At 60.7% G+C, this 57,671-nt stretch carries 45 protein-coding genes and 1 pseudogene (2 of these 46 running past the window's edge); 21 read left to right on the top strand and 25 right to left on the bottom strand.

The annotated features are described in order from the left end of the window. From hflC to cfaB, 4 genes are all read left to right on the top strand, one after another. Positions 1-906, top strand: the 3' portion of a protein-coding gene (gene hflC / locus PSH84_RS28535) for a protease modulator HflC (protein ID WP_305468930.1). Its footprint begins 135 nt before the window's first position; only the last 906 of its 1,041 coding nucleotides appear in the window; its start codon lies off the left edge, out of view; its stop codon occupies positions 904-906. Further along, positions 903-1,955: a protease modulator HflK gene (hflK, locus tag PSH84_RS28530; RefSeq protein WP_305468928.1), complete on the top strand. Its 1,053-nt coding sequence runs from the start codon at positions 903-905 to the stop codon at positions 1,953-1,955. The genes hflC and hflK overlap by 4 nt, the downstream gene beginning before the upstream one ends. Then, on the top strand, positions 1,952-3,871 hold the full coding sequence (locus PSH84_RS28525; protein WP_305468927.1) for a heavy metal translocating P-type ATPase: 1,920 nt from the start codon (positions 1,952-1,954) through the stop codon (positions 3,869-3,871). Before hflK ends, PSH84_RS28525 begins: the two co-directional genes overlap by 4 nt. A gap of 182 nt (positions 3,872-4,053) precedes the next feature. After that, positions 4,054-5,241 (top strand): C17 cyclopropane fatty acid synthase CfaB, encoded by a 1,188-nt coding sequence (gene cfaB / locus PSH84_RS28520; RefSeq protein WP_305468926.1) that lies wholly within the window; start codon positions 4,054-4,056, stop codon positions 5,239-5,241. On the opposite strand, the gene cls is transcribed toward cfaB, so the two are convergent. Further along, positions 5,238-6,677 (bottom strand): cardiolipin synthase, encoded by a 1,440-nt coding sequence (gene cls, locus PSH84_RS28515; RefSeq protein WP_305468924.1) that lies wholly within the window; start codon positions 6,675-6,677, stop codon positions 5,238-5,240. The two genes, cfaB and cls, sit on opposite strands and share 4 nt — an antisense overlap. A gap of 141 nt (positions 6,678-6,818) precedes the next feature. On the opposite strand from cls, the gene PSH84_RS28510 reads away from it, so the two are divergent. Beyond that, positions 6,819-7,340, top strand: a complete 522-nt coding sequence (locus PSH84_RS28510; protein ID WP_063323704.1) for a DUF3617 domain-containing protein — start codon at positions 6,819-6,821, stop codon at positions 7,338-7,340. Between the two features lie 126 nt (positions 7,341-7,466). On the opposite strand, the gene PSH84_RS28505 is transcribed toward PSH84_RS28510, so the two are convergent. From PSH84_RS28505 to PSH84_RS28485, 5 genes are all read right to left on the bottom strand, one after another. Continuing rightward, complete coding sequence (locus tag PSH84_RS28505; protein WP_305468920.1) at positions 7,467-8,342, bottom strand: metal ABC transporter substrate-binding protein; 876 nt, start codon at positions 8,340-8,342, stop codon at positions 7,467-7,469. A gap of 11 nt (positions 8,343-8,353) precedes the next feature. Then, positions 8,354-9,220 (bottom strand): metal ABC transporter permease, encoded by an 867-nt coding sequence (locus tag PSH84_RS28500; RefSeq protein ID WP_122567649.1) that lies wholly within the window; start codon positions 9,218-9,220, stop codon positions 8,354-8,356. Next, on the bottom strand, positions 9,220-9,888 hold the full coding sequence (locus tag PSH84_RS28495; RefSeq protein WP_122567648.1) for a metal ABC transporter ATP-binding protein: 669 nt from the start codon (positions 9,886-9,888) through the stop codon (positions 9,220-9,222). Before PSH84_RS28495 ends, PSH84_RS28500 begins: the two co-directional genes overlap by 1 nt. Continuing rightward, positions 9,885-10,781: a GTP cyclohydrolase FolE2 gene (folE2, locus tag PSH84_RS28490; RefSeq protein ID WP_305468916.1), complete on the bottom strand. Its 897-nt coding sequence runs from the start codon at positions 10,779-10,781 to the stop codon at positions 9,885-9,887. The genes PSH84_RS28495 and folE2 overlap by 4 nt, the downstream gene beginning before the upstream one ends. Positions 10,782-10,899: 118 nt before the next feature. Beyond that, positions 10,900-11,292 (bottom strand): glutamine synthetase, encoded by a 393-nt coding sequence (locus PSH84_RS28485; protein WP_122567646.1) that lies wholly within the window; start codon positions 11,290-11,292, stop codon positions 10,900-10,902. 146 nt (positions 11,293-11,438) lie between these two features. On the opposite strand from PSH84_RS28485, the gene zigA reads away from it, so the two are divergent. After that, entirely contained in the window at positions 11,439-12,647 is a 1,209-nt protein-coding gene (zigA, locus tag PSH84_RS28480; RefSeq protein WP_305482092.1) for a zinc metallochaperone GTPase ZigA, read from the top strand. After that, positions 12,647-13,297 carry a DUF1826 domain-containing protein gene (locus PSH84_RS28475; protein WP_305468913.1) on the top strand — a complete coding sequence of 217 codons (651 nt, stop codon included), beginning with the start codon at positions 12,647-12,649 and terminating at the stop codon, positions 13,295-13,297. Before zigA ends, PSH84_RS28475 begins: the two co-directional genes overlap by 1 nt. Here PSH84_RS28475 and PSH84_RS28470 read toward each other — a convergent pair. Continuing rightward, the gene (locus PSH84_RS28470) at positions 13,294-13,647 is read right to left on the bottom strand and encodes an NADH:ubiquinone oxidoreductase (RefSeq protein WP_122567643.1); all 354 of its coding nucleotides are present in this window, start codon (positions 13,645-13,647) and stop codon (positions 13,294-13,296) included. The two genes, PSH84_RS28475 and PSH84_RS28470, sit on opposite strands and share 4 nt — an antisense overlap. Before the next feature lie 27 nt (positions 13,648-13,674). On the opposite strand from PSH84_RS28470, the gene PSH84_RS28465 reads away from it, so the two are divergent. Next, the gene (locus tag PSH84_RS28465; RefSeq protein WP_305468911.1) at positions 13,675-14,640 is read left to right on the top strand and encodes a CobW family GTP-binding protein; all 966 of its coding nucleotides are present in this window, start codon (positions 13,675-13,677) and stop codon (positions 14,638-14,640) included. A gap of 12 nt (positions 14,641-14,652) precedes the next feature. Here PSH84_RS28465 and PSH84_RS28460 read toward each other — a convergent pair whose 3' ends face one another. After that, the gene (locus PSH84_RS28460; RefSeq protein WP_122567641.1) at positions 14,653-15,075 is read right to left on the bottom strand and encodes a DUF3301 domain-containing protein; all 423 of its coding nucleotides are present in this window, start codon (positions 15,073-15,075) and stop codon (positions 14,653-14,655) included. 119 nt (positions 15,076-15,194) lie between these two features. On the opposite strand from PSH84_RS28460, the gene pdxY reads away from it, so the two are divergent. Further along, the gene (gene pdxY, locus PSH84_RS28455) at positions 15,195-16,067 is read left to right on the top strand and encodes a pyridoxal kinase PdxY (RefSeq protein ID WP_122567640.1); all 873 of its coding nucleotides are present in this window, start codon (positions 15,195-15,197) and stop codon (positions 16,065-16,067) included. Between the two features lie 127 nt (positions 16,068-16,194). Here pdxY and PSH84_RS28450 read toward each other — a convergent pair whose 3' ends face one another. Continuing rightward, a complete protein-coding gene (locus tag PSH84_RS28450) occupies positions 16,195-16,680 on the bottom strand; it encodes an acyl-CoA thioesterase (protein ID WP_047226692.1) in 486 nt (161 codons plus the stop codon). Positions 16,681-16,959: 279 nt separating this feature from the next. Here PSH84_RS28450 and PSH84_RS28445 point away from each other — a divergent pair, with 279 nt between their 5' ends. Beyond that, positions 16,960-18,723 carry a cation:proton antiporter gene (locus tag PSH84_RS28445; protein ID WP_122567639.1) on the top strand — a complete coding sequence of 588 codons (1,764 nt, stop codon included), beginning with the start codon at positions 16,960-16,962 and terminating at the stop codon, positions 18,721-18,723. A 13-nt stretch (positions 18,724-18,736) separates the two neighbouring features. On the opposite strand, the gene PSH84_RS28440 is transcribed toward PSH84_RS28445, so the two are convergent. The 3 genes from PSH84_RS28440 to uvrD form a co-directional block, all read right to left on the bottom strand. After that, positions 18,737-19,144 carry an SMI1/KNR4 family protein gene (locus PSH84_RS28440; RefSeq protein ID WP_003187120.1) on the bottom strand — a complete coding sequence of 136 codons (408 nt, stop codon included), beginning with the start codon at positions 19,142-19,144 and terminating at the stop codon, positions 18,737-18,739. A 140-nt stretch (positions 19,145-19,284) separates the two neighbouring features. Beyond that, positions 19,285-20,163, bottom strand: a complete 879-nt coding sequence (locus tag PSH84_RS28435; protein WP_305468909.1) for a Tim44 domain-containing protein — start codon at positions 20,161-20,163, stop codon at positions 19,285-19,287. Positions 20,164-20,466: 303 nt separating this feature from the next. Beyond that, complete coding sequence (gene uvrD / locus PSH84_RS28430; RefSeq protein ID WP_305468908.1) at positions 20,467-22,650, bottom strand: DNA helicase II; 2,184 nt, start codon at positions 22,648-22,650, stop codon at positions 20,467-20,469. A gap of 261 nt (positions 22,651-22,911) precedes the next feature. Here uvrD and PSH84_RS28425 point away from each other — a divergent pair, with 261 nt between their 5' ends. Beyond that, the gene (locus tag PSH84_RS28425; RefSeq protein WP_305482091.1) at positions 22,912-25,785 is read left to right on the top strand and encodes an EAL domain-containing protein; all 2,874 of its coding nucleotides are present in this window, start codon (positions 22,912-22,914) and stop codon (positions 25,783-25,785) included. 68 nt (positions 25,786-25,853) lie between these two features. On the opposite strand, the gene PSH84_RS28420 is transcribed toward PSH84_RS28425, so the two are convergent. Next, positions 25,854-26,168 carry a hypothetical protein gene (locus tag PSH84_RS28420; protein WP_122567635.1) on the bottom strand — a complete coding sequence of 105 codons (315 nt, stop codon included), beginning with the start codon at positions 26,166-26,168 and terminating at the stop codon, positions 25,854-25,856. A gap of 431 nt (positions 26,169-26,599) precedes the next feature. Between PSH84_RS28420 and hexR the strand changes: the two genes are divergently transcribed. Both hexR and PSH84_RS28410 read left to right on the top strand, forming a co-directional pair. Then, complete coding sequence (hexR, locus tag PSH84_RS28415; RefSeq protein WP_003187110.1) at positions 26,600-27,466, top strand: transcriptional regulator HexR; 867 nt, start codon at positions 26,600-26,602, stop codon at positions 27,464-27,466. A 300-nt stretch (positions 27,467-27,766) separates the two neighbouring features. Continuing rightward, positions 27,767-27,976, top strand: coding sequence for a PA3496 family putative envelope integrity protein (locus PSH84_RS28410; RefSeq protein WP_018613928.1), 210 nt, complete (start codon positions 27,767-27,769; stop codon positions 27,974-27,976). Here the strand turns inward: PSH84_RS28410 and PSH84_RS28405 are convergent. Then, positions 27,918-28,880: a LysR family transcriptional regulator gene (locus tag PSH84_RS28405; protein WP_122567634.1), complete on the bottom strand. Its 963-nt coding sequence runs from the start codon at positions 28,878-28,880 to the stop codon at positions 27,918-27,920. The two genes, PSH84_RS28410 and PSH84_RS28405, sit on opposite strands and share 59 nt — an antisense overlap. A 187-nt stretch (positions 28,881-29,067) precedes the next feature. On the opposite strand from PSH84_RS28405, the pseudogene PSH84_RS28400 reads away from it, so the two are divergent. Further along, a pseudogene (locus PSH84_RS28400) lies at positions 29,068-30,484 on the top strand (acetyl-CoA carboxylase biotin carboxylase subunit). A 12-nt stretch (positions 30,485-30,496) separates the two neighbouring features. Then, positions 30,497-32,305, top strand: coding sequence for a sodium-extruding oxaloacetate decarboxylase subunit alpha (oadA, locus tag PSH84_RS28395; protein ID WP_122567633.1), 1,809 nt, complete (start codon positions 30,497-30,499; stop codon positions 32,303-32,305). Between the two features lie 71 nt (positions 32,306-32,376). On the opposite strand, the gene PSH84_RS28390 is transcribed toward oadA, so the two are convergent. The 3 genes from PSH84_RS28390 to PSH84_RS28380 all read right to left on the bottom strand — a co-directional run bounded on the left by PSH84_RS28390 (position 32,377) and on the right by PSH84_RS28380 (position 36,374). Then, positions 32,377-34,110, bottom strand: a complete 1,734-nt coding sequence (locus tag PSH84_RS28390; RefSeq protein WP_305468903.1) for an autotransporter outer membrane beta-barrel domain-containing protein — start codon at positions 34,108-34,110, stop codon at positions 32,377-32,379. Positions 34,111-34,722: 612 nt separating this feature from the next. After that, complete coding sequence (locus PSH84_RS28385) at positions 34,723-35,556, bottom strand: amino acid ABC transporter permease (RefSeq protein WP_024619059.1); 834 nt, start codon at positions 35,554-35,556, stop codon at positions 34,723-34,725. Then, positions 35,553-36,374 carry an ABC transporter substrate-binding protein gene (locus tag PSH84_RS28380; RefSeq protein WP_305468901.1) on the bottom strand — a complete coding sequence of 274 codons (822 nt, stop codon included), beginning with the start codon at positions 36,372-36,374 and terminating at the stop codon, positions 35,553-35,555. Before PSH84_RS28380 ends, PSH84_RS28385 begins: the two co-directional genes overlap by 4 nt. 113 nt (positions 36,375-36,487) lie before the next feature. Here PSH84_RS28380 and PSH84_RS28375 point away from each other — a divergent pair, with 113 nt between their 5' ends. The 5 genes from PSH84_RS28375 to PSH84_RS28355 all read left to right on the top strand — a co-directional run bounded on the left by PSH84_RS28375 (position 36,488) and on the right by PSH84_RS28355 (position 42,515). Beyond that, a complete protein-coding gene (locus PSH84_RS28375; RefSeq protein ID WP_122567629.1) occupies positions 36,488-37,387 on the top strand; it encodes a homocysteine S-methyltransferase family protein in 900 nt (299 codons plus the stop codon). A gap of 127 nt (positions 37,388-37,514) precedes the next feature. Continuing rightward, entirely contained in the window at positions 37,515-40,730 is a 3,216-nt protein-coding gene (locus tag PSH84_RS28370) for a dermonecrotic toxin domain-containing protein (RefSeq protein ID WP_305482089.1), read from the top strand. Next, positions 40,705-41,022 (top strand): OTU domain-containing protein, encoded by a 318-nt coding sequence (locus PSH84_RS28365; protein ID WP_305482087.1) that lies wholly within the window; start codon positions 40,705-40,707, stop codon positions 41,020-41,022. Before PSH84_RS28370 ends, PSH84_RS28365 begins: the two co-directional genes overlap by 26 nt. Continuing rightward, a complete protein-coding gene (locus PSH84_RS28360; RefSeq protein WP_305482084.1) occupies positions 40,973-41,542 on the top strand; it encodes a hypothetical protein in 570 nt (189 codons plus the stop codon). Before PSH84_RS28365 ends, PSH84_RS28360 begins: the two co-directional genes overlap by 50 nt. Further along, positions 41,496-42,515, top strand: a complete 1,020-nt coding sequence (locus PSH84_RS28355; protein WP_305482082.1) for a hypothetical protein — start codon at positions 41,496-41,498, stop codon at positions 42,513-42,515. The genes PSH84_RS28360 and PSH84_RS28355 overlap by 47 nt, the downstream gene beginning before the upstream one ends. A 289-nt stretch (positions 42,516-42,804) precedes the next feature. Here the strand turns inward: PSH84_RS28355 and PSH84_RS28350 are convergent, their stop codons facing one another. The 3 genes from PSH84_RS28350 to PSH84_RS28340 are packed head-to-tail and all read right to left on the bottom strand — an operon-like array spanning position 42,805 to position 44,577. Further along, positions 42,805-43,476, bottom strand: a complete 672-nt coding sequence (locus PSH84_RS28350; protein WP_305468897.1) for a GNAT family N-acetyltransferase — start codon at positions 43,474-43,476, stop codon at positions 42,805-42,807. Between the two features lie 10 nt (positions 43,477-43,486). Continuing rightward, the gene (locus PSH84_RS28345; protein ID WP_305468895.1) at positions 43,487-43,933 is read right to left on the bottom strand and encodes a GNAT family N-acetyltransferase; all 447 of its coding nucleotides are present in this window, start codon (positions 43,931-43,933) and stop codon (positions 43,487-43,489) included. 2 nt (positions 43,934-43,935) lie between these two features. Next, positions 43,936-44,577 (bottom strand): FMN-binding negative transcriptional regulator, encoded by a 642-nt coding sequence (locus PSH84_RS28340; protein ID WP_305468893.1) that lies wholly within the window; start codon positions 44,575-44,577, stop codon positions 43,936-43,938. 100 nt (positions 44,578-44,677) lie between these two features. Here PSH84_RS28340 and pdxR point away from each other — a divergent pair, with 100 nt between their 5' ends. Then, entirely contained in the window at positions 44,678-46,225 is a 1,548-nt protein-coding gene (pdxR, locus tag PSH84_RS28335) for a MocR-like pyridoxine biosynthesis transcription factor PdxR (protein WP_305468891.1), read from the top strand. Positions 46,226-46,268: 43 nt separating this feature from the next. Here pdxR and PSH84_RS28330 read toward each other — a convergent pair whose 3' ends face one another. From PSH84_RS28330 to PSH84_RS28310, 5 genes are all read right to left on the bottom strand, one after another. Continuing rightward, complete coding sequence (locus PSH84_RS28330; protein ID WP_305468890.1) at positions 46,269-50,870, bottom strand: dermonecrotic toxin domain-containing protein; 4,602 nt, start codon at positions 50,868-50,870, stop codon at positions 46,269-46,271. A 123-nt stretch (positions 50,871-50,993) separates the two neighbouring features. Then, on the bottom strand, positions 50,994-51,956 hold the full coding sequence (locus PSH84_RS28325) for a hypothetical protein (protein ID WP_305482081.1): 963 nt from the start codon (positions 51,954-51,956) through the stop codon (positions 50,994-50,996). A 73-nt stretch (positions 51,957-52,029) separates the two neighbouring features. Then, positions 52,030-55,611 (bottom strand): dermonecrotic toxin domain-containing protein, encoded by a 3,582-nt coding sequence (locus PSH84_RS28320; protein WP_305482079.1) that lies wholly within the window; start codon positions 55,609-55,611, stop codon positions 52,030-52,032. A 188-nt stretch (positions 55,612-55,799) separates the two neighbouring features. After that, positions 55,800-56,900 carry a polyamine ABC transporter substrate-binding protein gene (locus PSH84_RS28315; RefSeq protein WP_122567622.1) on the bottom strand — a complete coding sequence of 367 codons (1,101 nt, stop codon included), beginning with the start codon at positions 56,898-56,900 and terminating at the stop codon, positions 55,800-55,802. 12 nt (positions 56,901-56,912) lie between these two features. Further along, positions 56,913-57,671: the 3' portion of a histone deacetylase family protein gene (locus tag PSH84_RS28310; RefSeq protein WP_305468888.1), read on the bottom strand. 273 nt of this gene lie beyond the right edge of the window; the window shows 759 of its 1,032 coding nt (coding positions 274-1,032); the start codon falls outside the window, past its right edge; it ends in the stop codon at positions 56,913-56,915.

Below are 57,671 nucleotides of genomic sequence, written 5' to 3'. Positions count from 1 at the left end.
GGCTGGGCGGTGCTGCTGGTGGCATTTGCCGTTGCGGCCGCGAGCTTGGTGCAAGTACGGTCGGGGGAGGCCACGGTCATTACCCGTTTCGGCAATCCGGCCCGGGTGCTGCTGCAACCTGGCCTGGGATGGCGCTGGCCAGCGCCGTTCGAGGCGGCGATCCCGGTGGACCTGCGATTGCGCACCACGTCCAGCGGCCTGCAGGATGTCGGGACCCGCGATGGACTGCGGATCATTGTCCAGGCCTACGTGGCCTGGCAGGTGCAGGGTGACCCGGACAACGTGCAGCGTTTCATGCGTGCGGTGCAGAACCAGCCGGACGAAGCCGCACGGCAGATCCGCACGTTTGTCGGCTCGGCGCTGGAAACCACAGCCGCCAGTTTTGACCTGGCGAACCTGGTCAACACCGATGCCAGCCAAGTGCGCATCGCCGATTTCGAAGCGCAGTTGCGTCAGCAAATCGATCAGCAGTTGCTCACCACTTACGGCGTGCGGGTGTTGCAAGTCGGTATCGAGCGCTTGACCTTGCCCTCGGTAACGCTGACCGCAACGGTGGACCGCATGCGGGCCGAGCGCGAGACCATCGCCACTGAGCGCACCGCCATCGGCAAACGCGAAGCGGCGCAGATTCGCTCCGCCGCGGAACGTGATGCCCGTGTCGTGCAAGCCGATGCCGCGGTAAAGGCTGCGGATATCGAAGCACAATCCCGGGTAGAAGCGGCCGAGATTTATGGCCGGGCGTACGCCGGCTCTCCCCAGCTTTACAACCTGCTCCGTTCGCTGGACACCTTGGGCACCATCGTCAGCCCGAGTACAAAGTTGATTTTGCGCACCGACGCCGCGCCGTTCCGTGTCCTGGTAGACGGGCCTGTTTCCGTGGAAGGCAAAGGTGGAACACAACCATGAGTTTGGTTCCACGTGGAACAAACGAGTTATCCAGTCCGTGGATTCAGGCCGGTCGCTTGGCGTTTCTGGCGCTTTACGCCGTCACGGTGTTGGCGGCGTTGGCCTGGGTCTTTTCCAACGTGCGGCAGATCGACCCGCAGAATCGTGCAGTGGTGCTGCATTTTGGCGCCTTGGATCGAATCCAGAATGCCGGCCTCTTGTTGGCTTGGCCGCGCCCTGTGGAGCAAGTGGTCCTGCTGCCAGCAGCGGATCGGGTGCTTGAGCGGCGGGTGGAGAATCTGCAGCGCTCGGACGCGGCCTTGCAGGCTGATCGTGTGGCCAGTTTCGCCATGCCGGTCAGCGATGCATTAGCCGGTTCTGGTTATTTATTGACCGGTGATGCCGGCGTGGTGCAACTGGATGTGCGGGTGTTCTACAAGGTCACCGACCCTTACGCTTTCGTCTTGCAAGGCGAACATGTCCTGCCGGCGCTGGACCGACTGGCGACCCGCAGTGCCGTGGCCCTGACTGCGGCCCGGGACCTGGACACCATTCTGGTGGCTCGGCCCGAACTGATGGGCAGTGACAACCAGGCTGCCGAGCGCCGCGAACGCTTGCGAGGCGATCTGGTGCAGGGACTTAACCGACGCCTGGCTGACTTGGCGGCGACAGGGCAGGGGCTGGGCATCGAAGTGGTGCGGGTCGACGTGCAATCGAGTCTGCCCGGGCCGGCGGTGAGTGCTTTCAACGCGGTACTGACCGCCAGCCAGCAGGCCGATAAAGCTGTGGCCAACGCCCGGACTGAAGCGGAAAAACTCACCCAGGCCGCCCGTCAAGACGCCGACCGTGCCGTGCAAGTCGCCCATGCCCAGGCCAGCGAACGGCTCGCCAAGGCGTCGGCCGACACGGCCACGGTGCTCGGGCTGGCGAAGACCCAAGGAAGCGATCCGCAAATGCTGCTGCGCCTGTATCGCGAACGCATGCCCGCCATCCTTCGTCAGGCCGGTTCAGTGACCACGGTCGACCCGAAAGACGATTCTCGTCTGATCATCCAGGGAGCCGGCCAATGACCGCTCAAACACCTGCTGTACCGATGTTGTCCTCGGCTGAGCAACGCATCGCTGCTCGGCAATTGACCTTGGCGATGCTCGCTCTCGGCTTGCTCGCGCTGGGTCTGGCCTGGCGCGGCTGGTCGCCGGAGCAGAGTGGTGTCAGCCAGTTGCTGTTGGGTTTCGCCTCGCTGCTGGTGGCGGTGCCGGTGATGCGTTCGGCTTGGTACAGCTTGCGCTATCCAAGCCTGCACGGGATCACCGACCAACTGATCGCCCTGGCGATGCTCGGCGCCTGGGCCACTGGCGATCTGCTGACGGCGGCGTTGCTGCCGATCATCATGATCTTCGGCCATGTGCTGGAAGAGCGCAGTGTCATCGGTTCCCAGGAGGCGATCCATGCCCTTGGCCAACTGACCCGCAGCCAAGGTCGCAAGGTACAGGCCGACGGCTCGATCATCGATGTCGACAACGCGACGCTCCAGGCCGGTGATGTGGTGGAGGTGCGCGCCGGTGACCGGGTGCCGGCCGATGGTCGGGTGCTGTCCGGCCAGGCCAGCCTCGACACCGCGCCCATCACCGGTGAGTCGGTGCCGCTGGAGGCGGTGGTCGGCACGGAAGTCTTTGGTGGCGCGATCAACCTCGATGGCCTGCTGCGGCTGGAAGTGACCCGCACCGGTGCAGAATCCACCCTGGGCAAAGTCATCGCCTTGATGCAAAACGCCGAACGCTCCAAACCACCCATCACCCGCTTGCTGGAACGATACGCCGGTAGTTACCTGGTATTGGTGTTGTTGCTGGCGGCAGTGACCTGGTTCGTGACCAACGATGCCCAGGCGATGCTGGCGGTTCTAGTGGCCGCGTGTCCTTGCGCGTTGGTGCTATCGGCACCGGCCACTGCCATTGCCGGGATCGCCGTGGCGGCGCGCCACGGGATCCTGATTCGCAGCTCGGCCTTTCTGGAAGAACTGGCGGACTTGACCTCATTGGTGGTCGACAAGACCGGCACCTTGACCTATGGCGTGCTGCGCCTGCAATCCATCGACCATGCCCGGGATGCTCACGCATCGTTGTTGCTGCCGTTGGCCGCCAGCCTCGGTTCGGCCAGCAGCCATCCGGTCAGTCGTGCGTTGGCGGGGTTGGTGGAACAGGACAGCTGCCTGGCGCTGACGGACATTCGCGAGCGCCAAGGGTTGGGTGTGGTCGCAATGACGGCCCAGGGCGAAGCGGCGCTCGGTCGGCCGGAATTGTTTGCACAGCTGGGCATTCAAACCTCAGCGGTTCCTGAGCACGACGGCCCGATTGCCGGCTTGGCCCTGGACGGGCAGTTCCTCGCCTGGCTGCTGTTGGCCGACAGCGTCAAGCCGGAGGCACAGGTGGCCATGGCCGAGCTGCGGGAGTTGGGCTTGGGCCGTCAGTTGTTGTTGACCGGCGACCGCCAGAGCGTGGCCACGAACCTGGCCCGGGATGTCGGCATCGGCGATGTGCAAGCCCAGGCTTTGCCGGAAGACAAACTCAAGCGGGTCATGGCTGAAATCGACCATGGGTTTCGTCCCATGGTGGTGGGCGATGGCATCAACGACTCCCTGGCGCTCAAGGCCGGGGTGGTGGGCGTCGCCATGGGCGCGGGCGGTGCGGACATCGCCCTGGCATCGGCAGATATTGTGCTGATTGGCAGCGACCTGCGGCGCCTCGGCACCTGCGTGCGACTGAGTCGCCAGTGTCGGCGCACGTTGCAGGTCAATGTGATCATTGGCTTGGGCTGGACGCTGGCCATCGTTGCCTTTGCCGCCTTCGGCTGGCTGGGCGCGGCGGGGGCAATGATCGCTGCGCTGCTGCACAATCTCAGTACCCTGCTAGTGTTAGGTAATGCCGGGCGCTTGCTGCGGTTCCAGGAGCCACTGCTCAAGATCCAAGCGAAGGGCACCGTTGGGTAGGGTCAGCGAACTGTGCGCTGTACTTGCAGTCTGCTATTGGAGAGGGCGTGCCACCGCAGAAGTTACCCGCCACAGGGAGTGATTTGGGACAGCGATAGAAAAAGGCTATAAATTCGATAGCCTGCTATTTTTCTAGCATGGTCTACCCTCATTTCAGACGTCTGAAACAAGGGGGATTTTCCATGCTCGCGCAACTTCCACCGGCCTTACAGAATCTGCATCTACCGCTTCGGTTGCGGCTCTGGGATGGCCATGAATTTTCACTGGGGGACGACCCCAGCGTCACGATTGTGGTCAAGGACCCGCAAATGGTCGCGCAATTCACCCACCCCAGCCTGGACGCATTGGGGGCGGCGTTTGTCGAAGGCAAGCTGGAACTCGAAGGTTCGATCCACGAAGTCATTCGGGTCTGCGATGAATTGAGCCAGGCGTTGGTGGAGGACGATCCCGACAACCAGCCGGTGCGCTCGGTCCACGACAAGGAAACCGACGCCAAGGCGATCTCCTACCACTACGATCTCTCCAACGCGTTTTATCAGCTATGGCTCGACAGCGACATGGCCTATTCCTGTGCCTATTTCGAGACGGGCAGCGAAACCCTCGAACAGGCCCAGCAAGCCAAATTCCGCCATTTGTGCCGCAAGCTGCGACTGCAACCGGGTGACTATCTGCTGGATGTCGGGTGCGGCTGGGGCGGCCTGGCGCGTTATGCCGCACGGGAGTTCGGTGCTAAGGTCTTCGGCATCACCCTGAGCAAGGCGCAACTGACGCTGGCTCGGGAGCGGGTCAAGGCCGAAGGCCTGGAGGATCAGGTCGAGTTGCAACTGCTGGATTACCGTGACCTGCCCCAGGACGGCCGCTTCGACAAGGTGGTCAGCGTGGGTATGTTCGAGCATGTCGGCCACGCCAACCTGAAGCAGTACTGCAAGACGCTGTTCGGCGCCGTGCGCGAGGGTGGGCTGGTGATGAACCATGGCATCACCGCCAAGCACACCGACGGGCGTCCGGTCGGTCGTGGCGCGGGCGAATTCATTGAGAAGTACGTATTTCCCAACGGCGAGCTGCCGCACCTGTCGATGATTTCCGCCCACATCAGCGAAGCGGGACTGGAGATCGTCGATGTGGAAAGCTTGCGCATGCACTACGCACGTACGCTCGATCACTGGAGTGAGCGCCTGGAGGACAACCTTGAGGCAGCGTCGAAGGAAGTGCCGGAGCAGGCGTTGCGGATCTGGCGTCTGTACCTGGCCGGCTGCGCCTACGCGTTCGCCAAGGGCTGGATCAACCTGCATCAGATCCTGGCGGTGAAGGCTCATGCCGATGGTAGCCATGAGTTGCCGTGGACCCGCGACGACATCTACACGCCTTAGAGAATCGGCGAAATAAGCCGGGCGATCCGCATGCCGACCTTCTGTAGGCGGTGGGTCTCCCGGCTTTCCTGTTTGTCGATTTCCTGGGCCTGGGCGAAATCTGCTTCGAGCATCTGCTCGACTTCGGTGGCGAACGGGATATCGACGGTGAGCAGCATGACCTCGAAGTTCAAGCGGAACGAGCGGTTGTCCAGATTCGCACTGCCAATGGCGCTGATTTCCCGGTCGATCAAGACCACTTTCTGATGCAGGAAGCCCGGCCCATAACGGAACATCCGCACACCGGCTCGTACCGCTTCAAACGCATACAGGCTGGAAGCTGCGTAGACGATCTTGTGGTCGGGCCGCGAGGGCAGGAGGATGCGCACATCCACGCCCCGCAGTACAGCCAGGCGCAAGGCTGCAAACACTGCTTCGTCGGGGATGAAGTAAGGCGTGGTGATCCAGACGCGTTCGCTGGCGGCGTGAATGGCCTCGACGAAAAACAGTGAGCAGGTTTCATAGGCATCGGCCGGACCGCTGGCCAGCAACTGGCACAGCACGCCGTCGTCCGGGTAGCTGTCCGGCAGGATCAGCGGGGGCAGGGAGCGGGCCGCCCAGAACCAGTCTTCGGCGAACGACTCTTGCATACTCGCCACTACCGGCCCGCTCACTTGCACATGGGTGTCGCGCCACGGTGCCAAGGGTGGTTTGTCGCCCATGTATTCGTCACCCACGTTGTGCCCGCCGACAAACCCTTGCACACCGTCCACCACCACGATCTTGCGATGGTTGCGAAAGTTGACCTGGAACCGATTGAGCCAGCCGCTGCGGGTGGCGAACGCTTTGACGTGGACACCCCCGTCGCGCAAGGCTTGCACGTAGCGGTGGGGCAGGGAATGGCTGCCAATGCGGTCATAAAGCAAATACACCGCCACGCCTTCGGCGGCTTTCTTCAAGAGCAGTGTGTGCAGGCGTTGACCGAGGCGGTCGTCGTGAATAATGAAAAACTGAATCAGCACAGCTTCTCGTGCCTGTTCGATGGCCTGGAAAATCGCCTCGAACGTGGCGTGGCCGTTGACCAGCAAACGCACCTGGTTATTCGCCAGGCACGGTGTGCGCCCCAGTTTCGGCATGGCCCGCAACGAGGCGTAGGCCTGGGAGGCGCGAGCGGTCAGGGCTTCTTCGACCCACGGGCGCCAGTTCAGCTCGGAGATCGCCTTGCGCATTTCTTCGTTGGCTTGCCGACGCGCCTTGATGTAGCCATCGAACGTGCTGCGGCCGAACACCAGATAAGGAATCAACGTCAGGTAGGGAATGAAGGTCAGCGACAGGGCCCAGGCAATCGAGCCTTGGGCTGTGCGCACCGTCAGTACGGCGTGGACGGCGGCGATGGAACCCAGGGTATGGATCAGCGCGATCAGGTAACCGAAAACATGCGGGCCGAAATAATCCATGGGGCAGCCTTGCTCCTGAAGTTTCAATGCTTAACAGACCATGTTCCAGGGCGAATGTCGCTAATTAATTCACTGGTTTGAGCCCTGAACCGAAGCCCGTGGGCGGCGTCTAACGGCCACTTGTCCTCTGGAGTTCGTGTAATGAATGTTCGTCTGCTGGGTGTGGCCTTGGCGATGGGTTTGTCGGTTCCGATGGCGGCTCAGGCGCAGATGCTCCAGCCGGGTTTGTGGGAATTGACCACCAGCAACATGAAGGTCGATAACCAGAACCTGCCGGACCTGCAACTGATCCTCGGCCAGTTGCAAACCCAGATGACCCCGGAGCAACGGGCGATGCTGGAAAAGCAGGGGATTACCATGGGCGGTAAAGGTATTCGCGTATGCCTGACCCCGGCGCAGGTGCAAACCAATGACATCCCGCTGCAAGACCCGCAATCGGGTTGCAAGCAGCAGATCACCGAGCGCACCGGCAATCAATGGAAGTTTCGTTTCAGTTGCCCAAAGGCCCAGGGTACTGGGGTCGCGACGTTCCAGAGCGATCGTGAATTCACCACCAAGGTCAACGGCACGTTCAATGCCACCGGCATCCAGCAGAACGGCAGCCTCGACACGCGCGCGGTATGGCTGGGGCAGGATTGCGGCACAGTCAAGCCGAGGGCTTGAATCGGGTATGAGGTAATCCCTTGGTGAACTTGTGGGAGCAAAGCTTGCTAGCGATGCAGACAACTCGGTGAATCGCCAAGCGCATCACCGCTCATCGCGGGCAAGCCTTGCTCCCACAGTGCTCGATCAAGGCCGGCTCAGTGCCTCATACAACGTATTGAGGTTGTATTCGAACAGGCCGGTGAATGTGCTGGCCGGTCCGCTGGCAGCGAGTGCATCGGAGTACAACGTGCCGCCGATGTGCGCGCCGCTCTCGTCGGCGATCTGCTTGAGCAGGCGTGCATCCTTGATGTTTTCCATGAACACCGCTTTGACTTTCGCCTGACGGATCTGGGTAATCAGCGCCGCGACTTCCGCCGCCGACGGTTCACGTTCGGTGGATAAACCCTGGGGCGCCATGAACTCGATGCCATAGGCTTGGCCCAGGTAACCGAATGCATCGTGGGAGGTCACGATCTTGCGATTACCGGCAGGCAATGTACCGAGCTTGGTCTTGGCTTCGGCGAGCAGGGCGTAGATCTTCTTCAAGTACGCTTGGCTGTTGCGTTCGTAATCAGCTTTGTTGGCCGGGTCGGCCGCCTCCAGTGCCTTGGCGATGTTGCTGACGTACAGCTCGGCGTTCGCCAGGTTGTGCCATGCGTGCGGGTCGGGAATGGTCTCGCCATCCTCATCCAGTGACCGTGGGATGACGCCGCGGCTGGCGCTGATCACCGGGGCGCTGGTTTCGGTGCTGGTCACCAGGCGATCCAGCCATGGCTCGAAGCCCAAGCCATTCTTGATGATCAGTTTTGCCCTGAGCAACGCCTTGGCGTCGTCTGGCGTTGGTTCGTAGGTGTGCGCATCGGCGTCCGGCCCGACCATGTTGGTGATTTGAATATGCTCACCGCCGACCTGGCGAGTCATGTCGGCGAGGATGCTGAAGCTGGTCACGACCTGGAGCTTTTCGGCGGCGGACACGGACATGGACAGCATCAGACTGAGTAGCACGAGCAGAACGCGCATCGGGAGACACCTCATTGGGATGTGAGCAAAGGCGGGCGGCGCAGCAAACCGTGCACCGGACCGAATACCACCGACAACAGATACAACACGCCTGCCACCAGAACGATGGACGGCCCGCTGGGCAGTGAGTAATAGAAAGACAGCAGCAGGCCAAGCCAAACCGAGAGGCAACCGAGCAGCCCGGCGATCAGCATCAGTAGCGGCAGGCGACGGCTCCAGAATCGCGACGCGGCGGCTGGCAGCATCATCAGGCCGACCACCATCAGCGCGCCGATGGCCTGGAAGCCGATCACCAGGTTCAGCACCACCAGGGTCAAGAACACGCCATGGGCCAACGGACCGAGGCGACTGACGGTTTGCAGGAACAATGGGTCCAGGGTGTCGAGCAGCAGCGGTCGATAAATCAACGCCATCGCCACCAGGCTGGCGCCGGAAACCCACAGCATGCCTGTAAGTGTCGGACCGTCTACCGCCAAGGCCGAACCAAACAGCAGGTGTAGTAAGTCCAGGCGTTTGCCGGCCATGCCGAGGATCAGCACGCCGGCCGCCAGGGAAATGGGATAAATCGCCGCGAGGCTGGCGTCCTCCCGTAGGCCAGTGCGCCGGGTAATCCAGGCGGCGAGCCCGGCCATGCTCAGGCCCGCGCCCAGGCCGCCCAAAGTCAAGGCCGGCAGGCTCAGCCCGGCGAACCAGAACCCGAGGGCGGCGCCGGGCAGAATACCGTGAGCCACGGCGTCACCAATCAAGCTCATGCGCCGAAGAATCAGGAATACGCCCAACGGCGCCGTGCTGCACGCCAACACCAGACCACCTAGCAAAGCCCGGCGCATGAAGACAAACTCTTGGAACGGTTGCCAGAGATGAGTGGCCGCAAGCATCAGGCCACCCACGTATGGGGTTGTTGGGCAATCAAGTCGACACTGCGGCCCAGCACGCAGCCGGTGTTTTTTATGAGCAGCGTATGGGGGACATGTTGGCGGACCGCTGCCAGATCATGACACACCACCACGAGGGTCCTGCCTGCGGCGTGCCAGCGATGAATGTGCTTCCACAGCAGTGCTTGGCCTTGTTCGTCGAGGGCGGCGTGGGGTTCGTCGAGCAACAGCAAGGGCGCTTCGGCCAAGCCCAAGCGCGCGAGCAGGGCACGTTGCAACTCGCCTCCCGACAGCGCCATCAGTGGACGATGCTCAAGGCCGTTCAGTGCCCAGTCCTCCAGTACGGTTTGCAGCAACTGTCTACGCATGGCTGGTGTGTGGCGATTGCCCCAAGAGCCGGCCGCCACCAGGTCTTGCAAGCTGATGGGGAATTGCCGATCCAAATGTTGCTGCTGGGGCAGGAATGAAATCCCGCCACGCCGTGGAACATTCAACGCGACTTTTCCGGCTAGCGGCTTTTGTAGCCCCGCGAGCACTTTCAACAGGCTGCTTTTGCCCGAGCCGTTGGCACCGATGATGGCGGTGAGGCTGCCTGCCGGTCGCTCCATGGCGAGGGGCGGTGTAAGGGGTTGTCCGGGCGCACCCCAGCGCAGTGCTTGGCAGTTGATCATGATGGCTCCCGGGTCCAGCGGCTTTGCGCCACGGCGTCATGGGCATGAAGGCTTTCGGCGTGCACGACGCGGACATCCAGGGCGGTGATCGCCGATGAGCGGGTCAGGGCCGTGCTCAATCGCCGCGCGGCGTCTTCGCAGAACATCAGGTTTTGGCCGTTGGCCAGGGCGAATGCTTGTTCATCGGCGCGTTTGACGGCGGTCTGTACGGCGGTACCGAGAGCTGCTTCGGCCTCGTTGATGAAGGACTGCAGGGGCAATTCCTCGACATCGGCGTTAAGGCGCAAAGTCAGGGTCGCGGTACTGCGCTGGCTATGAGGAGTGGCGACAATGCCGTTCGATGAACCCAACCAGGCGAGAATTTCGGCGTGCTCAAGTTTCTTGTTGGCAAAGTCGTCGACGAATTGCTGTTGGATCAACTGTCGGGCAAGGGCTGCCGAACAAGGGCAAGTCGAAGAATAGGGGATCTGAATTTTCAGTTCCACGTGGAACATTTTGTTTTTCAGGTGAGCTTCGATGCTCACCGGATAACTTTTCCAGCCCGACAGCGGGCTGACTAGCGCCGGACGTTTGAGCAGCAGATCGGTATGCACGCTGAGCGAAGCCGCCTGGGACAAGCCTTCATGGCTATCGAGAAATTGCTCGAGGATTCGGCGCAATAGCGCTGGCGACAGTGGTGTCTCTTCAAGTAGCCCCAGCGCCAGGTATAAGCGCGACATATGAATGCCCCGCGCCTCGCCGTCATCGAGACTGACACCGGCATCGGCCGTTGCTCTGAGACGCTGGCCGTCAATCAACACTGGCGTTGCGATGCCACACATGCCTACCCAATCAAGGGGCAGGGTTTGACGTGAAACCTGCGCAGCCACGTCGGGCAGCGTTAACGCATTCATGGTCAAGGCCCATCGAAGGTTCAAAACTAGATGTTATAGTATAACGGTAAATTTTAAGAAACCTTTTCCATGAAAGGAGTTTCATCTCCCCAACAACCGCCACGTTCCACGTGAAACATCAGCGCGATGAGTCCTGGCAACCGTTCATGCGGCCGCATGTAAATGCGCCGGTGCTACCGCCCGAGCTTGAAAAGCGATTGAGGGTTGTCCAGCCCACACGCCGACTGTACCCCACCCAACTTTCTCCATCGGACGCCAAGCCGGTAAAGAACGTGAGCTGACCGTAACGGCTGTTCGTTTGCGCCCAGTACCGGCGACTGGCGGCTTCAAAGCCGCGCAAATAGATCGTGTTTCCAGCCGTCGCGACGCTATAGGCATTGCCCTGTATATCCACGCAGGCCAGCAAATTCGCGCTGCGGGTGCAGTTGGCCAAGAGCGGAGTTTGGGCCGCAGCGCCTAGCGCCCACAGCAACAGCGGGACGGCAAAAACGATTTTCAGATGATTGTGCATGGATTGATCTCAGACCAATGAGAGGACTGGCGGGGCTGGCTGAATCGTATCGTTATACTATAACATAAAAACTATCCAGGCCCTGAACCTAGCCAAACCCTGGAAATGAGCCGTCGTCGAAGCGGCCGCCCGATGAGGATATACCGATGCCCAATCGCCTTCCCGTAACCGTGCTGTCCGGATTCCTCGGTGCCGGTAAAAGCACGCTGCTCAACCACGTCCTGCGCAATCGCGACAATCTGCGAGTTGCCGTGATCGTCAACGATATGAGCGAGATCAACATCGATGGCAGCGAAGTCCAGCGAGATGTCACCCTGAGTCGTTCCGAAGAGAAATTGGTGGAAATGAGCAACGGCTGCATCTGCTGCACGTTGCGTGAGGACCTGCTCGAAGAAGTCGGGCAACTCGCCAGGGAAGGGCGTTTTGATTACCTGCTGATCGAATCCACGGGTATTTCCGAGCCGTTGCCAGTGGCGGAAACCTTCACCTTTCGTGATGAAGAGGGCCGAAGCCTGGCCGATGTGGCGCGACTCGACACCATGGTAACGGTGGTTGATGGGGTGAATTTCCTGCTGGATTACCAGGCCGCCGAAAGCCTGGCGTCACGGGGCGAAACCCTGGGAGAGGAGGATGAGCGCTCGATCACCGACCTGCTGATCGAACAGATCGAGTTCGCCGACGTGATTCTGATCAGCAAGATCGACCTGATCAGCCAGCACGAGCGGGAAGAACTGACCGCGATTCTGCGGCGTCACAACGCCCAGGCGCAGATCATTCCCATGGTCATGGGGCAGGTGCCACTGGGCAGAATCCTCGACACAGGCCTTTTCGACTTCGAACGCGCCGCCCAGGCACCTGGTTGGCTGCAGGAACTGCGCGGTGAGCACGTGCCGGAAACCGAGGAATATGGCATCGCCTCGACCGCTTATCGGGCACGCCGGCCGTTCCATCCCCAGCGGTTCTTCAACTTCATCGACCGGCCGTGGCCCAATGGCAAACTCCTGCGCTCCAAGGGGTTCTTCTGGCTGGCCAGCAAACCTGAGGAGGCGGGCAGTTGGTCCCAGGCCGGCGGTTTGATGCGGCATGGCTTCGCCGGGCGCTGGTGGCGGTTCGTGCCGAAAAACCAATGGCCGCAGGATGAAGAGAGCACAGCGGCGATCATGAAGAACTGGCTGGCTGCCACAGGCGATTGCCGTCAGGAGCTGGTCTTCATTGGTCAGGACATTGATTTTGGCCAACTCGCCGCTGAACTGGACGCTTGCCTGCTCACCGATGCGGAAATGGCCCAGGGCGTCGAAAGTTGGCGTTTGTTGCCGGATCCGTTCGGTCCATGGCGTGAAGAGGTTGCAGCGTGATGCTGGCGCCCAGTCTGAAAAGAGCGGTGCGGGTGCGGCAGGTCCAAGGTGATACGCCGGGGATATTCACGCAGATCCTGGAGGATGGCACCAACCTGGCGGTCTGGCAGCGACAGCTTCCCGCACACATCAGCGACTTCGCGGCCATGGTGCTGGCGATGGACCAGCCGTTGGCTGAGTCACGGGTGCTCGACTTGCCAGAGGAAGACTCCCAGCCAACGCTGCACGGCTTGGCCGCAGGTTTCAGCGACCTGCAAGGCTATGAAGGCTTCATCGCCGATGTGTCCTGGCTGGTCAGTGCGTTTGCCTGCCTACTGGGCGCCCAACGGGTCGGTCTGCGCCTGCGCACGCTGGACAAGGCCATGTGCCCGCGCTTCCACGTTGATCACGTGCCGGTGCGGCTGCTGACCACCTATGCGGGCGTCGGCAGCCAGTGGCTCAAGGAAGAGGCCATGGATCGCCGGCGCCTGGCACAGCCTGAGGCAGAGCCGGCGGATCCGCTGGTGATCCAGCAGTTTGGTTGCGGTGATGTCGGCTTGCTTAAAGGCGAAAAATGGCACGGTAATGAGGGGTTTGGCTTGATCCATCGCTCGCCGGAGCCCGCGCCGGGGGAGCGCCGATTGATTCTCACGCTGGATTGGCTCGCTTAAGGCTTGAGCCAGGTGCCCTGGCTTTGCCCTTCGCAAAATGGCTGCAGGTAAGCGGCATCGGTCGCCACGCCGTAATAGTGAATATCCTGGCGGTAAGGCATATTGGCGACCTGGGCGTTGCTGCAGACGCCGAATGCGCCGCCAGGGCATTGATCGACGTATTGCACTTCGACCTTCTGGCCGGCAAGGTTCGGCTGGCAGAAGCCGTCGGCAAACAGCTTCTGCGGAATGCTGCGGTTCTGTTGGCAGACTTTCACATCGAGTCGCTCCGCCTGGCTGTGAACCACGCAGGCCTGGGCCAGCGCCTGGTTCGACGTCAGTGCCAGTAATAACCAACCGATCATTCGCATCTTCACCTCCACCGAAAGCCGTCGATTATGTTGCAGCACATTCCCACCCATGTCATCGCCGGTCCCTTGGGCGCCGGCAAGACCAGCCTGATCAGGCATCTGCTGGCCCAGCGTCCGGCCAACGAGCGCTGGGCGGTGCTGATCAACGAGTTCGGTCAGATCGGCCTGGATGCCGCGCTCCTGACCCAGGCTGGCGATGGTATCGCACTGGGGGAAGTGGCCGGCGGCTGCTTGTGCTGCGTCAACGGCGCGCCGTTTCAGATCGGACTTGGGCGTTTGCTGCGCAAGTCCCGGCCGGATCGGCTGTTCATCGAACCCTCGGGCCTGGGTCATCCTGCGCAGTTGATGCAGCAACTGAGTGAGGCGCCATGGCTCGGTGTGCTCGCGGTACAACCCTGTGTAGTGGTGTTGGATGCCCGGGCGATGGCGAACGGCAAGCCCTTGCCGGACGCGCAACGACCAGCCTTGGCGGATGCCGGACTGCTGGTGCTGAACAAGTCCGAGAGCCTCACGCACGCCGATCGCGAACGGGTGACGGCGCAACTGTCAGGGTCTGTGTTGTACTGGACGCAACAGGCTGCATTACCGATAGATCGATTGCCAGGCCTTACGGCTCGGGGCAGCGGGGCTGTGGATAACTTGAACCTGCCCAAGCGTCTGGGCCAGATCCCGGCCATCTGGACCGACCCGACGCAGCCAATCTGCCTGCACCAGCAGCAGGACGGTGGCTGGAGTATTGGCTGGCGCTGGCACCCAAGCCAACGCTTCGACGCAGCGGTGCTGACGCGATGGCTACAAGGCCAGGACTGGAAACGGGCGAAGATGGTTATCCACAGCCACGACGGTTGGGTTTCAGCCAATGCGTTGGAGGGGGCGTTGCTGGGCTGGCAAGCCAGTGAGTGGCGCCAGGATTCCCGGATCGAGCTTATTTTCGATCAGCCGCAAGACGTCGATCGCCTGCAAGCCGGTCTGGTGAATTGTCGGTGTTCTTGAGTCAGCCTTGTTTCAAGGCTTCCACTTGTTGTGTTCCTGGCGCCACTGGCTCAACTCGATGACTTCGGCCCTGGGCCTGGTCTGGGCCGGTTCAATGGGCGCTGGCGGGGTTTCTTCGAAAGGCATCGGGTAGGGCGCTAGTTCTATTTGCGCGCTGTGGGCACCGAACTGGGTGATGGTGCCCGAATGACGGCTTTCGCCGGTGACGGTGAACTCGAAGGTGTAGACGCGAGCCAGTCGTCGTCGACCCTTGGCGTCCTTCACGAAGCCGATTTTTTTCAGCGCCACGTTGCCGTCCAGTAGCTCGATCTTGAGGTTGGCGCAATGCTGCATGACCCTCGCCAACGCCCGCTCGCGCAAGCCATGGTTGTGCCACAGCCAGGCACCGCCGGTAGCCAGCAGCATCAGCACGAAGATGTTTCCAAGGGTCAGCATGAACGAAGTGCTCCAACAAGTTGCTGTCAGCTTAACTGTCTCGCCGGTCTGTCGTACAGGCTGCGTTTAGTCGCATACTGCGCGGCTTGAATTTCAATCGTTTTACGGAAACTTCCCGCATGAAACGTACGCCTCATCTGCTTGCCATTCAGTCCCATGTGGTGTTCGGTCACGCTGGCAATAGCGCTGCGGTGTTTCCGATGCAGCGGGTCGGCGTGAATGTCTGGCCGCTCAATACCGTGCAGTTTTCCAATCACACCCAGTACGGCCAATGGACCGGTGAGGTGCTGGCGCCAGAGCAGATACCAGCGTTGGTAGAAGGCATTGCAGCCATCGGTGAGCTGGGTCATTGCGATGCGGTGTTGTCCGGTTACCTGGGGAGTGCGGCTCAGGGGCGGGCGATCCTGACGGGGGTGGCGCGGATCAAGGCTGCCAATCCCAAGGCGCTGTACCTGTGTGACCCGGTCATGGGACATCCAGAGAAGGGCTGCATCGTGGCGCCCGAAGTGAGCGAATTTCTCCTGGAAGAAGCCGCTGCCGTGGCGGACCTCATGTGCCCGAACCAACTGGAACTGGACAGTTTTTCGGGGCGCAAGGCACAGTCGTTGTTCGATTGCCTGGCCATGGCCCGCGCGTTGCTGGCCCGCGGCCCGAAGGCGGTGCTGGTCAAGCACCTGGCCTATCCCGGCAAACCCGATGACAGTTTCGAAATGCTGCTGGTGACCGCCGATGGCAGCTGGCACCTGCGCCGTCCACTGCTGGCTTTCCCGCGCCAGCCGGTGGGCGTGGGTGACCTGACGTCGGGGTTGTTCCTGGCGCGGATACTGCTGGGAGACAGCCTGGTGGCGGCGTTCGAATTCACCGCCGCGGCGGTGCACGAAGTGCTGCTGGAGACCCAGGCATGCACCAGCTATGAGCTGGAACTGGTCCGCGCCCAGGACCGGATCGCCCATCCACGGGTGCGGTTCGAGGCTGTGCCAATCAACCTCTGATTGCAGCTGCTAATCCCTGCGGGAGCGAGCTTGCTCGCGATGGCGGTCTAACAGTCGACATTGATGTTGAATGTAATGGCCTCATCGCGAGCAAGCTCGCTCCCACAGTTGTTTTTTAAGTGGCTGGTTAAGGCCCGTCCGCCTTGATCTCCTGGTAGCGTCTCTCCAGCTCCTGGCGGATTTGCCGGCGTTGCTGGGCTTGTTCGTAGCGGCGTTTTTCTTCGCTGTTTTGCGGCTGCAAGGGCGGCACGGCAGCGGGTTTACGCTGGTCATCCACCGCAACCATGGTGAAGAAGCAACTGTTGGTGTGGCGCACCGAGCGTTCGCGAATATTTTCGGTCACGACTTTGATGCCCACTTCCATCGACGTGTTGCCGGTGTAGTTCACCGAGGCCAGGAAGGTCACCAGCTCGCCGACATGGATCGGCTCACGGAAGATGACCTGGTCAACCGACAGGGTCACCACGTAGCGTCCGGCGTAGCGGCTGGCGCAGGCGTAGGCGACTTCGTCGAGGTATTTGAGCAAGGTGCCGCCATGGACATTGCCAGAGAAGTTGGCCATATCAGGGGTCATCAACACCGTCATCGACAGCTGGGCGTTTCCGGGTTCCATAACGTACTCACGGTTCAAGGCAGTCATTCGGGAGTGCACCTCTACGGGTGCTGGGGAGTGGCCTGCGAACAGGGCACCAGGTTTTAAAAGCCACCGATATCGGGACGCTGCGCCTGTGGTTGCCGTCACGCGCCGATGGATCTGTTTCCATATATTGCACCGTCTTTTTGTCAGAAGTCGCGGTGTTACCCTTCAAAAGCCCGTTGCGAGGGCAATTCCTACAGAGGAAACGGATTTCTCCAGCTCTGCAGTGAGTCATTTTGAACAGGGAGCCTCGACATGCATGCCATCAGCTTCATTCAGGATTTGGCGATCATCATGATGGCTGCGGGGTTGGTAACCGTACTCTTTCATCGTTTCAAACAACCGGTGGTACTGGGCTACATCGTGGCCGGCTTCATCATTGGCCCGCATACGCCACCGTTCGGTTTTATCCACGACGAAGACACGATCAAGACCCTGGCAGAGCTTGGGGTGATATTCCTGATGTTTTGCCTGGGCCTGGAATTCAGCCTGCGCAAACTGTTCAAGGTCGGCGCCACGGCCTTCATCGCGGCGTTTCTCGAAATTGTGCTGATGATCTGGATCGGCTATGAAATCGGCCGTTGGTTTGAGTGGAGCACCATGGATTCGCTCTTCCTGGGCGCGATCCTGGCCATTTCCTCCACCACCATCATCGTCAAGGCCCTCAACGACCTGAAGATGAAGAACGAACGCTTCGCGCAGCTGATTTTCGGGGTGTTGATCGTCGAGGACATCCTGGGCATCGGCATCATCGCCTTGCTGTCGAGCATTGCCGTCAGCGGCACCGTGAGCTCCGGCGAGGTGTTTTCCACTGTCGGCAAGTTGTCGCTGTTCATGATCGTCGCGTTGGTCATCGGCATTCTGCTGGTGCCGAGGGTGCTGGCCTACGTGGCGAAGTTCGACAGCAACGAAATGCTGTTGATTACCGTACTGGGCCTGTGTTTTGGCTTCTGCCTGCTGGTGGTGAAGCTGGAGTACAGCATGGTGCTCGGGGCGTTCCTGATCGGTGCGATCATGGCCGAGTCCCGGCAACTGCTGAAGATCGAGCGGCTGGTGGAGCCGGTGCGTGATCTGTTCAGCGCGATCTTCTTCGTCGCCATCGGGCTGATGCTCGATCCGGCGATATTGCTGCAGTACGCCTGGCCGATTGCAGTGATCACGGCCGCTGTGGTGCTCGGCAAGATGCTGTCCTGCGGCCTTGGTGCCTTTATCGCCGGCAACGACGGACGCACCTCGCTGCGCGTTGGGATGGGGCTTTCGCAGATTGGCGAATTTTCCTTCATCATCGCGTCGTTGGGGATGACCCTGCAGGTCACCAGCGATTTTCTCTATCCGGTTGCGGTCGCCGTCTCGGTGTTGACCACACTGCTGACGCCGTACCTGATTCGAGCTGCCGACCCGTTGTCCGTCAAGTTGGCGGCGGTCATGCCACAACGGCTGACGCGAGTGCTGGGGATGTATGGCGAATGGCTGCGTAGCATCCAGCCCCACGGTGAAGGGGCGATGGTGGCGTCGATGATCCGGCGAATTTTGCTGCAGGTCGGTGTCAACTTGGCGCTGGTGATTGCGATTTTTGTCTCGGGTGGTTTTTTCGCCGAGCGGATGTCGGCTTACCTGCAAGCATGGATCAGCGACCCAAGCTGGCAGAAAGCACTGATCTGGGGCGGGGCGTTGCTGCTGTCGCTGCCGTTCCTGATCGCCGCGTATCGCAAGCTCAAGGCGCTGTCGATGCTGCTGGCGGAGATGGGCGTGAAGCCGGAGATGGCTGGCCGCCACACCCAGCGCGTGCGTCGAGTGATCGCCGAAGTGATCCCGATTCTCTCGCTGTTGGTGATTTTCCTGCTATTGGCAGCCTTGTCGGCCAGCATTCTGCCGACCAACAAGTTGCTCGTACTGATCGCCGTGGTGGCGACTGCCGTTGCGGCACTGCTCTGGCGCTGGTTCATCCGCCTGCATACGCGGATGCAGGTGGCCTTGCTTGAAACCCTGGACAATCACAAGGAATCGTCCGGGCATTGACTGGCGGCGGGGCTCAGCTTTCCAGCCAGACGTCCCGCGCCCAGTGCCAGACCGATTCCCAGGTTTCCTCGGCGATCAGTTCTTCTTCGGCCTGCCACAGCACCACCGTGCCGTCCTCTTCAACGCAGTAATAATCGTCGCCGTCCTGGCAGATCGGGATCAGGCTGCGGTCGACACCGGCGTCCCAGGCATTGGCGGCCACGTCCGGCAGGTAGGTGTGGGACTGTGGATCGGTGACGGTCACCGGTTCCAGGCTGCCGTAGACGACATCGCTGACGGTCAGCAAAAACTCCCTGAAGACGAATGGGATATCGATGAACAGCTGCTCTTCGATCTCTACCAGTAAGTCTTCGTCGGGCAATTCCAGCGGGACCGGTACGGGCTCGTTGGCTTCACGCAATTGTTCGATGATTTCTTCCACGTCCGGGGATCCTCTTTCTCGATGGCGCGGTTTTATATGGAGCGGTTTATACAGTAGCTCGCTATAGATGCAACCGCGAAATAGAAAACCCCGGCCTGAGCCGGGGTTCTTTTATTTCAACATGCAAAACGGGCAAAGGTTCAACCGTTCTGGCGGATACCTGCCACCAGCCAAGGCTGGTCATCGCCCTGGGCACGTTCCATGTTCCAGCTTTCGCTGAACGCTTCGCCCTTGTCGAAGCGAGAATCCTTCGACACACCGCTGAAGGTCAGGGTGGCGATGGTCTTGTCGGCGCGATCGTCGACGCCATCCAGTTGCACCTGCAGGTTGTCGATGTAGGTTGACTGGAAGCCATCACCCAGCTCAGCCCGCTCGCGCTTGAGGAATTCCAGCAGTTGCGGGGTCACGAACTCGGAGATCTTGTCCATTTCGTTCGCGTCCCAATGTTGCTGCAGGGACATGAAGTGGCTGCGCGCGGCTTCGATGAAGCGTTGCTCGTTGAACCAGGCCGGCGCATTGATGACCGGACGGGCGGCCACAGGCGCTGCCGAACCCCCGAAGATCGAACCACTGGCAGGCGGCTGCTGGTTGAACACTTCACGCTGCATCGGCGCGTGGCCGGCCGGAGCGAGTTGCTCCTGCTGCTTGCGACGACGAGCGGCAATGAAACGGAAGACCAGGAAGGCGATGACCGCCATGATCAGGATGTCGAAGATCTGCATGCCCTGGAAGCCGTCGCCCATGAACATGGAGGCGAGCAGGCCACCGGCGGCGATGCCGGCCAGGGGGCCGAGCCAGCGCGAAGCGCCGCTGGCCTTGGTAGCGGCGCCTGCGGCACCGGCCGCGCCTGCGGTGGCAGCGGTAGAACCGGCGGCAGAAGACGGCGCCATCTGGCTGGTCTGGTGAGTCGGGGCTGCTCCCGAACTTTTACCACCGCCAAAGCGCTTGGCGGCATTGGCGTCGATGGCCATCGTCAGGCCGATGCACAACGCCATGGCGATGCTAAGAAAACGTTTCATATAAAGGCATTCCCATTTGTGGATAGCACGCGCGCCATGTTGCACAGCTGAACTGTTGCTGGCTAGCAGCAGAGTGTTTCGGGCTTTTGCGTGACAGGTGAGGTTCAGCTTCAGCTATGCAAGAGGGCCTGTTCGCTTTGGGCTGTAGGAAAGGGGAACAAGTTCTATCGGAAAACTAGTATGGGTAGAGGAAGGTATCTGTGGGAGCAAGGCTTGCCCGCGATAGCGATCTATCTGACGCATCTATGTTGGATGCGCCACCGCCTCGCGGGCAAGCCTTGCTCCACAGGGTTTAGCAAATCCTTAGATCGCCTCGAGCTTGGCATACCCCAGCATCAGCCACTTGCTGCCTTCGCTGAAGTTCACCTGCACCCGGGCCTGGGCGCCGGCGCCTTCGAAGTTGAGGATCACGCCGTCACCGAACACCGAATGCCGCACGGTCTGGCCGAGGCTGAAGCCGGTTTCCGGGATATCGCTGCCGCCGAACAGGCTGCTGGTGCTTTGTTGCTGGCCGCCACCGAATGGTCGGCTGACACTGTTGGACAGCCGGACTTCTTGGATCAGGCCCTTTGGCACCTCACGTACGAAGCGCGACACCTTGTTGTAGGTCTCGCTGCCATACAAACGTCGGGTTTCGGCGTAGGTCAGCACCAGATTCTGCATGGCGCGGGTGATACCGACGTAGGCCAGGCGCCGTTCCTCTTCCAGGCGCCCCGGTTCTTCCAGGCTCATCTTGTGGGGGAACAGGCCTTCTTCCATGCCCACGAGGAACACGTAGGGGAATTCCAGGCCCTTGGCGCTGTGCAGCGTCATCAGCTGGATGCTGTCTTCATGTTCGTCGGCCTGGGTGTCGCCGGCCTCCAGGGAGGCATGGCCCAGGAAGGCCGAGAGAGGCGACAGGTCCGCGTCTTCTTCGGTGTTCTCGAAATTGCGCGCGGCGCTGACCAGTTCCTCAAGGTTTTCCACCCGGGCTTGGCCTTTCTCGCCTTTTTCCGCTTCGTGGTAGGCGATCAGGCCGGACTGCTCGATGACGGTCTGGGTCATCAAGTGCAGGGGCATTTCCCCACACTTGGCGGCCAGGTCTTCGATCAGGTCCATGAAGGCCTTCAGGGCGCCGGCGGCGCGACCGGTCACACCCTTGTTGGTCACCAACTGGCGTATGGCTTCCCACATGGATACGTGACTGTGGCGCGCGTGATCGCGAATCGCCTCGACGGTTTTCTCGCCGATGCCCCGCGTCGGCACGTTGATCACCCGCTCCAGGGCCGCATCGTTGCCGCGACCTTCGATCAGGCGCAGGTAGGCCATGGCGTTCTTGATTTCAGCACGCTCGAAGAAGCGCTGGCCGCCGTAGATGCGGTAGGGGATTCGTTCGCGCAGCAATGCCTCTTCCAGCACCCGCGACTGGGCGTTGGACCGGTACAGAATGGCGATGTCGCTGCGGGCCAGGCCGGTTTTCAGCGCGCTCTCGATGGTTTCCACCACGTAGCGGGCTTCATCGTGTTCGTTGAAGGCGGCGTAGAGGTTGATCGCCTCGCCTTCGCCGCCATCGGTCCACAATTCTTTGCCCAGGCGCCCGGTGTTGTTGGCGATCAGGGCGTTGGCAGCCTTGAGAATGCCGGCGGTGGAGCGGTAGTTCTGTTCCAGGCGGATGACTTCGGCGTCGGGAAAGTCCGCCGAATACTGGTGGATGTTCTCGATCTTGGCGCCACGCCAGCCATAGATCGACTGATCGTCGTCACCCACCACCATCAGGCTGTCGCCGCCCTTGGCGAGCAGCCGCAACCAGGCGTATTGCACGGCGTTGGTGTCTTGGAATTCGTCCACCAGCACATGCCGGAAACGCTTTTGGTAGTGGGCCAGCAGCCCTGGGTGGTCGCGCCACAGGTCCAGCGCCCGTAGCAGCAATTCGGAAAAGTCGATCACCCCGGCACGCTGGCACGCCGCCTCGTAGGCTTCGTAGATGCTGCGCATGGTCGCCAGGAACAGGTCGCCGCTGGCCTGGATGTGCTGCGGGCGCAGGCCTTCGTCTTTCTGGCCGTTGATGAACCATTGGGCCTGGCGGGCCGGCCAGCGTTGTTCGTCCAGGCCCAGCTCGCGGATCACCCGCTTGACCAGGCGTTGCTGGTCGTCGCTGTCCAGGATCTGGAAGGTCTGGCTCAGCCCGGCCTCCTGCCAATGCGCCCGCAACAAGCGGTGCGCCAGGCCGTGGAAGGTGCCGACCCACATGCCGGCGGGATTGATGCCCATCAGTTGTTCGATGCGATGGCGCATCTCGGCCGCGGCCTTGTTGGTGAACGTCACCGACAGGATCGAATGGGGCGAGGCGTTCTCGACCTGGATCAACCAGGCGATACGGTGCACCAGCACTCGGGTTTTACCGGAGCCGGCACCGGCCAGGACCAACTGACGACCCACGGAGGCGGCTACGGCCTGACGTTGGGCATCGTTGAGGGAGTTCAGCAGAAGGGAGAGATCATCGCGCATCGGGGCATTCTAGGGTGCGGCGTCACCCCGGGCAAACCGAGCTTTGCATCAACCGATAAAAGACCGCTTGGTGATGACCGGCGGGTCACAGGCTACAGGCGTTGATGGGACTCGCCCGGGAGGGTCGCCACCCAATGAAATAGCGACTTTTTTCAGTGTTTTTGTGAGCTGGGGCAGTGTGGGATGGCCCATGGCTTGTGTATGCTCGGTGCTCGTTTCGGGTTCTCCACGCTCCACTGAATAAGAACAAGAACAGTGCCAATGACCCTCAATTCCGATCCGGCGGGGCCCAGTGTGGAACCACGGGTCATCTGCAAGCAGTACGCCACGGAGATGGCGGTCGAGCGCACACGTCTGCTGTATCAAGGCTCGCTGCTGCCTACGCTGTTCATGCTGCTCAACGGTCTGGTCTGCGCTGCGCTGTTATGGGAGCCGCGACGCTATTTTTTGGTCAGTGTCTGGCTCGTCTGGTTGTTGTCACTGGTGGCGTTGCGAGTGATCCAGGTGGCGGCTTTCGATTCGGCGATGCCAAGCCGCCAGGCGCACCCGATCTGGTTGCGGATGTTTTTGCTGGGCTCAGCGATGACCGGCCTGACGCTGGCCGGGGCCGGGATCGCGCTGGTCCCGGCCGACAGCTTCCAGCAGCAGGCCTGGGTGTTCGGCCTGATTGGCGCGGCCGCGCTGTCGGCCAGCGTGGCCTATGCCGTGAGTCTTCCGGCGTTCCTGTCCTTCGCTTTGCCTTGCCTGTTACCGGCCATCGGCTATCTCTTCTGGGGCGGCGATGAGCAGCAACGTGGCTGGGGCTGGCTCGGGCTGATTGTGCTGGTTTCCTTGAGCGTGGTGGCCTGGCAAGTCAACCGCTTGATCCAGAGTGGCATGCTGCGACGCTTTCAGAACCAGGCCCTGATCGAGCATCTGCAGCAGACCCAAACCCGCAGTGCATTGCTCAACGAGGCGCTGGGCCGGGAGGTCGAGCAACGTCGCTCGGCCGAGGAGAAGCTGCGGGCGGCCCAGGTTGGCCTGGAGGCGCGAGTCGCGCAGCGCAGCCTTGAACTGGAGGCCGCCAGCCAGGCCCTGAGCAAGAGCGAGGCGCGCCTGGCCTTGGCCCTCAAAGCCAGTGAGCTGGGGTTGTGGGATTGGAACCTGCAGACTGACGAAGTCCATCACACCCAGCTCAAGGAGCTGTTCGGGCTGGAGCCCGAATACGTCACGGCGATGCTCAGCCACCTGACCCCGCGCCTGCACCCCCAGGATGTGCCGGCACTCAAGCGGGCCCTGGTCGAACACCTCAAGGGCCGTAGCGAGGATTACCAGATCGAATACCGTGTGCGTCACGGCGATGGTCACTGGGTCTGGATCGAAGACCGCGGCCGGGCCGTGGAGCGCAGCGCGAGCGGGCGGGTGCTGCGCATGGTTGGCACCCGGCGCGACATCAGCGCCAGCAAGGAACTCGAGCAGCAACGGCAGCTGGCGGCCACGGTATTCGAGGCCGCCAGCGAAGGCATTGTTATTTTCGACCCCAACTACCTGCTGCTTGCCGCCAATCAGGCGTTCACGCGGGTCACCGGTTTCAATATCGAGGACATGCTCGGGCGCAGCGTGGTCGACCTGCCGTGCAGTCGCGATGCGCGCCGGCACTACCCGATCATTCGCCAAGCGCTCAAGCAGCACGGCACCTGGCAGGGCGAGCTGGTGGAGGCGCGGGCCAACGGCGAGCTGTATCCGCAATGGCTGCAATTGAACGTGGTGCGCAATGCTCGGGGAAATGTCAGCCATATCGTGGGCTTCTTCGCCGATCTTTCGGCCCGACGCGAATCCGAAGAGCGGATGCGCTACCTGACCCATTACGACGAGCTGACCGGGCTGGCGAATCGTTCGCTGTTTCGCGAGCGCCTGAACGAAGCTCATCAGCGTGTGCGCCAGGGCGGACGGCGCAGCCTGGCGTTGCTGCATATCAACCTGGACCGCTTCAAGTTGCTCAACGACAGCCTTGGTCATGACATCGCCGACCAGTTGTTGCAGAAAATGGCGCGGCGCCTGATCAATGCACTGCCCGAGGCGGACACCATCGCCCGGTTATCCGGCGATGAGTTTGCGGTGTTGTTCGATGCCTACGGCAACCTTTCAAGTCTGGCCCGGGTGGCGACCCGGTTGGCCGCCAAGCTGCGTGTGCCGCTGACCATCGAAGGCCATGAACTGGTGCTCAGCGCCTCCATCGGCATCAGCTTGTTGCCTGACAACACGCGGGAAATTGCCACGCTGGTCAGCCAGGCGAATATGGCCATGCAGCATGCCAAGCATTTGGGCGGCAACAATTTCCAGTTCTACACCGACAGCCTCCAAGCCAGCACGCTGGAGCGCCTGCAACTGGAAAACCAGTTGCGCAAAGCCTTGGAAGAGCAACAACTGAAGGTCTTTTATCAGCCAAAATTGTGTCTGGCGACCGGTCGCCTGAATGCCGCCGAGGCGCTGGTGCGTTGGGATCATCCGGCCATGGGGCGGGTGCCGCCGGGGGATTTCATTGGCCTGGCCGAAGAGACCGGCTTGATCGGGCCGATTGGCGAGTTCGTGTTGCGCCAGGCCTGTTGGCAGGCGTGCGAATGGCAGCGTCAAGGGCTCGAGCCGATCAGGGTGTCGGTCAATCTGTCGGTGCATCAACTGCGCCAGGGCAAGCTGGTCAGCCTGGTGCGACAAGTGCTGGAAGAAACCGGCCTGGCGCCCCAGTACCTGGAACTGGAGTTGACCGAGAGCCAGCTGCTCGACAGCGTTGAACACATCATTGCCACGTTTCAGCAATTGCGTGACCTTGGGGTCAAGCTGGCGATCGACGATTTTGGCACCGGTTACTCATCCCTGAGCTACCTCAAACGCATCCCGGTGGACTACGTGAAGATCGATCAGGCATTCATTCGCGGGCTCGGCGAGGGCAGCGTGGACACCGCCATTACCCGGGCAATCATTGCAATGGCTCATGGACTGTCGCTCAAGGTAGTGGCCGAAGGTGTAGAGCGGCAGGAGCAGCTCGATTTCCTCAGGAGCGAGTGTTGTGACGAGGTGCAGGGGTATCTGATCAGCCGGCCGGTGGAAGCTGAGGGGCTGGCCGGTTTGTTGCGAATGCAACACTTGATTGAATGAATATGATCCCTGGTTGGAACTTCCCGCCAGACGATTTTATTGTCTGACGGGAAGTGATGAACATGCGCTTAGTTGGTCACTAGTACTTCATCGATGTGGTGCAGCAGCTGATCTTCGAAAAAAATGCTCACGCCGGTGACATGAGATTCGCCCAGCACTTTGTACTCGACGACTTTGTCGGTGATGACCGGCAGCGAAATTTCGTTGGAATGTTCGAGTTTCAATTCCAGTCGCAGATCGAAGGACTTGTCCTGCATTTGGCTTCGTACCAGCTTTGGCGTAATGCCCGTGTGGGGTACGGTTACAGTGCCAAAGGTACGGAAAGAAGCGGTACCTGGCATGCGATCGATTTGTGCGGTCCAATCTTTAGTTGTGATGGTCATGATAGTAACTCCTGTAGTTAAGTTGATTGCGTCCTGCGGGAGCCAATATATCGACTTCGACTGGATAGTGTCTGGGGGAATTGAGATTGGTATTGTAAGTAGAAGTTAGTCGATGATGAGTTAACAGGTTCTTCGTTGAGGTCTATTGTCTATTACGGCTGGGATAGGTTGTTGGGGGATAGTCAGTAGTCAGTGATTGATTAAACGATTTTTCGCCAGTCAGAGGTTCAGGTCGCGCTTGGAAATCAGCGGATCGGCGACACAGAGGGTCTGCGCCACGACACAGGCTGCTACATCTGGCGATCCTCGGCCAAAACAAAGGGGCCGCGAGGCAATCCAGTTACGTTTTGGACGGGCAAAGCGCCAATTCTTGTAGTATAACTACAAGCTTGCTACATCCCGGCATCTGCCCATAACAAGAGTCCAGCCCCTTGAACCTGTTGCAACACATCGCCCAGTCACGCCACTTGCTGCGCAAGTCGGAGCTGAAAGTCGCCGATCATGTACTGCTTGATCCTGCGGCCGTGATGCATAGCTCCATGGCCGATCTTGCCCACAGCGTCGGCATCAGCGAACCGACCATCGTGCGCTTCTGCCGGGCCATCGGTTGCTCGGGTTTCCAGGACTTGAAACTCAAACTGGCGCAAAGCCTGGCCGCCGGCGCGAGCTTCGGTCAGTTTGCGATCCATGAAGATGACTCAGTGGCGGACTACAGCCTGAAAATCTTCGACACCACCCTGCATACGCTGATGGAGGTTCGCGAGAAGCTCGACCCGGTGGCATTGCAAAAAGCTGTCACGGCCATGTCCCAGGCCCAGCGTGTCGAGTTCTATGGCTTCGGTGCTTCGGGCGCGGTGGCGGCCGATGCCCAGCACAAGTTCTTCCGGTTGCTGCTGACGGCAGCGGCCTATTCCGATCCGCACATGCAGGCCATGTCGGCGGTGACCTTGAAGCCCACCGATGTGGCGATCTGCATTTCCCAATCGGGCCGTTCCAAGGATCTGCTGATCACCGCGAACCTGGTGCGCGAAAGCGGGGCCTCGCTGATCACCTTGTGCCCGAGCCAGACGCCACTGGCTGAGCTTTCCACAGTGAACCTGGCCATCGACGTGCATGAAGACACCGAGATCTACACGCCACTGACCTCACGCATCGCCCACTTGGTGGTGATCGACGTATTGGCAATGGGCGTCGCTATGGCCCGTGGCCCGAGCTTGGTCAACCACCTCAAGAGCGTGAAGCGCAGCCTTCGCAGCTTGCGGCTGTCGCCCAAGTCGGTGAAAGCGCTGGACGACTGACCGCTGGTCTTGAAGTTGGGGACTTCTGTGGCGAGGGGATTTATCCCCGCTGGGCTGCGAAGCAGCCCCTCGAGCAGCCATTAAAATCACCTGGCACACAAGAAAAGCTGAGGTCTGCTGCGCAGCCCAACGGGGATAAATCCCCTCGCCACAATGAATCGGGCGCGCCTTAAGTGAGTAGCATTGTTCGGCACAGAAGGTGCGTTTGCCCGAATTCATCGTTCTGTAACCCTCGCGCCGCCAAACCGTCATCCCGCGCCGTCATCGTAAAGCTCCCGTATACGTCTTGGGAGTCTCGACATGACCCAGTCCTACGAAGAACGCAGCGCCGTCAAAACCCGTCGTCAGCAAGAAGACCAGCGCCGCATGGCGTTCCGTCGTGCCATCGAAGACCGCTATGAACAGCGCCAGCTCTTGGCCGAGATCAGCGAATTTCCTGACGCGGCAGAGTTCAATTACTGGCAGGCAACACCGGCGGCTTCCCGTCGAAACGCTCAACCAGGCCGATGATCTGAGCGCGCTCGCCGCGTACGAACGCCAGGAAGGCGTGGGCCACCGGTGACAGGCGCTTGGCCCTGGCCTGTACCAGGCACCAACTGCGGTACAGCGGCAATTCCTCCACCGGCAACTCGATGAGTGCGCCGGACGACAGTTCCCGGCTCACGGCGTGGCGCGTCAACAACGCCACGCCCAGCCCGGCGACCACGCACTCGCGCTGGGCCTCCGCCGACGCCACTTCCAGCGTCTGGGTGAAGTGCACCCGTTTCTCCTTGAAGTATTCCTCGCAGGCCAGCCGCGTGCCGGACCCCGGTTCGCGCACCAGCAGCGTGTAGGGCTCCAGGTCCTGCAAGCGCAGCGGACCCAGGTGGCACAGCGGATGATCGGGCGGCGCCACGGCGACGATCGGATTGTTGAGAAAGGGCAGGAACTCCAGGCCCATGTCCTGGGGCACCATGGACATGATCACCAGGTCGTCACGGTTGTCCGAGAGGCGTCGGATGACCTGGCCGCGATTGACCACCGTGAGGTTCAGGTTGACCTCCGGATGCTGGCGCTTGAACGCAGCGAACAGGTGCGGGACGAAATACTTGGCGCTGGACTCCACCGCCAGCTTCAATTGGCCTTGCAGCGAACCCTGCATGTCCGAGAGCTGCATATCGAGGTTTTCCAGGCGCCCGAAGATGTCTCGGCTGGCACGTTGCAGGGCTTCGGCGGCTTCGGTCATGTAGAGTTTTTTGCCGACATACTCGAACAAGGGCTGGCCAATCAGCTCTTCCAGGGATCGAATCTGTAGGCTAACGGCCGGTTGTGTGAGAGACATTTCGTCGGCTGCACGGCTGTAAGACCTCAGGTCGCACACCTCGTTGAAAATCTGCAATTGACGCAATGTCATACGCATCAATGACTTACGCATTTCCTAAGCACTCTGGAGTGAGACGAATAGCGCAACTATAAGTCTTTGCTTATGCATGACCCAATAATTATTCATTTTTGTTAATCCCCAGCCAGGACTAGTGTGGAGCTGCGACCAATTGTTACATCTGGTCACGCGTCGGCCTGGAACCCAGGCCGTGGTATCACCGGCTCAAGGGAACCTCCAATTGATAACAAAGATCCTGATCGCCAACCGTGGTGAGATTGCCGTCCGCATCGTGCGCGCTTGCGCCGAGATGGGCATTCGCTCGGTCGCGGTCTACTCCGACGCGGACCGCCATGCGTTGCATGTCAAGCGTGCGGACGAGGCCCACAGCATCGGTGCCGATCCGCTGGCCGGCTACCTCAACCCGCGCAAACTGGTGAACCTGGCGGTGGAAACCGGCTGCGATGCCTTGCACCCAGGCTACGGTTTCCTTTCGGAAAACGCCGAGCTGGCGGACATCTGCGCTGAACGCGGCATCAAATTCATAGGCCCCTCGGCGGAAGTCATTCGTCGCATGGGCGACAAGACCGAAGCGCGCCGCAGCATGATCAAGGCCGGTGTGCCGGTCACGCCGGGCACCGAAGGCAACGTATCGGGCATTGAAGAGGCGCTGACCGAAGGTGATCGGATCGGTTACCCGGTGATGCTCAAGGCCACGTCTGGCGGCGGCGGTCGCGGTATCCGTCGTTGCAACAGCCGCGAAGAACTCGAACAGGCCTTCCCGCGAGTCATTTCCGAAGCCACCAAGGCATTCGGTTCGGCGGAAGTGTTCCTGGAAAAATGTATCGTCAATCCCAAGCACATCGAAGCGCAGATCCTGGGTGACAGTTTCGGCAACGTGGTGCACCTGTTCGAACGCGACTGCTCGATCCAGCGCCGCAACCAGAAGCTGATCGAAATCGCCCCGAGCCCGCAACTGACCCCCGAGCAGCGCGCCTACATCGGCGATCTGTCGGTGCGCGCCGCCAAGGCAGTGGGCTACGAGAACGCCGGCACCGTGGAGTTCCTGCTCGCCGAAGGCGAGGTGTATTTCATGGAGATGAACACCCGGGTGCAGGTGGAACACACCATCACCGAAGAAATCACCGGTATCGACATCGTTCGCGAACAGATCCGCATCGCCTCCGGGTTGCCGCTGTCGGTCAAGCAGGAAGACATCTTGCACCGGGGTTTTGCGTTGCAGTTCCGTATCAACGCCGAGGACCCGAAAAACAACTTCCTGCCCAGCTTCGGCAAGATCACCCGCTACTACGCCCCTGGCGGCCCGGGTGTGCGCACCGACACAGCGATCTACACCCGGCTACACCATTCCGCCGTTCTACGATTCGATGTGCCTGAAGCTGGTGGTCTGGGCGTTGACCTGGGAAGAAGCGATGGACCGTGGCCTGCGAGCCCTGGATGACATGCGCCTGCAGGGGGTCAAGACCACCGCCGCGTATTACCAGGAGATTCTGCGCAATCCGGAATTCCGCAGCGGTCAGTTCAATACCAGCTTCGTTGAAAGCCACCCTGAGCTGACCAACTACTCGATCAAGCGCAAACCCGAAGAGCTGGCCCTGGCCATCGCCGCCGCCATTGCCGCCCACGCAGGCCTGTAAGGAAGTATGACCATGTCCAAGAAGATCTTTGTTACCGACACAATCCTGCGCGACGCCCACCAATCGCTGCTTGCCACCCGCATGCGCACCGAAGACATGCTGCCGATCTGCGACAAGCTCGACAAAGTTGGCTATTGGTCGCTGGAAGTCTGGGGCGGCGCGACATTCGACGCCTGCGTGCGCTTTCTGAAGGAAGACCCGTGGGAGCGCCTGCGCCAACTGCGCGCGGCGCTGCCCAACACTCGCTTGCAAATGCTGCTGCGCGGCCAGAACCTGCTGGGCTATCGCCATTACAGCGATGACGTGGTCAAGGCGTTCGTGGCCAAGGCTGCGGTCAACGGCATCGACGTGTTCCGTATTTTCGATGCGATGAACGACGTGCGTAACCTGCGGGTCGCCATCGAGGCGGTGAAGGCCGCCGGCAAGCACGCCCAGGGCACCATCGCCTACACCACCAGCCCAGTGCACACCATCGACGCGTTCGTGGCCCAGGCCAAGCAGATGGAAGCCATGGGTTGCGACTCGGTGGCGATCAAGGACATGGCCGGCCTGCTGACCCCGTATGCCACCGGCGAACTGGTGAAAGCGCTGAAGGCCGAGCAATCGTTGCCGGTGTTCATCCACTCCCACGACACCGCCGGCCTGGCCGCGATGTGCCAGCTCAAGGCTATCGAAAACGGTGCCGATCACATTGACACCGCGATCTCCAGCTTCGCCTGGGGCACCAGCCATCCGGGCACCGAGTCGATGGTCGCGGCCCTTAAAGGCAGTGAGTTCGACACGGGGCTGGACCTGGAGCTGTTGCAGGAAATCGGCCTGTACTTCTACGCCGTACGCAAGAAGTACCACCAGTTCGAAAGCGAGTTCACCGCCGTAGACACCCGCGTCCAGGTCAACCAGGTACCGGGCGGGATGATTTCCAACCTCGCCAACCAGTTGAAAGAGCAGGGCGCACTGAACCGAATGAACGAAGTGCTGGCGGAGATCCCGCGCGTGCGCGAAGACCTCGGCTTCCCGCCGCTGGTGACCCCGACCTCGCAGATCGTCGGCACCCAGGCGTTCTTCAACGTGTTGGCCGGTGAGCGCTACAAGACCATCACCAACGAAGTGAAGCTCTACCTGCAGGGCGGCTACGGCAAGGCGCCGGGCTCGGTGAGTGAAAAGCTGCGTCGCCAGGCCATCGGCAGTGAAGAGGTGATCGACGTGCGTCCGGCCGATTTGCTCAAGCCGGAAATGACCAAGCTGCGTGGCGAAATCGGTGCGCTGGCCAAGTCCGAAGAGGACGTGCTGACCTATGCCATGTTCCCGGACATCGGTCGCAAGTTCCTCGAAGAACGCGACGCCGGCACCCTGACTCCGGAAGTGCTGCTGCCGATCCCCGAGGCGGGCAGCGTCAGCTCCGCAGGCGGCGAAGGCGTGCCGACCGAGTTCGTCATCGACGTTCACGGCGAAACCTACCGCGTCGACATCACTGGTGTAGGCGTCAAGGCCGAAGGCAAGCGTCACTTCTACCTGTCCATCGATGGCATGCCGGAAGAGGTCGTGTTCGAACCGCTCAATGAGTTTGTCAGCGGCGGCAGCAGCAAGCGCAAGCAAGCCACTGCGCCGGGCCATGTCAGCACCACCATGCCGGGCAACATCGTCGATGTCCTGGTCAAGGAGGGCGACGTGGTGAAGGCCGGCCAAGCGGTGCTGATCACTGAAGCCATGAAGATGGAAACCGAAGTGCAGGCGGCCATCGCCGGCAAGGTCACCGCCATTCATGTGGCCAAGGGCGACCGGGTCAACCCGGGCGAGATCCTGATCGAGATCGAAGGCTGACTGAACAGCCTCGATACAACGTTTTAACCTCGGGGGGGCATGTGCTCCCCTTTTTTTTGCCCGCGAGAAGGTCAGAACATCATTCGCCACTGCCCCATCAGCGCACCGTTGCGGTTGTCCTGCCCTGTTTCGCCGCTGTAGTTCAGTCCCAGGGTATGACGTGGCGATACGGCCAGGTCCAGTCCTGCTTGCAAGAGAAGGCTGTCGCGGTCCAGCTCGACTCCTTTGATGAGGTAGACATTGCCGCCGTTAGCCAGGCGTTGATGGGAGCTGCCCCTGATGTCGCCGTATAGGTGTTTCCAGCCGACATCGACGCACGGCGTCAATCGCATGCCTTGGTCGAAGACAAAAGGACGGGCGAGGCGCAGGCCCAGTTCGCTGTTGTAGTGTTCCTGGGTTTGGCCGTTGTACTGCAACGCGGCGTCGCCACCTTTTTCCGAGTAGGCGTCGCGTTGATAGCGTTGGTAGCCCACTTGGACGTAGGGCTCTATATCGAATTGTCCGACGTCCAGGTTGTAGCCGACCTGTCCAAAGACCTGTTGCGTTGTGGCGTTGTAACGACCCTTGAGGCGGTCCCTGAATCCATTGAACACGACATGGCGCTTGGTGCTGCCGTCATGATTGCCATAAACAGCGCCCAGGCGCAGCGCCAGCGGACCGTCCTGGCGCAAGGCATAGGCACCTACGAGCCAACTGTCGAGTGCTCCGTCGAATTGATAGCTGTCCAGTCGTGTCTGGGTCTTGCTGCCGATGATGCCCAGTCGCCAATTGGGGCTGATGGCCCAGTCGGTTCCCAGCATCAGGCCCTTTGTCGAATGTTTAAGGGCATAGCTGCCCAATTGCTTGGCGAGGCGGCCGTTGTTGCCGATGGCCTGGACCCAGACCTGACCGTCGCCCCGTGTGTTTCCTGCTTGTGTCGAGTCCATGGCCGAGAGCACGCCGGTGCTGGTCGGTGCGACGCTGCTCAAGATGGCGTTGCCCAGTTCAGCGGTGTGGTAGCCACTCAGTTGATCAATGGCGTTGGCCGCCGTAATCATATTGGTGCCGAGCAGGGCATTGATGGCGGTATTGGGTTGTGCTGCGGTATTGATGGTTCTTGGTGGTTCGGTGGGAATGTGTGTCGCGCCATGGTTGTCTGGCTTAACCGCAGACACCTGAGCGATGGCCGGGGCGACAATGGGGCTTGGCTCTGGCGGTGCCACCTGTTGCGGCTCCTCGATACTGGCCACGAATTTTCGTGCGTTGTCCGTGGTTGCTGCATCTTCAAACGGAACTTTATTACGCGTGTAGGTCAGGCCCACCTGTTTTGCGGTGTAGTCCACCGTCGCTGTCATGAACGCAAGTTCATTGACGATCGCCCCGAACTCTCCATCCACCTTCTTTGCATCGATCACGACGTGATTGCTGGTGTCGATGTATTCACCGGGCACGTTGACGATTTTCAGCGATGCATTGCCCAGTTTCGCGGTGCCGCCGACTTTGATCGTGGCGCTGCCGCCGTTTGGATGGATGCCGTAGAGCAATGTTGCGCCTGGCGCCAATTCAAGATTCCTTTTGATCGTAGGCGCCCCTCTCTCGGGGTCGACCGCCAACTGGCCTTGCACCTTCAGCGCGTTGACGGTGCCAGGACCGCTAAACGTGCCAGTCTGGTCCACGAAAACAGACTTGCTCACGCTTCCCTCGTTCTGAAAGTCGCCGGCAACCTCTATTTCGGCACCAATTTGGCCGAGGTTGCGAAATTGGGTGTCCGCCGCAACCCGGCCTTTATGGCTGAAACTGATGTCGCGCGACCATTCGCCTTCCATAGTCGTGAACTTGGGCGGTCTGCTGGACGCCTTGGTCGAATTTTCGGGTTGGGTTTGCGGCTGGGGGGCTGTTTCAGAGGGGGTAGCAACAGCATCATGGGTCGATTGCCGGGCCATCGAAACATCGGCGCAACCGAGCGCCAAGGCAATCGCCAGGGCGAGGTGTCGGAGTGGGTACACAGGTGGGGTAGGCATCGTGCGGTCTCTCATAAAGGGAACCCGCACTTTAAAAATTCACCCCGGAACGCGATGCCAGCCATCTCCTTGCGGTGGGCAAGATACAGCGGATGAAATCTGTAGGCTGCCTTTGCTGCGACCAAGGCATCGTTGCGGTGGCTTCCATGGACTGAGGCATTGCCCTACAGCATGTGTAGATCTTTCTGTTTGATTGAAGTCTGAGGGGCGTCTACAGGTCATGCAGATCAAATTTGGTCGGACGCGGCAGCATTAGGGTTATGACCTGGAGTATTTCGCCAACGCCGCGCATCTGTTGTTGCAGGATGGTTGCGATGCGCTGGAAGTGTTGGGGGGGGCATCGGTGGGTGTGATCTCCAAGCTTCACTTGCTAGCGATTCGGCTGCACGTCAGGCGACCTTAAAATCCCACCTCAGCTCAACGATTATTCAGATAAGCCTTCCCATAATGCCGCTCCATCCGCGCTTGAATCAGCTCCAACGCAATGGACATCAACCAGTAAATAATCGCCGCCGTCGTCAGCATCTCGATATACCGATAGCTGGAGCGACCATAAGACTGCGCCAAGAACATCACCTCCCAAACCCCCATCACCGAGATCAACGAAGAGTCCTTGAGCATGGAGATGAATTGGTTGGTGGTCGGCGGGATGATGGTGCGCATGGCCTGGGGCAGGGTGACGCGCCAGAAGATCACGGTTTCGCTCAGGCCCAGGGCGAGTGAGGCTTCGCGTTGGCCATTGGGGACGCCGAGAATGCCGGCGCGGAAGATCTCGCTCAGGTAGGCGCCGTAGTTCAACGACAGAGCGATGATCCCGGCGGCAATCGCACCTGGGACCACGCCCAGTTGGGGCAGGCCCAAGTAGATCAACAGGATCTGGATCAGCAGGGGCGTGCCGCGAAAGAACGACGCGTAGAAACTGGCGATGCCGAATGCCACCGCGCTGCTGGACAGCCGCGCCAGGGCGGTGATGAAGCCCAGCAATGACGACGCAACGATCGAGCACAGGCACAGAAACAATGTCAGCACCGCACCCTGCAAAAAGCCATTGGGCGCCAGGTGCACACCCAGCAGGTTCGGCAGTTTGTCGAGGATAATGGAGAACTTGAGGTCGAAGCTCAGGAAGAAACTCGCGAACAGCACCAGCATGGCCGCCCAGGTCAGGTACAGCCGGGTACGAAAACCGAAGATTTTTTGCAGGCGTGATTCAGCCACCGGTGGCGGTGGCTGAGGGGGTGGAAAAGAAGTCATTGGGTGATGTCGGCGCCGATCCATTTCTGCGAGAGTTTGCTCAAGGTGCCGTCCTGTTTCAACTGCGCAAAGACTTCACGCACCTTGCTGTCCCACTGCGCATCGCCCTTTTCGATGGCCACCGAGTTCGGTTCGGAGTAGAGCGACTCGCCGGCCAGTTTGAAGCGCTTGTCTTCGGTCAGGCGCGGCTGCGCGGTTACCAGGTTGGTCAGTACCGCGTCCAGGCGCACCCCGGCGCCCAGGCCCAAGTCCTGGAACGCCACGTTGTCAGTGTCGTACGGAGCGATCTGCACGTCCTCGAACGGATAGCTCAGTTGGGTATCCTCGGCGCCTTCGATCACCAGGTTCTTGTTCAGGTAACTCTCGTAGCTGGAGGCGCTGGTGAGGCCGACCTTCTTGCCGCTCAAGTCCTTGGCGCCGTGGACACGGTCATCCTTGGCGTTAACCACGATCACCGCGGGCGAGGCGTAGTACTGCACCGGGAAATCGAACACTTCGGCGCGGGCCTTGCTCGGCGTCATGGAGCAGATGCAGATGTCATAGCGCCCGCTCCAGTGACCGGCCGCGATCACGTCCCAGGACGGCGTCTCCAGGCGCAGCTTCACCCCCAGTTTCTGCGCCACGGCCTTGGCGACGTCCACGTCAAAACCGTCGAGCTGGTTCTGGTCATTGAGGAACGAGAAGGGCGGATAGCTTTCCATCAGCACGCCGACCAGCTCTTTTTTCTGTTCGATGCGATCCAGCGTGGCACCGGCGAATGCTTGCGAAGCGGCGGTCAGCAGCGTCAGGCCCAGGGCCAGCAATGGTGGTAATTTCATGGGAAGGCCCTGTTAGAAAAATAAGTTGTAGTTCTCTGAATGGTGCGTATTAAATAGTTATAAGAACAACTCCGGTAGTGAGTATTTTTCATAAGCTTATGAGTGAATCGCATATGGGCGCAGGAACGACAGTTATTCTCGATGGCGGCATGGGCCGCGAACTGCAACGCCGGGGCGCGCCGTTCCGGCAGCCTGAGTGGTCGGCCCTGGCCTTGAGCGAAGCGCCCCAGGCGGTTGAAGCCGTGCACGCGGCCTACATTGCCAGCGGCGCCCAGGTGATCACCAGCAACAGCTATGCAGTGGTGCCGTTCCATATTGGCGAAACGCGTTTCGCCGCCGAAGGCCAGGCCTTGGCTGCGCTGGCTGGCGAGTTGGCGCAACGGGCGGTACAGGCTTCAGGCAAAGCAGTACGGGTGGCCGGGTCATTGCCGCCGCTGTTCGGTTCCTATCGGCCGGATCTGTTCGACGCCTCCCGCGCCAGTGAACTGCTGGCGCCCCTGGTGAACGGCCTGGCGTCCCATGTCGACCTGTGGCTGGCCGAGACCCAAAGCTCCACGGTCGAAGCGCGGGCGATTCACGCCGGCCTGCCGAAAGACGGCAAGCCGTTCTGGCTGTCGTTCACCCTGAAAGACGAAGACACCGATGAAGTGCCACGCCTGCGCTCCGGCGAGCCGGTGGCGGACGCTGCGGCGGTGGCGGCCGAACTGGGCGTCGAAGTGCTGCTGTTCAACTGCAGCCAACCGGAAGTGATCGGCGCGGCCATCGATGCGGCGCGGGACACCTTCGAGCGCTTGGGGGTGAAGATCGACATCGGTGCCTACGCCAACGCCTTCCCGCCGCAACCGAAGGAAGCGACGGCCAACGACGGATTGGACCCGTTGCGCGAAGACCTCGACCCACCGGGTTATCTGCAATGGGCGGCGGACTGGCGCAAGCGCGGGGCCAATCACCTGGGCGGCTGCTGCGGGATCGGGCCGGAGCATATTGCCGTGTTGGCGCAACAGCTGGACTGAGCTGCCGACAGGACATCCAAGCTTACGATTCTCGTCGCTTGCTCGGCGATGCCTATACATATGTATGTCATTCGCGCTTCGACGACGGGATAGGGTCCGGTTTTCTCAATCCAAACCGGACCTTTGAATGTCTATTTTTCCCGAACATGAGCTAGGCGCGCCATCGAATACCCCTGTTGTCTCCCTTAAACCCACCGACGTGTTACCCAGCGGCCTCGACAGCGCGGCTCAAGGCGACCTGCTCAGCCCCATGGGAAAAGAGCAGGCCAGGTTATTGGGCTTGCTGGACACCAACCAGGCGAAACTGGCGCGTCTGTTCGCCGGCCTTCCCACGTTCGACACCGTGCTCAAGCGTTTGCTGGTCGACACGCTGCAAACCAAGATCCCCTCGCACAAGTTACGGGCCTCACGACCTGCGGAGATCGATCCGGACTTCTGCTATGTGGGCCACTTCAAGGCTGACTCGAACGGTGGGCGTGCACTGACGGCCTCGGAGAGTTTTACCGACGTCCTGTGGCGATGCTTGCAGGCGGACACGCCCGCGACCTACACGGACGGCGGCGTGGGTTTCTTCACCCGCCCAGACTCGGTGAAGGAAGCCGACAGTCTGTTTGTCGGCCCGCTGGATTTACAGGATCTACGGGCCATGGAGGCGGTGCTCTATCTCGCCAACCCCACCACGAATGAACGCGTGAAGCGCCAGTTTCGCGACGACTTGACCCAGTTTCGCAATCGCCACTACCGCGAAGACACCCTTGAGCTACCCACCACGGCTGCGGCTTTCGCGCATTGGCTTTCCCTGCGATTCCTGCATTTTTTCAATCTGTACAAAGTCGATCGGGGGCCGGCCAGCGGACTCACACCGAGTGAGCGCATTCAGCAGAAAGATGAAGATCGCTTGCTGGACATCATCACCACCCATCCCGCCAAGGCGGACCGAGACCGGTTGCTGCTGGCCCCCATCCCCCATGTCTACAGCGTGATGCTGGACATGGGCACGGCCGCCCCGCAGAAATGGCCCGCGGCGATGGTGATCAAGTTTACCGACCGCCTGACATTGTTCCTGTACTCCCTGGAAGGCGGCATACAGCGCTTCCGCTCGGTCCAGGACCTGACCAGCAATGTGCAGCCGACCCACGACGGGCAGGAGCGCACGATCCTCGACATTTCCTCCGAGCTGTCCGGGCATGTATTCGAAGTCGCGGCCGATGACCTGCTGCAGTTGCAAAGCGCTGCCCTGGAAACGGTCCTGAATGCGCCAGGCAACGAGACGGTCCCGTTGAACACCTTCGCGCAGCGTGCGGAAAGTGCGCTGGGCCTGCCCATGTTGGCACTGTCCGGGCCCCTGGCGGTGCGCCAGCAAACCCTGGTGGAAAACAATCGTCCGGGTTTCTACCGGGCCGCGACCCGTTCCGAGCAGGCCCACTATCGTCGCCTGGAGGGGCAGGTATTCAAGGCGGTCTACGCCTTGGGCGGCGGTGTCCAGACGCTGCTGCAGTTCGCGCGCCAGCAGATCAGGCAGTACCTTGAGCGCACCGTGAACCCGGGCATTGAGCCGGACCCGGACAACACCATGGTCACGCTGTTCCAGGGCGGCAGCGCCCGTCCGAGCCAGTTCCGCACCAGCAGCCTGACCCAGTTGATGCTCGATAACCTGCGCCCGCATCAATACCCGAATGCGATGAGGGAAGTCCTGCCGGTTTATCTGCTCGATCGACATGGCCAACGTGTCAAACACCCGGCCAATGGCTTTTTTGTCACGCTGACGGGCAAGCAACTGGCCGAGATGGCGAACCAGCTTGATATCGGGGGCCGTTACGAAACCCTGCTGCGCAAGGAGATGAATAAACCTCGCTACAAGGCCGCCTGGCAGGCGGCGTATCTGGCTAATTTGCAATTCAAGGGTTACGAGGCTTCGCTCAGGGGCGACGAGGTGTTCAAGGCCACCGTGCTCGATAAGGCTTTCGACCCACCGAGGTCACGCAAGCGGGTGGCTTTCTGGCTGGACACGGTGCTGCGTTCGCCGACAGCGGCGGGGCGTGCCTGGGTCGATGGGCGCAAGGTCTGTGTCCATGGCCTGGTGCTGGGCGGCAGCGTGGGGGCGGGTGGGCAGCAAGATGCGCTCAACAATGCAGTCAGCATCGATGGCGTGTTGATTTTTTCCGATCAGGACGGCCCGGATATCCAGGGCACCGTGGGCGTTTATTTTCCGGACAGCCCCGGTGGCGATGATTTTCGTGAGTTCGCCGACCTGAGCGACGGCATTGCCGAGTTGTTGCCGGAAAAAGAATGGCAGGCGTATTTCCATTCGCGTATTTCCACGCTGGACCCCACGCAGATAAAGCGTTCATTGGGGCAGCAGGGCGGTCGTCCGCTGGTTCGTGGGGTGTTGCTCAATGGCGATCTTTTTGAAGAGCTCCACCGAGCCTACGTCGACTTCCAAAGCGCCTACGCGGATCACCGCTCCAACAGCAACCGGGATATCAGTCATCAAACCGCGGCGAAGCTGGCGATGATGACGGTCGAGATCATTTTTGACTTGGCCGGGCTGCTGCTGGTGCCCGGTTTCCAGATGCTCAAGCGCGCCATCAACACAGGTCTGCTGGTGCTCAGGACCGGTGCCGTGCCCACGAACCTGCCCACCCTGGCGTTCGTCGATCGCGTGGCAAACCATGTGCAGAAAGGGCTGGCCGGTGGGGTGAGCGTGCCGGTACGCGGCCGGTCCACTTTCCTGGCGGTGACGGCTCGCCAAAACCAGGCCGAAGCGCTGGGCGGACTGCCGCTGGAAGAGGCGCTCTATCGCCGTTATGCCGTGACGGATACGTCGCTGTTACAAGGCGTCACCCCGGACCCTCAGGGGTTTTATCGCCCCACGATCACTCAGAACGCCACGGGGGAGCGTGACCCGTCCGGTGTATGTGCGGCAACCCGACGGGACGGTGTTCCGGGTGCACGACCATACGCGGCTGAGGGCCACCGAGGCCACCATTGTCGACCCGGTTACGGGGTTGAGCATCCGCTCCAGTGGCGTGAGCAGAAGTACCGTGGCGCGCATGCCCGATGGCGAGTGGCGCTCGGTAGGCCATGGTTGGGGCGGTGGCAAGCGCTCACGGGAGACGTCCCCTCAGCCAGGCCCCTCGAATCCCAAGAGGCCTGCCCCATCGTCTCGCACCGCTGCCGATCTGGTACGCACGTCTGGCGAGTGGGACGTCGAGATCATGGATCTGGTCCCGGCCCTCATCACCCGGCTGCCGAATTGGCCACGCAACCGCAGCTTGTTGATCATCGAGCAAAGGCCGGACCGTCAAGACTGGTCAGTGCGTTTTACGCCGGGACAGGGTGAACGGGCTTATCCGGCGATTAATCATCCGCTTCGATCAGACACCGATGTCGTTTTGAGCCGAATCGGTGAGAACCATTACAACCTGATGTTGGGGGAAGAGGTCGTCGAGTTCGATGCCAACGGAGACTGCTTCTTCAATGCCACCGCGCGGGGACTGAATGAGGGGCCGGCGTCGGAGCGGTTTTCGATGCAGGGATTGCGCAACGACCTGGCCGATTACATCGATCTGCACCCGGAGGTGCATGACTACCTGGTGGGCGCAACCCTCCGGGCTTCAGCAAGCGCTCTCTGACAATGCACGGACGCTGGCAGATATCATGGACCAGTCGGCCGTGCTCGATCTCACCCGAATCATCTATGGCGGTGACAATCCAAATGGCTTGTTCCAGCCGCTGCGCAATTACTTGGACCTGTATGCAAGAGAAATGGAGCGCAGGGTATTGAACCAGGCCCAAGTGGCTAACTTGCCGCCGGAGATCCTGCAATACATCGGGCAATTTTTATCACCCCGCCCGCCGGGAATCCTGGCGCTGAGCAGCATTCCGTATTACGCGCAAAAGGATCAGGCCTTGCAGGCGTTCTTCGAGGATGTGCTGCTGCAGCCCATCAACAGTCGGGAAATCGCCGAACTGCTCAATAATGAATACCTCATGCTCACTCAGGACGTGGTGCACATCATGCTCGAGTACGGTATCAGGGCCCGTGACCTGACAGACCATCATCCTCGCAATGACATGGCCTTCGTCAAATACGATGAAGCCGTGCATGGTCGGGCTCAATCCCGATCAGCTCGAAGAACTACTCGATGGTAAGTATCTGGTAGATCACGATGATCTCGAAAAAGTGAGTAGTCGATACGAGCATGAAACGGGCAAGGTCATCGACGACGATGATCTGATGGACCAGTTCAAATACTACGACAGGGTCGAAGACCTCACGGACCTGCTCACTGTGACCCTCGGGCGTCACCCCGCCTTGTTGAGGCGGGCCCAGATCCTGCTGCGCAGTCCCGTGATCGGTTCCAATTTGGGCGGCCTGTTTCCGGTGAAGAATCTTGCGGCATGGATACGTAATCCGGCGCTGTCTGACGCGCGTCTTCAAATCATTGCCGCCTATGCCGGCAGTCGTTATCGAGAGGTGGTGAGAAGCGGCCGCATCGATATTGATTGGATGCGGCCGTTCGATGACGCCAACCTGCGCTACCTTGTTTACCACCAGAAGGCCTTTGTGAGTTTTTGGGATTTTCTCCAAGGTGCGCGGTATCTCGATCAGAGCAATATGTCGACGGCCACGGGGCTGTTCAGCGTTGCAGGTCAGATGGCTTCCAATAGCCGGATCGCGGTTTTGTTCGAGATCCCGTACCTCTGGCAATCCATTCAAACCATGCCCGGTATCTCAGCGCGTAGCGCCTGGCGAATCTGGGAAGACCTGGTGGGGCCGCAATTCAGCGATGAGAATATCCGGCAAACACTGGCGCGGCCTGATTCGCTGAGTTCCGAGTCGGCGTTCACCAGCGCGTTGATCGACAGCCTTGCCGCCGATGAAGCCCGCGCCCATCAGGTTATTCTCAGCGCTTATAACGTGACCCCGAGACAGGTGCTGGCATTTCTGCACAACTTTGACTTTCCAGGAACGCTTGCCGAACACAGCCGCCTGACGCTCGCGCTTTACCTGAGTCGTCATGGAACGATACCGGACTGGGCCTGGCAATACGTCGGACCGGGGGTGACCCCCGAATCGCTTCGATCATTCCTGGCTACACGCAAAACGCCGATACCCGAGTGATGTACCGTAACAAGGGCCCTCGCCACAGGGGCGTTGTGTAGCGGAGATTAGGTTTCCAGCCAAAAACCGTGGCGAGGGAGCTTGCTCCCGCTGGGCTGCGCAGCAGCCCCAAAAAGGCTGAACGCAATCACCTGAGCCACCGAGGCGGTAGGTTTAGGGCTGCTTCGCACCCCAGCGGGAGCAAGCTCCCTCGCCACAGGGGTGGTGGTGTGGCGGGTATTGGGTTTCCAGCCAAAAACCGTGGCGAGGGGATTACAGTCCGCCATAGGGTAGGTGGTCGGCAGTTGACTTAGGATCGACACTCCACCAAACCACGCACTTGCCCGTCCTCACGCTGGTTCTCGTCGCTCAACCAGCGCTCGAACCCGGCGCCGATGGCGGGCCATTCCGAATCCAGCATCGAGTACCAGGCGGTGTCGCGGTTCTGGCCCTTGACCACCATGTGTTGGCGGAACACGCCCTCGAACGTGAACCCCAGCCGCTCGGCGGCGTATTTGGAGCGGGCGTTGGCGTTGTTGCATTTCCACTCCAGGCGACGATAACCCAGGGTGAACGACTCCTTGGCCAGCAGATAAACCGCCTCGGTGCTTTTCGGCGAGCGCTGCATCGGCGCGCCGAAGGTCACGTGGCCAATCTCGATGCGGCCCTGGGTCGGGACTATGGACATGAGGCTGAGAATGCCCTGCACCTCGCCGCTGGCGCGGTCGATCACGCTGAAGAAATACGGGTCGGTGTTGGCGGCGTGGTTGTTCAGCCAGGCATCGAACGCGCCGCGATCCTTGAACGGGCCATAGGGCAAGTAATCCCAGAGTTTCGGGTCGGCGCCGGGGCCTTCGAGGGCTTGCCACAGGCCATCGGCATGCCGCGCCGGGTCGAGTTTTTCCAGGCGGATGAAGCGCCCTTCGAGCAATTGCGCAGACGGCGCCGGGACACCTTTCCAATCAGCGAGTGAAGTCGACATAAGGCGCTCCTTAAAGGGCTTTGCGAAATTGAATGTAGCCTGGGCGCTCGGCGATGCGCTCGTACAGCTGGATCGCCGTGGCGTTGGTTTCGTGGGTCAACCAGTGCACCTTGCAGCAGCCATCGGTCTTGGCGGTGGCGTAGACGAATTCGATGAGCTGGCGACCTACGCCGGTGCCACGGCGCTGTTCCGTCACCAGCAAATCTTGCAGGTAGCAGGAGTTCTCGATGCTCCAGTTCGAACGGTGGTAGATAAAGTGCACCAGGCCCACCGCCGTGTCGCCCTGCCAGGCCAGGGCAGCATGGGTCGGTTCACGCTCATCGAGCAAGCGCTGCCAGGTGCTTTGGCTGACCGCCTCCGGCAGTTCGGTGTTGTAGAAGCGCAGGTAGGCGTGCCACAACGGCAGCCAGGCGGCGTGATCGTCGGCGCTGACGCGGCGGATGTCGAGTTGGCTCATGTTCACTCCTTGGACGATTGTTCAGGCATCAGGTGGGCGAGGGCCCGGTCCTGTGGATCGGGGCTGGTGGCGAGGCCGTTGCGTACCCCGGCGACATCCTCGGGGCTGCGGTTCTGGCTGAGCTTGCGCTTGCCTTCCAGGCGCTGGATGGGCAGGGCGAAGCCGACGATGGCCTTGAGCATGCTGTCGATGTACTCGGCCGGTGCGTCATCGAGTTTCCAGGGGAGGGCGCGAGCGCTTTCGTGGCGGTCGGTGAGGGCGCTGACCAGGTTGCGCAGGCGATGGGCGTCGCTGAACACCTCGGCGCTGCCGTAGGCGTGTACGGCCACGTAATTCCAGGTCGGCACGACCTTGCCGTGTTCAGCCTTGCTTGAGTAGAAAGCCGGGCTGACGTAGGCCTCGGCACCGGCGAATATCACCAGGGCCTCGGCGCCGGCTTCCAGGTCGCGCCATTGTGGATTGGCCCGGGCCATGTGCCCGTAGAGGCTGCCGTTCGGCCCCTGTTGCGTGTCCAGCAACAGCGGCAAATGGCTGGCCTGCAAACCGTGCTCACCGTGGGTGACCAACACAGCCAGGCGGCAATCGCCCATCATCTGGTGCAACTGGGGCAGGTCGTCGACGGCAAAGGCTTTGGGGTTGTACATGACGATTTTCCTTGGCGAATGCGAGCATCCTAGGCAGGCTATTGGTCTGTTGTAAGAGCCACTTCCGGCCAATTCGATAGGTCCATTCGTGAGGACTGTCATGCACAACGCCGTGCCGCCACTGTCATTCAACCCCGCCGGCATCGAGTTGGATCGCCGCCAGGGGCTCAGCCGTCAGCTGTACCAGGCATTGCGTGCCCGAGTGCTGGACGGACGCCTGGCCAGCGGCACGCGCCTGCCGGCCAGCCGCGACCTGGCGGCGGCCTTGTCGATCTCGCGCAACAGCGTGGTGCGCGCCTACGACCAGCTCTACGCCGAAGGTTTCATCGAAGGGCGGGTTGGTGATGGTACTTACGTGGCGAAACTGTCCTCGACAACATTGCCGCTGAAAAACATATCCACAAAAGTATCCACAGGGTTTTCAACAGACTTACCCACAGCCTTATCCACAGACTGGCTCGATTTGCCTGTGATTCCATCCAGTAAAGTTATCCACAGCGGTGTGTTGAATCGTGTCGAAAACCACCATTTGCCCCAACCGCCCAGTGGCCCGCCGCGAGCATTCAGGGTCGGTGTGCCGGCTTTCGATCTGTTCCCTTTCGACGTCTGGGCCAAGCTGAATGCGGCTTTCTGGCGCAAGCCGGACCTGCAACAGCTGTGTTATGGCGATTCCCAAGGGGATGCGCGCTTGCGCGGGCTGATCGCCGCTTATTTACGCAGCTCCCGGGGGCTGCACTGCACGGCTGAACAAATTGTGATCACCAGTGGCGCACAGCAGGGCATCAGCCTTTGTGCACAGCTGCTGGTGGACCCGGGCGACGTCGTGGCGGTGGAAAATCCCGGCTATCGCGCGGCCGGGCATGCGTTCGCCGTTGCCGGTGCCGATGTCCGGGGCGTGCCGGTGGATGGCGATGGTTTGGATTGCACGGCGCTCGATGGGTTGAGCCACTGTCGGCTGGCCTACGTCACCCCGTCCCACCAGTATCCGACCGGGGTCGTCATGAGCCTGCCACGGCGCCTGGAACTGCTGGCCTGGGCCGAACGCAACGACGGCTGGATCGTCGAGGACGACTACGACGGCGAGTACCGCTACAGCGGCGCGCCCCTGGCGCCCTTGGCGGCACTGGATCGCCAGGGGCGGGTGCTCTACGTCGGCACGTTCGGCAAAGTGGCGTTCCCGGCCTTGCGCCTGGGCTACCTGGTGCTGCCGCCAGGCCTGGTCAACGCCTTCGCCCGGCGCCGCGCCGTGGACGTGCGCCACTCCGAAGTCAGCACCCAGGCGGTGATGGCCGAGTTCATGGCCGCCGGGCATTTCCAGCGGCATATCCGGCGGATGCGCAGGGCAGCCCTGGCCCGGCGGGACGCGTTGCTGGCGGGCTGGCCGAAGGCCGTTGCGGGTGTCGGCGCCATGCCCACGGTGGTGGCCGGGCTCCATGTCACGGTGCCGGTGGACAGCATTGAACGTGAGCACGAGCTGATCGCCCAAGCGGTCAGCGCAGGCGTGGAAGTCAATGGCTTGAGTAGCTACTGGTTGCCGGCGACAACGTCGTCCCAGGTACGCGCCGGCTTGGTGCTGGGGTTCGCAGCGGTCCCGCCAGCGGCGATAGCCGTCGCGCTGGCGAACCTGGCAACTGCCTGGAAAATCTGAAGACGCGGAACCAGGACATCTGTGGATGCCCTGGTTTTTACCGTCATGATTGTTTTGAAAAAAACACTTCCTTGGCCTGATCCACGGCAATTTCGCTGCGGTAATGCTCCATCAGTTGCCGCTGATTAAGTGCTTGGGTGGACTCGACGCTTATCCCTTGACTGACCTGCTCAGGCGTTCTCAAACGCGCGGAAAGGAACGCATGAGGCGGCACCCAGTTTCTCGAGTAATGGAAATCGGCAAACCAGAGGGTCTTATTGGTGGTCAGGTCCTTGATCTCATATCGGTCGAGATAGCCATGCACAGGGACTTTGATGCGTTGTCGATTTTTTTGCTTGGTAATGGAAATCTGGTTTCGGCTCTTAAGCCAGATGATGTCGCTCATGGTCGGCGGGCGCTGCTTGATGACGTTCAGTACGGTTTCGAAGCTTTCGTCGTGAAGGGTTTTCGATGCCTTCTTGAGTGCCGTGCGCGTGGATTGCGCCACACGTTGTTGATCTGCCGAAATGCCCACCGTTTCGTTCGACGCATTGTCCAGGCCCTTGGTGATCGCGATGGCGACTTTCTCCATTCGGTTGGCGTGTGCGTTCAGAAGCAGGCCGATACCGGTGGGCGACCGCTCTGGTTTCTTCGTGTATTGCTCGACCTGCGCCTTGAACGCCATCAATCCGTCGAGCAGCGCCTTGCCCTTGGTGATGCTGGTGCCCAGCGCCGGGACGGCCAACGGCGTATCGGTATTCACATGGGGCAGCCACTCGCCGGTTTCCTTGCGATGGAAGGTGGCGATGATGCGATCCGTGAGAGGGTGTTTGACGTCGACCCAATCGGTTTCTTCCAGGGTCTTGGTCAAACGGGGTTCCCCGCTGACCAGGCCCCAAAAACGCGCCCGGATGAATTTCTTCCTGGGCCTTGGGCGTTCCCGATAAGGGCCGGCTTCGCTTCGCCGGTTGCTTCTTTCATCGAGGGCGCGGGCCAACTGATTCAACGCCCGTTTTTTAAGATTGCCGACCTGCCTGCCCAGTCGATTGAGTTCGGTTGAACGGACGCTGTCCTTGTATTCCTCGCCCAGGTATTGGAGATGTTCTTGGATGGCGGTGAACTGCTCCGTCAGGCTGCCGAATGTATCGATCTGCTCGTCCAGGCGGATCACGCTGCGTTCATCGATGGCGTCGTGCAGGCTTTGAAATGCGATCGTGGTGTTATCGACAAGCTGGTTCATGTCGGCCCAGCCTTCGGGAATGTCGGGGATGCTTTCCAGTGACAAGCAGAGGTGGCGATACATGTCCAACTGGATGAGCCGAATCGCATCGCTCGTGTAGGACGGCATCCTCCCCCGGTGTTGCCGGAGCAGTTCAACGCCTTCGCGCCCGACCTTCCTCAGCCTGGAGAAGCGCGTCTCCATGTAATCCAGGCGCTCGATCATGTCGTCACCGATCCTGATCATGCTGTCGGCGGCATCAACGTGTTCTTGCTCCACGTGCTCGATGTTCGAGGTGGTCATGTCCACGGCGGTTTTCAGGGCCGGGGCGAATCGCTCCTGTAAGGTGTCTATCTCTTCGAACGTGAAGTTGATTTGCGCGTTCAGGTAACCGAGCCTGGCTTGAGGTGCGTCGGGCCTCGATTGGAAGACGGGCCACTGAATCAGGATCTCCAACGCTTCTTCATAGCTTTCCCGCTGGGTTTTCAATGTACTCAAATAAACGTTGCGCCGGGCTTCCCTGGAAGCGCCCGATGCCTGGCTCATCTCCTTGGCGTTCATGGTCAGCAGCTTCTGGTTCTGGGTTTTCCTTTCCTCGAACCGGTTCAGTTCGGCAAGCAGTCGGTTACTGAGGCGTTTCGCATCCGCGATGACTTTCTGCCTGACACCTTTTGACCCGCTGCCGCGCAAACGCAGGCGAGTGTCGACACGCCATTCGCCTGCCGCATCATTGATCAGCGGAGGGCCGGTGCGCGTGGACTCGTTTGCATCGACGATGGACACATGCTCGCCCTCCACCGTTACGTCGAACCACTGGCTGGCGATTTTTGCGTACCAGTTCCCGCCCTGCTGGTAGAGCCCTTTGAGCGCGCCTTCGATCATGGGCTGTTCGGCGTTTTCAGGTTCGCTCACGCTGAAGGATTCAAGCAGCTTGGCGCGTTTTGCGGGTTGGTCTGTCAAGGCACCGCTAGCGCGGATGGCGTCATAGTGCTCAGGTGACGGTTTCTTTTGCGTTAACGGGGCGAGCCGCTCGATCACGAGTTCAGGTTTTGTCGGGCTTTGCGATTCATGCACGACCGCTGGCGCCGCCGGTCGACGGCTGTCCGCGTTTTCCCTGGCGCGGTCGATGGCGTGAGTCGTGATCGCCATGGCCATGTTCAGCAGCAGGTCGATGAAGGCTTCCCAAGTGGCTTGGCGGTTGGAGGCTTCGTCGCTCTGGGTCAACGTTTCAAGGTCGTCCAGGATTTGCCAGAGCCAGGCCGCGGTACCCACGGAGCTGCCCAGGTAAGGCAGCGCCAGATTGAAAATCAACCAGCCGGCCTGTTTGAAGGTGGCCCACCGATTTTCGCTGTTGGACACCGATTGCCGATCGGCCAGCTCGACCAAGGCATCGGCGTTGGCTTTGAACAACTGCGGCAGGAAATCAGCCCCCAGGGTTTTCTCGCTCAAACCGATGGGGGCGCTATTGAGCCACGACGACACAGGGTCGGCCGCAAACTCCGCAATGGCCCAAGGCGAAGGCAGGGCGCCGGGGAAAACGAACCGGCTGTAAGTGTCACGTACCCCATCGGGCAGCCACGCCAGTACCGATTGGCGCAAGGAGGCGGTTTGCCGGATGGCGTAGATCAGGTTGCTGAACGCCGGGTACTGACACAGCTGCGGCTCAAGCAATGGTCGATAAAGCAGGCAGGGGCCGGCATCCGGCTCTTTCGGGCCGATCACGAACATGTTGGTGACGACGTCTGCCGAGGTGCTCAGTGCATGCTTGGATTCGAACGCCAATTGGCGCAGGACGATGGTTTGCCCATCGACCTGGCGCTCGGATGCCTTGGGCTCCATCAGCGCGGCGACATAACGGTAACCCCGTTCATCGATGTCCCCCAGGCCCCGGATTTTGCTCTCCAGCGCCAGCAGCGGTAACTGGATGCGTAACTGAGCGGTGTAGAGGCTTTCGCGGCGGGTGGATTCGGCCGGATCGTCGAGGAGTTTGTTCTTGATCAGGGTGGGATAAACGCGACCGATGTCGATTTGGGTGACGAGGCTTTCGACGTAATCGGCGGTCATCCATTCGGGCAATGCATGGCCGTTGAGTGACCTGACTATTTTGTCCCCCAGGGGCAGCGCAATCAGGTTTTGCAAGGCCAGCTCAACGAGGCTGAACCGCGTGGTCTGGATTTTGCCGGGGACCACGAACGTTCCCCAGACCACCGGGCTGCGTATCTGGACCTCGATGTTTTCCAGCTCGAGGGTCGAGGCGTCGGCATGGTCCGACAGCATCTGCTGCTTGAGCCTGTTCAACGCGTACTGCTTGATGGAGGGAATACCCTCCAGGTAGGTCTTGCCGGCATGGGCGCTGCTCAGCGCCGAAAGGTTCTTCAAGTGTTGGGCGAACAGGAACTGGTCGGATGTCGACGCGGCTTGCAACCAACCGGGAATCTGTTTCTGAAACCAGTCCTCGGCAGGTTCGTTATTCCTGTTCGGTCCGTCGTTGTCCGCCTGTTCGCTCTCGTCGGCGATCAGGCCTTCCAGGAACCCGGGATCGCCGATGACTTTGACCTGCATGGCGATCAACCCGCAGGCCTTGTGATCGAAAACATTGCCGTCGGGTTCATAGAGCCGCCACTGGATTTGTGTGCGGTTGGCACTGTTCAGATGAGTCGGCAAGGATTGACCCAACGCCTCTAGTGAAGCGAACTTTTCATAACCGTTGCGCAGCGAGTACGTAAGAATGACTTCTTTGCGGTCGATCTTTCCGATCAAGACCACGATCGAGTTTTCGTTCACGCGGCTGACCGTATCGCCGTCCGTTTCATCGATATCGATCAAATAGGCATGGCTGTCATAGCGGTCATGGCGCTTGCGGTCCTGCAGGTCCGGGTAAAGGAACAACTGCCTGGCCATGTCGCATTCAGTCGCCGTCCAGCCCGGGACCTGGCTGACGTTCCAGATCTTGCGCAGGTTGCTGGAGAGCTCATGCCAGCGAGGGCCGGTCGTGCCGAGTGGCGTGTTCCAGTACACCAGTTGTTGTTCCTGGAAAGCGGACGTCATGGCGGGGACCAGTTCGTTGATCAGCAGCCCGATCAGGGTGATACGCACCGGCAGATGCACCGGCGGAGAAGTGAGGGGCAACTTTGTCAAAAAATGCAGCCCCTCGATCAGCAAGGTCGACTCGCTCTCGCCTACACGCTCGGCCAACAGGTCGCTGAGGGATTTATAGCGGGTGGGAAGCTCCACGATGTTGCCGTCGACGACGTCCCAATTCGGTTCGCCGACCACCGTATTGTGTGGATCGAGGTCCAGCGTCGAGTACATTCTCTTGAGGGCTTTGCGCAGCAGCAGGCTGGCAACCTCCGGGGAGGTGGGCCCTGCAAGCATTTGATTGAGCACCGCCTCCCTGAGGGTGACTTCGGAGGTAAAACTCATGGTGGTTGTGACGGTTTCTGTCATTTGGCTTTCCCTGTCTGGTGATACGTGGAATCCCCGAAACCGAGTGCTTCGGGGGTTCCATGCTAGGGAGGGGCATGACAGCGAAGGTGGTAACTATGTATACGCAGCCGTACGGCGTGCTGGTCACCCGTGTTTTTTCTGGAAGAACACCTCCTTGGCTTGGTCCGCGGCAATTTCACTGCGGTAATGGTCGATCAATTGACGCTGGTTGAACGCCTTGGTGGGGACGAGCGGGGAGACTTTCTGGTCGATTTGCTCAAGGGTTTTCAAGCGCCCGGACAGAAACGCATAGGCCGGCACCCAGTTGGTCGAGTAACGGAAATCGGCGAACCACAGCGTTTTATTGGTTTTCAGGTCCTTGATCTCATACCGGTCGAGGTAGCCGTACGGCGGGGTCTTGATCCGTTGCCGGGTCTTTTGTTTGGTAATGGAAATCTGGTTGCGGCTTTTAAGCCAGATGACGCTACTCATGGTCGGCGGGCGACGCTTGATGACGTTCAGTACGGTTTCAAACCCCAGGACGTGTAGCGCGCTCGCCTCCTTTTCCAATTGCAGGCGCAAGGCTTCGGCCGAGCGCCGTTGTACGGCGGGAAGCTCAGCGGTCTCGTTGGACTCGACGCCTTGCGCCTGGTCGAGGGCCTTTTGAATGGCCGCGCTGACTTTTTCCATCCTGCCGGCATGGGCGTTGAGGATCATCCCGATGCCGGCGGGCGTTTGGTGCGTCTGTTCTACGGTTTGCTCGATCTGTGCCTTGAACGCCGTCAATCCGTTGATCAGGTCGGTGCCCTTGATGATGCTGGTGGCCAATGCCGGGACGGCGGCCGGCGTGGCGTCGGGCTTGACGTGAGGAATCCATTCGCCGGTTTCCTTGCGGTGGAACGTGACGATGATCTCGCCCGAAAACGGATTCTTCACGTCGACCCAATCGGTTTCCTCCAGGGTTTTGGATAAACGCGGTTCGCCACTGACGAGCCCCCAGAAGCGCGCCCGGATGAATTTTTTCCGGGGCCTTGGGCGCAGATCGTAAGGCGAGCTCGCGATGCGCCGGTTGCTTCGTTCATCGAGGGCGGCGGCCAAATGGCGCAATGTGCGTTTTTTGACCAGGCCAATCCCGGTGCGCAATCGAGTGAGTTGTATCGGGCGGGCGCTGCCCTTGTATTCATTGGCCAGGGTATTGGAGATGCTCGTCGATAGCCGTGAACTGTTCGATCAGGCTGCCGAAGGCGTCGATCTGCTCGTCCAAGCGGATCACGCTGCGCTCATTGATCGCGTCGCGCAGGCTTTGGAACGCCACCGTGGCGTTATCGACGATCTGGTTGATGGCCTCCCAGCCTTCGGGCATCGACTCGACACTTTCAAGGGACAGGCAGAGGTGGCGAAACATGTCGATCTTGATCAGTTGCAGGTCGTCACTCGTGTACAGCGGCATCTTTTTACGGTGTCGTCGGACAAATTCGAAACCTTCGTGACCCACCTCCTTGAGCTCGGCGAAGCGGGTCTCCATGTAGTCCAGGCGCTCGATCATGTCGTCACCGACGCGGATCATGTTCTCGGCAGTATCGATATGCGCTTGCTCCAGCACCTTGACCCCGGAGGTGATCATGGCCTTGGCTTTGCCCATGACCGGGGTGAAGCGTTCGTTCAGCGCATCCATCTCCACGAAGGTGAAGTTGACCTGCGCGTTCAGGTAGCCGAGCCGGGTGCGAGGGTAGTCGGGCCGGGACTGGAACACCGGCCATTCCAAGAGGATCTTCAAGGCTTGTTCGTAGTTTTCCCGCTGGGCTTTCAAGGTGTTGACGTAGGTGTCGCGCTTGGTTTCCTTGGCCGCGCCCGTCGCCTCGTTCATTTCCTGCGCCTGCATGGTCAGCAGTTTCTGGTGCTGCGGCTTCTTGGCCTCGAACAGGTTCAGTTCCAGCAACAGCTCGATTCGGCGACGTGTCGCTGCGGCGATGACTTTCTGCCTGATCCCTTGCGACCCGCTGCCGCGTAGACGCAGACGCGTATCCACGTGCCACTCGCCCTGTGCATCACCCATCAGGGGAGGGCCTGCGCGGGCAGGGTCTTTCTCATCGATGATCGACACCTGTTCGCCCTCCACCAGCACCTTGAACCATTTGCCGGACAGGTTGGCGTACCAGTCGCCGGCCTGCTCATAGAGCCCTTTGAGCGCGCCCTCGGTCTGGCGCTGGCCTGGGTCTTGGGGCGCTTCGAGGCTGAAGCTGTCGAGCAGCTTGGCGCTCTCCCTCGACCGGCCCACCAAGGCGCCGCTGGAGCGAATGGTCGCGTAGTGTTCGGTTGGCAACGTCGTGCTGGCAAGCGGTGCTCGTTGCTCTATCACGAACTCAGGTTTTGGCTTGGGCAGGTTTTCGTGCACCACTACTTCCGGTGCCTCTGGCCGGCGCGGACGTCGGGCGGCCCTGGCGCGGTCGATGGTGTGGGTAATGATCGCCAGAGCGATGTTCAACAGCAGGTCGGTGAACGTCTCCCACTTGGCCTGGCTGTCGGCCCCTTCGCGGCTCTGCGTCAACTGTTCCATCTCGTCGAGGATTTGCCAGAGCCACGTTGCGGTGCCGACGGCTGTTCCCAGGTATGGCAAGGCCAGGTTCAGGATCAGCCAGCCGGCACGCTTGAAGGTCTGCCAGCGACTCTCGTGGTTGGAGATCGATTCACGATCGGCCAATTCGACCAAGGCTTCGGCGTTGGCCTTGAACAACAGCGGCAGAAAATCCGTTCCCAGGGTCTTGTCGGTCAAGCCGATGGGCCCGCTATTGGCCAAGGACGTCAACGGCGCGGCCACGAACGCCACGATGCTCCAGGGGGAGGGGAGCAGGTCCGGGAACACATAGCGGCCGTAATCGTCACGCACCCCATCGGGCAACCAGGCCAGCACCGATTGGCGCAAGGCCGGCGTTTGCCTGATTGCATACAGCAGGTTGCTGAACGACGGGTATTGGCACAACTGCGGTTCGAGCATCGGTCGATACAACAGGCAGGGCCCGGCGTTCGAATCCTGCGGCCCGATGACGAACATATTGGTGACCACGTCCTCCGAGTTGCCCAGTTGCAGTTCCGGGACGAAGGCCAGTTGGCGCAGGACGATAGGGTTGCCGTCCACCTTGCGATCGGCTTCGTCAGGCTCCATCAGGGCCGCGACGTAACGGTAGCCCTTTTCGTCCAGGTTACCCTGGCCACGGATTTTGCTTTCCAGCGCCAGCATCGGCAGCTGAATGCGCAACTGGTCGGTGTAGAGTTTTTCGCGGCGGGCCGACTCCGTTGGATCGTCGAGCAACTTGCTCTTGACCAGCTCAGGATAAACGCGACCGATATCGGCCTGGGTGATGAGGTTTTCGAGGTAGGCGACGGTCATCCATTCGGGTAATTCACTGTCGTCCAGCGACCTGACGGTTTTGTTGCCCAGGGGCAGCGCGATCAGGTTTTGCAAGGCCAGCTCCACCAGGCTGAACCGGGCCGTGTCGACCCTGCCTGGTACCACGAAGCTCCCCCAGATGACCGGGCTGCGCACCTCGATCTCGATGGTTTCCAGATCGAGCTTCGCGGCATCGGCATGGTCGGCGGTCATCTGGGTTTTCAGTGCGTTCAACGCAAAGGCCTTGATGGCGGGAATATCGTCCAGGTAGGTTTTGCCGGCGTGGGCGTGGCTCAAGATCGACAGGTTCTTCATGTGCTGGGCAAACAGGACCTGGTCGGACGGCGATGCTGCCTGCAACCAATGGGGCATCTGTTTTTGAAACCAGACCTCCACCAGGTCGTCATTGGCATCGACGCCGGGGGCCTGGCTGTTTTCGCGGAACGTCAACATGTCCGGGACGTTGGAAGCACCGATGATCTTGACCTGCTCGGCGATCATCCCGCAGGCCTTGTAATCGAAAATATTGCCGTCGGGCTCATACAGCCGCCATTGGATTTTCCGGTAGCTGTCCGGGGCCAAGTGGGCGGGGAGCGACTGCCCCAAGGCCTGCTGGGTCTCGAACCTCTCATAGCTGTTGACGATCGAGTACTTGAGGATGACTTCCTTGTTGTCGATCTTGCCGATCAGCACCACGATGGTGTTGTCATCCATGCGTTGCACTTGATCGCCGTCGATGCCGTCGATGTCGATCAGATAGGCATGGGCGTCATAAAGGTTATTGTCCTGGCGGCCTTGCCGGTCGGGATAACGGAACAAATGCCTGGCCATGGCGCATTCAGCCTCGCTCCAACCCTTGACCCGCTTGACGTCCCAGGCGGTGCGCAATGCACTGGAGAGTTCATGCCAGCGCGGGCCGGCATCGCCCACGGAGGCATTCCAATAGGCCAATTGCTGTTCCTGGCAGGCCGTCAGCATGGCCGGCTGCAGCTCGTTGATCAGCCGTCCGATCTGGTCGATACGCACCGGCAAATGCACATCGGGGGACGTGAGGGGGAGTTGGGTCAAAAAGTGAAACCCTTCGATCAGCAGCGTCGGGCCGCTGTCGATCAACAGCCCGGCGAGCATGTCGCTCAGGGTCTCATAACGGGTCTGGCGTTCGACGATTTCGCCGTCGACGATGTCCCAGGCCGGCTCGCCGACCACGGTGGTGTGGGGGTCGAGGTTGAGCGTGGGGTAGAGCTTCTTGAGGCCGTCCCGCAGGAGGATGGCGGCCACCTCGGGGTAGGTGGGGCCGGCGAGCAACCGGTTGAGCACGGCGTCCTTGGGGTTGATTGCGGGCTTGAGGCGTGTGGGTGCAGAGCTTTGTGTCATCGGAGTCTCCCTGACTTGTGCGACGTGGAGTCCCGGAGCGAAACGCTGGGGGACTCCATGCTAGGGCGGCACAAGACAGGGAAGGTGGTAACTATGTATAGCGCGCCGTACTCCTATGGCGCACGCCAACCCCGTGGCGAGGGAGCTTGCTCCCGCTTGAGCGCGAAGCGCTCACAAAGCAGTCAACCTCACTGTCCAGATTTAATCCGCGTCCAGGCACGCGTGCGTGCACGCTCGGCATCCCTGGGCAACGGTTGCAAAGTGTAGAGCGTGGTCATGGCCGCTTCAGTCGGGTACAGATTGGGGTTGCCACGGATCGCCGGGTCGACCATCTCGGTGGCGTCCTTGTTCGGGTTCGGATAACCGACAAAATCACTCACCGGCGCAATCACCTGCGGCTGCAGCAAATAGTTGATGAAGGTGTAGGCGTCGTCCGGGTTTTTCGCGCCTTTGGGGATGGCGAGCATGTCGAACCAGATCGGCGCGCCTTCCTTGGGCAGACGCATGTCCACCGTCACGCCGTTCTTGGCATCCTTGGCGCGGTTGGCCGCCTGGGAGAAGCTGCCGGAGTAGCCCACCGCCACGCAGATATCACCGTTGGCGATGTCAGCCATGTACTTGGATGAGTGGAAATAGGTGATGTGCGGACGGATTTTCATCATCAGCGCTTCGGCCTTGGCGTAGTCCGCCGGCTTCTTGCTGTTGGGGTCCAGGCCCAGGTGCTGCAAGGCCAGGGGCAGGATCTCCGACGGCGAATCGAGCAGCGCCACGCCGCACTGCTTGAGCTTGCTGATGTTCTCTTCCTTGAAGATCAGGTCCCAACTGTCCACCGGCGCGTTGTCGCCCAGGGCGGCCTTGACCTTGTCCGGGTTGAAGCCGATCAGGATGGTGCCGTACATGTAGGGCACGGCGAACTTGTTGCCCGGGTCGTTGGCTTCGATCAGCTTCATCAGCTTGGGATCGAGGTGGTTCCAGTTCGGCAGCTTGCTGCGGTCCAGGGGTTGGAACACCCCGGCTTCGATCTGCTTGGCCAGGAACACGTTGGACGGCACCACCACGTCATAGCCGGAATTACCCGTCAGCAGCTTGGCCTCCAGGGCCTCGTTGGTGTCGAAGATGTCGTAGACCAGCTTGACCTGGCTGTTCTGCGCCTTGAAATCCTCCAAGGCCTTGGGCGTGATGTAGTCGAACCAGTTGTAGACGCGCAAGGTGCGTTCCTCGGCCTGGACAGCGCCGCAAAGCAGCGCGGCGCACACGGCTGGAGCCATTAAACGCTTGAGTCTGTTCATGCTGTTATTTCCTCATGGGGCGCTTTGGAAACCTTCAAGAACGTTCACGGCATTGATGCCGATTTCTGCCACCGCGTAACCGCCTTCCATCACGAACAGCGTCGGCTTGCCGAGCGCCGCGATGCGTTTGCCCATCGCCAGGTAGTCCGGGCTGTCGAGCTTGAACTGCGAGATAGGGTCGTCCTTGAAGGTGTCCACGCCCAGGGACACGACGATGACGTCGGCGTCGTAACCCCGGATTTGCCCGCAGGCCTGCTCCAGCGCCGCGCTCCAGGTGTCCCAGCCTGAGCCCGCCGGCAAAGGATAGTTGAAGTTGAAACCCTCACCTTCGCCCTCGCCATGCTCGTCGGCATAGCCCAGGAAAAACGGAAACTCCGCCTCCGGATGGCCGTGGATCGACGTGAACAACACGTCGCTGCGCTCGTAAAAAATCGATTGGGTGCCGTTGCCGTGGTGGTAATCCACATCGAGGATCGCGACCTTCTTATGGCCCTGGTCGAGAAAGGCCTGGGCGGCGATGGCGGCGTTGTTGAGGTAGCAATAACCGCCCATCAAATCACCGGCAGCGTGGTGCCCCGGTGGGCGGCACAAGGCAAAGGCACTGCGCGCACCACGCTGGATGTCCGCCTGGGCGGTGAGGGCCACTTGCGCGGCGCTGTAGGCCGCCTGCCACGTGCCAGCGGTGATCGGCGCGCCGGCGTCGAAACTGTAATAACCCAGTTGGCCGTGCAGGCTGGTGGGTATGACTGTGCGAAAGGTCCGCGCTGGCCA

The sequence above is a fragment of the Pseudomonas beijingensis genome, from assembly GCF_030687295.1.
In the GTDB taxonomy this organism is placed as follows: Bacteria; Pseudomonadota; Gammaproteobacteria; order Pseudomonadales; family Pseudomonadaceae; genus Aquipseudomonas; species Aquipseudomonas beijingensis.
Note: the sequence above shows the minus strand (reverse complement) of the source record. Positions and strands in the feature narration are given on the sequence as shown.

Coding starts and splice junctions, on each gene's coding strand:
- PSH84_RS28405 (WP_122567634.1), bottom strand. CDS start 28,880: ATGCGTAAGTCATTGATGCGTATGACATTGCGTCAATTGCAGATTTTC.
- PSH84_RS28495 (WP_122567648.1), bottom strand. CDS start 9,888: ATGATCAACTGCCAAGCACTGCGCTGGGGTGCGCCCGGACAACCCCTT.
- PSH84_RS28380 (WP_305468901.1), bottom strand. CDS start 36,374: ATGAAATTACCACCATTGCTGGCCCTGGGCCTGACGCTGCTGACCGCC.
- PSH84_RS28390 (WP_305468903.1), bottom strand. CDS start 34,110: ATGGAAGGCGAATGGTCGCGCGACATCAGTTTCAGCCATAAAGGCCGG.
- PSH84_RS28420 (WP_122567635.1), bottom strand. CDS start 26,168: ATGACCATCACAACTAAAGATTGGACCGCACAAATCGATCGCATGCCA.
- PSH84_RS28445 (WP_122567639.1), top strand. CDS start 16,960: ATGCATGCCATCAGCTTCATTCAGGATTTGGCGATCATCATGATGGCT.
- pdxR (WP_305468891.1), top strand. CDS start 44,678: ATGCACAACGCCGTGCCGCCACTGTCATTCAACCCCGCCGGCATCGAG.
- PSH84_RS28340 (WP_305468893.1), bottom strand. CDS start 44,577: ATGTACAACCCCAAAGCCTTTGCCGTCGACGACCTGCCCCAGTTGCAC.
- PSH84_RS28465 (WP_305468911.1), top strand. CDS start 13,675: ATGTTGCAGCACATTCCCACCCATGTCATCGCCGGTCCCTTGGGCGCC.
- PSH84_RS28425 (WP_305482091.1), top strand. CDS start 22,912: ATGACCCTCAATTCCGATCCGGCGGGGCCCAGTGTGGAACCACGGGTC.
- PSH84_RS28350 (WP_305468897.1), bottom strand. CDS start 43,476: ATGTCGACTTCACTCGCTGATTGGAAAGGTGTCCCGGCGCCGTCTGCG.
- PSH84_RS28355 (WP_305482082.1), top strand. CDS start 41,496: ATGGTCGGGCTCAATCCCGATCAGCTCGAAGAACTACTCGATGGTAAG.
- PSH84_RS28505 (WP_305468920.1), bottom strand. CDS start 8,342: ATGCGCGTTCTGCTCGTGCTACTCAGTCTGATGCTGTCCATGTCCGTG.
- cls (WP_305468924.1), bottom strand. CDS start 6,677: ATGGATTATTTCGGCCCGCATGTTTTCGGTTACCTGATCGCGCTGATC.
- cfaB (WP_305468926.1), top strand. CDS start 4,054: ATGCTCGCGCAACTTCCACCGGCCTTACAGAATCTGCATCTACCGCTT.
- PSH84_RS28460 (WP_122567641.1), bottom strand. CDS start 15,075: ATGCTGACCCTTGGAAACATCTTCGTGCTGATGCTGCTGGCTACCGGC.
- PSH84_RS28375 (WP_122567629.1), top strand. CDS start 36,488: ATGGGCGCAGGAACGACAGTTATTCTCGATGGCGGCATGGGCCGCGAA.
- PSH84_RS28410 (WP_018613928.1), top strand. CDS start 27,767: ATGACCCAGTCCTACGAAGAACGCAGCGCCGTCAAAACCCGTCGTCAG.
- PSH84_RS28525 (WP_305468927.1), top strand. CDS start 1,952: ATGACCGCTCAAACACCTGCTGTACCGATGTTGTCCTCGGCTGAGCAA.
- PSH84_RS28320 (WP_305482079.1), bottom strand. CDS start 55,611: ATGACACAAAGCTCTGCACCCACACGCCTCAAGCCCGCAATCAACCCC.
- zigA (WP_305482092.1), top strand. CDS start 11,439: ATGCCCAATCGCCTTCCCGTAACCGTGCTGTCCGGATTCCTCGGTGCC.
- uvrD (WP_305468908.1), bottom strand. CDS start 22,650: ATGCGCGATGATCTCTCCCTTCTGCTGAACTCCCTCAACGATGCCCAA.
- folE2 (WP_305468916.1), bottom strand. CDS start 10,781: ATGAATGCGTTAACGCTGCCCGACGTGGCTGCGCAGGTTTCACGTCAA.
- PSH84_RS28485 (WP_122567646.1), bottom strand. CDS start 11,292: ATGCACAATCATCTGAAAATCGTTTTTGCCGTCCCGCTGTTGCTGTGG.
- PSH84_RS28435 (WP_305468909.1), bottom strand. CDS start 20,163: ATGAAACGTTTTCTTAGCATCGCCATGGCGTTGTGCATCGGCCTGACG.
- PSH84_RS28500 (WP_122567649.1), bottom strand. CDS start 9,220: ATGCTTGCGGCCACTCATCTCTGGCAACCGTTCCAAGAGTTTGTCTTC.
- PSH84_RS28475 (WP_305468913.1), top strand. CDS start 12,647: ATGCTGGCGCCCAGTCTGAAAAGAGCGGTGCGGGTGCGGCAGGTCCAA.
- pdxY (WP_122567640.1), top strand. CDS start 15,195: ATGAAACGTACGCCTCATCTGCTTGCCATTCAGTCCCATGTGGTGTTC.
- hflK (WP_305468928.1), top strand. CDS start 903: ATGAGTTTGGTTCCACGTGGAACAAACGAGTTATCCAGTCCGTGGATT.
- PSH84_RS28510 (WP_063323704.1), top strand. CDS start 6,819: ATGAATGTTCGTCTGCTGGGTGTGGCCTTGGCGATGGGTTTGTCGGTT.
- oadA (WP_122567633.1), top strand. CDS start 30,497: ATGTCCAAGAAGATCTTTGTTACCGACACAATCCTGCGCGACGCCCAC.
- PSH84_RS28315 (WP_122567622.1), bottom strand. CDS start 56,900: ATGAACAGACTCAAGCGTTTAATGGCTCCAGCCGTGTGCGCCGCGCTG.
- PSH84_RS28470 (WP_122567643.1), bottom strand. CDS start 13,647: ATGCGAATGATCGGTTGGTTATTACTGGCACTGACGTCGAACCAGGCG.
- PSH84_RS28450 (WP_047226692.1), bottom strand. CDS start 16,680: ATGGAACCCGGAAACGCCCAGCTGTCGATGACGGTGTTGATGACCCCT.
- PSH84_RS28370 (WP_305482089.1), top strand. CDS start 37,515: ATGTCTATTTTTCCCGAACATGAGCTAGGCGCGCCATCGAATACCCCT.
- PSH84_RS28345 (WP_305468895.1), bottom strand. CDS start 43,933: ATGAGCCAACTCGACATCCGCCGCGTCAGCGCCGACGATCACGCCGCC.
- PSH84_RS28330 (WP_305468890.1), bottom strand. CDS start 50,870: ATGACAGAAACCGTCACAACCACCATGAGTTTTACCTCCGAAGTCACC.
- PSH84_RS28360 (WP_305482084.1), top strand. CDS start 40,973: ATGACTACCTGGTGGGCGCAACCCTCCGGGCTTCAGCAAGCGCTCTCT.
- PSH84_RS28385 (WP_024619059.1), bottom strand. CDS start 35,556: ATGACTTCTTTTCCACCCCCTCAGCCACCGCCACCGGTGGCTGAATCA.